The organism is Undibacterium sp. GW821-FHT07F11, from assembly GCF_059418665.1.
In genome coordinates this window covers 448,300-505,276 of sequence record NZ_JBWKQH010000002.1, presented here as the reverse complement: position 1 = coordinate 505,276, position 56,977 = coordinate 448,300, and the positions used below count along the sequence as shown (strand labels likewise).

At 49.7% G+C, this 56,977-nt stretch carries 59 protein-coding genes, 3 tRNA genes and 1 riboswitch (1 of these 63 cut by a window edge); of the genes, 42 read left to right on the top strand and 20 right to left on the bottom strand.

The window, feature by feature from the left end; all coding sequences use genetic code 11:
- Both earP and gloB read right to left on the bottom strand, forming a co-directional pair.
- A protein-coding gene (earP, locus tag AC07OI_RS06110) for an elongation factor P maturation arginine rhamnosyltransferase EarP (protein ID WP_495256582.1) crosses the window boundary here: on the bottom strand, nt 1–445 show its 5' end (the start). Its footprint begins 752 nt before the window's first position; only the first 445 of its 1,197 coding nucleotides appear in the window; it begins with the start codon at nt 443–445; its stop codon lies beyond the left edge, outside the window.
- Nucleotides 446–456: 11 nt separating this feature from the next.
- Nucleotides 457–1,269 carry a hydroxyacylglutathione hydrolase gene (gloB, locus tag AC07OI_RS06105; protein WP_495256581.1) on the bottom strand — a complete coding sequence of 271 codons (813 nt, stop codon included), beginning with the start codon at nt 1,267–1,269 and terminating at the stop codon, nt 457–459.
- Here gloB and AC07OI_RS06100 point away from each other — a divergent pair.
- From AC07OI_RS06100 to AC07OI_RS06085, 4 genes are all read left to right on the top strand, one after another.
- The gene (locus tag AC07OI_RS06100) at nt 1,247–2,020 is read left to right on the top strand and encodes a methyltransferase domain-containing protein (RefSeq protein ID WP_492702695.1); all 774 of its coding nucleotides are present in this window, start codon (nt 1,247–1,249) and stop codon (nt 2,018–2,020) included. The two genes, gloB and AC07OI_RS06100, sit on opposite strands and share 23 nt — an antisense overlap.
- Nucleotides 2,013–2,447, top strand: a complete 435-nt coding sequence (gene rnhA, locus AC07OI_RS06095) for a ribonuclease HI (RefSeq protein ID WP_495256580.1) — start codon at nt 2,013–2,015, stop codon at nt 2,445–2,447. Before AC07OI_RS06100 ends, rnhA begins: the two co-directional genes overlap by 8 nt.
- Before the next feature lie 84 nt (nt 2,448–2,531).
- A complete protein-coding gene (locus AC07OI_RS06090; RefSeq protein ID WP_492703112.1) occupies nt 2,532–3,356 on the top strand; it encodes an AraC family transcriptional regulator in 825 nt (274 codons plus the stop codon).
- Nucleotides 3,357–3,446: 90 nt separating this feature from the next.
- Complete coding sequence (locus AC07OI_RS06085) at nt 3,447–4,415, top strand: DMT family transporter (RefSeq protein ID WP_495256579.1); 969 nt, start codon at nt 3,447–3,449, stop codon at nt 4,413–4,415.
- Between the two features lie 72 nt (nt 4,416–4,487).
- On the opposite strand, the gene AC07OI_RS06080 is transcribed toward AC07OI_RS06085, so the two are convergent.
- Nucleotides 4,488–5,288, bottom strand: a complete 801-nt coding sequence (locus AC07OI_RS06080; RefSeq protein ID WP_492702698.1) for a MipA/OmpV family protein — start codon at nt 5,286–5,288, stop codon at nt 4,488–4,490.
- A 416-nt stretch (nt 5,289–5,704) separates the two neighbouring features.
- Between AC07OI_RS06080 and AC07OI_RS06075 the strand changes: the two genes are divergently transcribed.
- From AC07OI_RS06075 to AC07OI_RS06050, 6 genes are read left to right on the top strand one after another with little or no spacing between them, the layout of a single operon-like run.
- Nucleotides 5,705–6,739: a ferritin-like domain-containing protein gene (locus tag AC07OI_RS06075; protein WP_495256578.1), complete on the top strand. Its 1,035-nt coding sequence runs from the start codon at nt 5,705–5,707 to the stop codon at nt 6,737–6,739.
- Between the two features lie 17 nt (nt 6,740–6,756).
- A complete protein-coding gene (locus tag AC07OI_RS06070) occupies nt 6,757–8,454 on the top strand; it encodes a PQQ-binding-like beta-propeller repeat protein (RefSeq protein ID WP_492702700.1) in 1,698 nt (565 codons plus the stop codon).
- Nucleotides 8,447–8,986, top strand: a complete 540-nt coding sequence (locus AC07OI_RS06065; protein WP_492702701.1) for a manganese efflux pump MntP — start codon at nt 8,447–8,449, stop codon at nt 8,984–8,986. The genes AC07OI_RS06070 and AC07OI_RS06065 overlap by 8 nt, the downstream gene beginning before the upstream one ends.
- 17 nt (nt 8,987–9,003) lie before the next feature.
- On the top strand, nt 9,004–10,305 hold the full coding sequence (locus AC07OI_RS06060; RefSeq protein WP_495256577.1) for a PQQ-dependent sugar dehydrogenase: 1,302 nt from the start codon (nt 9,004–9,006) through the stop codon (nt 10,303–10,305).
- A complete protein-coding gene (locus AC07OI_RS06055; protein ID WP_492702703.1) occupies nt 10,302–10,526 on the top strand; it encodes a hypothetical protein in 225 nt (74 codons plus the stop codon). The genes AC07OI_RS06060 and AC07OI_RS06055 overlap by 4 nt, the downstream gene beginning before the upstream one ends.
- A gap of 32 nt (nt 10,527–10,558) precedes the next feature.
- Nucleotides 10,559–11,056 (top strand): lipocalin-like domain-containing protein, encoded by a 498-nt coding sequence (locus tag AC07OI_RS06050; protein ID WP_492702704.1) that lies wholly within the window; start codon nt 10,559–10,561, stop codon nt 11,054–11,056.
- A 19-nt stretch (nt 11,057–11,075) separates the two neighbouring features.
- On the opposite strand, the gene AC07OI_RS06045 is transcribed toward AC07OI_RS06050, so the two are convergent.
- From AC07OI_RS06045 to AC07OI_RS06030, 4 genes are all read right to left on the bottom strand, one after another.
- Nucleotides 11,076–11,555, bottom strand: coding sequence for a GNAT family N-acetyltransferase (locus AC07OI_RS06045; protein ID WP_495256576.1), 480 nt, complete (start codon nt 11,553–11,555; stop codon nt 11,076–11,078).
- An 18-nt stretch (nt 11,556–11,573) separates the two neighbouring features.
- A complete protein-coding gene (locus AC07OI_RS06040) occupies nt 11,574–12,494 on the bottom strand; it encodes a hypothetical protein (RefSeq protein ID WP_495256575.1) in 921 nt (306 codons plus the stop codon).
- Nucleotides 12,495–12,586: 92 nt separating this feature from the next.
- Entirely contained in the window at nt 12,587–13,135 is a 549-nt protein-coding gene (locus tag AC07OI_RS06035; protein WP_495256574.1) for a cytochrome b, read from the bottom strand.
- Between the two features lie 93 nt (nt 13,136–13,228).
- Entirely contained in the window at nt 13,229–13,624 is a 396-nt protein-coding gene (locus tag AC07OI_RS06030; protein ID WP_495256573.1) for a VOC family protein, read from the bottom strand.
- 415 nt (nt 13,625–14,039) lie between these two features.
- On the opposite strand from AC07OI_RS06030, the gene tolA reads away from it, so the two are divergent.
- From tolA to AC07OI_RS05990, 8 genes are all read left to right on the top strand, one after another.
- Entirely contained in the window at nt 14,040–14,846 is an 807-nt protein-coding gene (gene tolA, locus AC07OI_RS06025) for a cell envelope integrity protein TolA (protein ID WP_495256572.1), read from the top strand.
- A 15-nt stretch (nt 14,847–14,861) separates the two neighbouring features.
- On the top strand, nt 14,862–16,139 hold the full coding sequence (gene tolB, locus AC07OI_RS06020) for a Tol-Pal system beta propeller repeat protein TolB (RefSeq protein ID WP_495256571.1): 1,278 nt from the start codon (nt 14,862–14,864) through the stop codon (nt 16,137–16,139).
- Nucleotides 16,140–16,183: 44 nt separating this feature from the next.
- Nucleotides 16,184–16,711, top strand: a complete 528-nt coding sequence (gene pal, locus AC07OI_RS06015; protein ID WP_492702711.1) for a peptidoglycan-associated lipoprotein Pal — start codon at nt 16,184–16,186, stop codon at nt 16,709–16,711.
- Nucleotides 16,712–16,806: 95 nt separating this feature from the next.
- Complete coding sequence (ybgF, locus tag AC07OI_RS06010) at nt 16,807–17,568, top strand: tol-pal system protein YbgF (protein WP_492702712.1); 762 nt, start codon at nt 16,807–16,809, stop codon at nt 17,566–17,568.
- Between the two features lie 172 nt (nt 17,569–17,740).
- A tRNA-Lys gene (locus AC07OI_RS06005) sits at nt 17,741–17,816 on the top strand.
- 65 nt (nt 17,817–17,881) lie between these two features.
- A tRNA-Lys gene (locus AC07OI_RS06000) sits at nt 17,882–17,957 on the top strand.
- Between the two features lie 170 nt (nt 17,958–18,127).
- Nucleotides 18,128–19,009 carry a class I SAM-dependent methyltransferase gene (locus AC07OI_RS05995; protein ID WP_495256570.1) on the top strand — a complete coding sequence of 294 codons (882 nt, stop codon included), beginning with the start codon at nt 18,128–18,130 and terminating at the stop codon, nt 19,007–19,009.
- 151 nt (nt 19,010–19,160) lie between these two features.
- Nucleotides 19,161–20,618 carry a Ppx/GppA phosphatase family protein gene (locus AC07OI_RS05990; RefSeq protein WP_495256569.1) on the top strand — a complete coding sequence of 486 codons (1,458 nt, stop codon included), beginning with the start codon at nt 19,161–19,163 and terminating at the stop codon, nt 20,616–20,618.
- A 61-nt stretch (nt 20,619–20,679) separates the two neighbouring features.
- Here AC07OI_RS05990 and AC07OI_RS05985 read toward each other — a convergent pair whose 3' ends face one another.
- The 13 genes from AC07OI_RS05985 to AC07OI_RS05925 all read right to left on the bottom strand — a co-directional run bounded on the left by AC07OI_RS05985 (nt 20,680) and on the right by AC07OI_RS05925 (nt 31,200).
- On the bottom strand, nt 20,680–21,198 hold the full coding sequence (locus AC07OI_RS05985; protein WP_495256568.1) for a hypothetical protein: 519 nt from the start codon (nt 21,196–21,198) through the stop codon (nt 20,680–20,682).
- Nucleotides 21,199–21,357: 159 nt separating this feature from the next.
- Nucleotides 21,358–23,487, bottom strand: a complete 2,130-nt coding sequence (locus AC07OI_RS05980) for a TonB-dependent siderophore receptor (protein WP_495256567.1) — start codon at nt 23,485–23,487, stop codon at nt 21,358–21,360.
- A gap of 68 nt (nt 23,488–23,555) precedes the next feature.
- Nucleotides 23,556–23,654, bottom strand: a riboswitch (TPP riboswitch).
- A 49-nt stretch (nt 23,655–23,703) separates the two neighbouring features.
- Complete coding sequence (gene rarD / locus AC07OI_RS05975; protein WP_495256566.1) at nt 23,704–24,600, bottom strand: EamA family transporter RarD; 897 nt, start codon at nt 24,598–24,600, stop codon at nt 23,704–23,706.
- Between the two features lie 82 nt (nt 24,601–24,682).
- A complete protein-coding gene (locus AC07OI_RS05970) occupies nt 24,683–25,585 on the bottom strand; it encodes a cobalamin-binding protein (protein WP_495256565.1) in 903 nt (300 codons plus the stop codon).
- Nucleotides 25,585–26,424: a pantoate--beta-alanine ligase gene (panC, locus tag AC07OI_RS05965; RefSeq protein WP_492702719.1), complete on the bottom strand. Its 840-nt coding sequence runs from the start codon at nt 26,422–26,424 to the stop codon at nt 25,585–25,587. The genes AC07OI_RS05970 and panC overlap by 1 nt, the downstream gene beginning before the upstream one ends.
- Nucleotides 26,425–26,463: 39 nt before the next feature.
- A complete protein-coding gene (locus AC07OI_RS05960) occupies nt 26,464–27,321 on the bottom strand; it encodes a segregation and condensation protein A (RefSeq protein ID WP_495256564.1) in 858 nt (285 codons plus the stop codon).
- Between the two features lie 39 nt (nt 27,322–27,360).
- On the bottom strand, nt 27,361–27,570 hold the full coding sequence (locus AC07OI_RS05955; RefSeq protein WP_110253987.1) for a DUF3460 family protein: 210 nt from the start codon (nt 27,568–27,570) through the stop codon (nt 27,361–27,363).
- A gap of 105 nt (nt 27,571–27,675) precedes the next feature.
- The gene (locus tag AC07OI_RS05950; RefSeq protein ID WP_495256563.1) at nt 27,676–28,257 is read right to left on the bottom strand and encodes an LOG family protein; all 582 of its coding nucleotides are present in this window, start codon (nt 28,255–28,257) and stop codon (nt 27,676–27,678) included.
- The gene (locus tag AC07OI_RS05945) at nt 28,254–28,925 is read right to left on the bottom strand and encodes a TetR/AcrR family transcriptional regulator (protein ID WP_162041829.1); all 672 of its coding nucleotides are present in this window, start codon (nt 28,923–28,925) and stop codon (nt 28,254–28,256) included. The genes AC07OI_RS05950 and AC07OI_RS05945 overlap by 4 nt, the downstream gene beginning before the upstream one ends.
- Nucleotides 28,926–28,987: 62 nt before the next feature.
- Complete coding sequence (locus AC07OI_RS05940; RefSeq protein WP_492702722.1) at nt 28,988–29,506, bottom strand: RDD family protein; 519 nt, start codon at nt 29,504–29,506, stop codon at nt 28,988–28,990.
- Nucleotides 29,507–29,510: 4 nt separating this feature from the next.
- Nucleotides 29,511–30,212: a DUF3106 domain-containing protein gene (locus tag AC07OI_RS05935; RefSeq protein WP_495256562.1), complete on the bottom strand. Its 702-nt coding sequence runs from the start codon at nt 30,210–30,212 to the stop codon at nt 29,511–29,513.
- 2 nt (nt 30,213–30,214) lie between these two features.
- On the bottom strand, nt 30,215–30,631 hold the full coding sequence (locus tag AC07OI_RS05930; RefSeq protein ID WP_492702724.1) for a DUF3619 family protein: 417 nt from the start codon (nt 30,629–30,631) through the stop codon (nt 30,215–30,217).
- On the bottom strand, nt 30,628–31,200 hold the full coding sequence (locus tag AC07OI_RS05925; RefSeq protein ID WP_492702725.1) for an RNA polymerase sigma factor: 573 nt from the start codon (nt 31,198–31,200) through the stop codon (nt 30,628–30,630). The genes AC07OI_RS05930 and AC07OI_RS05925 overlap by 4 nt, the downstream gene beginning before the upstream one ends.
- Before the next feature lie 538 nt (nt 31,201–31,738).
- Here AC07OI_RS05925 and AC07OI_RS05920 point away from each other — a divergent pair.
- The 24 genes from AC07OI_RS05920 to AC07OI_RS05805 all read left to right on the top strand — a co-directional run bounded on the left by AC07OI_RS05920 (nt 31,739) and on the right by AC07OI_RS05805 (nt 56,966).
- A complete protein-coding gene (locus tag AC07OI_RS05920; RefSeq protein WP_492702726.1) occupies nt 31,739–33,454 on the top strand; it encodes an acetolactate synthase 3 catalytic subunit in 1,716 nt (571 codons plus the stop codon).
- Nucleotides 33,454–33,945 carry an acetolactate synthase small subunit gene (gene ilvN / locus AC07OI_RS05915; RefSeq protein WP_110253980.1) on the top strand — a complete coding sequence of 164 codons (492 nt, stop codon included), beginning with the start codon at nt 33,454–33,456 and terminating at the stop codon, nt 33,943–33,945. The genes AC07OI_RS05920 and ilvN overlap by 1 nt, the downstream gene beginning before the upstream one ends.
- A 59-nt stretch (nt 33,946–34,004) precedes the next feature.
- Nucleotides 34,005–35,021 carry a ketol-acid reductoisomerase gene (gene ilvC, locus AC07OI_RS05910; protein ID WP_495256561.1) on the top strand — a complete coding sequence of 339 codons (1,017 nt, stop codon included), beginning with the start codon at nt 34,005–34,007 and terminating at the stop codon, nt 35,019–35,021.
- A gap of 358 nt (nt 35,022–35,379) precedes the next feature.
- Nucleotides 35,380–36,243: a CDP-diacylglycerol--serine O-phosphatidyltransferase gene (gene pssA / locus AC07OI_RS05905; RefSeq protein ID WP_492702727.1), complete on the top strand. Its 864-nt coding sequence runs from the start codon at nt 35,380–35,382 to the stop codon at nt 36,241–36,243.
- A 501-nt stretch (nt 36,244–36,744) separates the two neighbouring features.
- A complete protein-coding gene (locus tag AC07OI_RS05900; protein ID WP_492702728.1) occupies nt 36,745–38,283 on the top strand; it encodes a 2-isopropylmalate synthase in 1,539 nt (512 codons plus the stop codon).
- Between the two features lie 138 nt (nt 38,284–38,421).
- Nucleotides 38,422–38,691, top strand: a complete 270-nt coding sequence (gene rpsO, locus AC07OI_RS05895; RefSeq protein WP_110253976.1) for a 30S ribosomal protein S15 — start codon at nt 38,422–38,424, stop codon at nt 38,689–38,691.
- Between the two features lie 215 nt (nt 38,692–38,906).
- The gene (gene pnp / locus AC07OI_RS05890) at nt 38,907–41,054 is read left to right on the top strand and encodes a polyribonucleotide nucleotidyltransferase (protein WP_495256560.1); all 2,148 of its coding nucleotides are present in this window, start codon (nt 38,907–38,909) and stop codon (nt 41,052–41,054) included.
- A gap of 147 nt (nt 41,055–41,201) precedes the next feature.
- Nucleotides 41,202–42,182: an NAD(P)H-quinone oxidoreductase gene (locus AC07OI_RS05885; protein WP_495256559.1), complete on the top strand. Its 981-nt coding sequence runs from the start codon at nt 41,202–41,204 to the stop codon at nt 42,180–42,182.
- 193 nt (nt 42,183–42,375) lie between these two features.
- Nucleotides 42,376–43,119, top strand: coding sequence for a triose-phosphate isomerase (gene tpiA, locus AC07OI_RS05880; RefSeq protein WP_495256558.1), 744 nt, complete (start codon nt 42,376–42,378; stop codon nt 43,117–43,119).
- Nucleotides 43,120–43,160: 41 nt separating this feature from the next.
- Complete coding sequence (gene secG / locus AC07OI_RS05875) at nt 43,161–43,562, top strand: preprotein translocase subunit SecG (protein ID WP_495256557.1); 402 nt, start codon at nt 43,161–43,163, stop codon at nt 43,560–43,562.
- A gap of 85 nt (nt 43,563–43,647) precedes the next feature.
- A tRNA-Leu gene (locus AC07OI_RS05870) sits at nt 43,648–43,732 on the top strand.
- 114 nt (nt 43,733–43,846) lie between these two features.
- Nucleotides 43,847–44,206 carry an NADH-quinone oxidoreductase subunit A gene (locus AC07OI_RS05865; protein ID WP_110253971.1) on the top strand — a complete coding sequence of 120 codons (360 nt, stop codon included), beginning with the start codon at nt 43,847–43,849 and terminating at the stop codon, nt 44,204–44,206.
- 6 nt (nt 44,207–44,212) lie between these two features.
- Entirely contained in the window at nt 44,213–44,689 is a 477-nt protein-coding gene (locus AC07OI_RS05860; RefSeq protein WP_110253970.1) for a NuoB/complex I 20 kDa subunit family protein, read from the top strand.
- Between the two features lie 29 nt (nt 44,690–44,718).
- Nucleotides 44,719–45,315 carry an NADH-quinone oxidoreductase subunit C gene (locus AC07OI_RS05855; RefSeq protein WP_492702733.1) on the top strand — a complete coding sequence of 199 codons (597 nt, stop codon included), beginning with the start codon at nt 44,719–44,721 and terminating at the stop codon, nt 45,313–45,315.
- Nucleotides 45,315–46,568 carry an NADH-quinone oxidoreductase subunit D gene (locus AC07OI_RS05850; RefSeq protein ID WP_162041814.1) on the top strand — a complete coding sequence of 418 codons (1,254 nt, stop codon included), beginning with the start codon at nt 45,315–45,317 and terminating at the stop codon, nt 46,566–46,568. Before AC07OI_RS05855 ends, AC07OI_RS05850 begins: the two co-directional genes overlap by 1 nt.
- A gap of 37 nt (nt 46,569–46,605) precedes the next feature.
- A complete protein-coding gene (gene nuoE / locus AC07OI_RS05845) occupies nt 46,606–47,091 on the top strand; it encodes an NADH-quinone oxidoreductase subunit NuoE (protein WP_495256556.1) in 486 nt (161 codons plus the stop codon).
- Nucleotides 47,091–48,386 (top strand): NADH-quinone oxidoreductase subunit NuoF, encoded by a 1,296-nt coding sequence (gene nuoF, locus AC07OI_RS05840; protein WP_492702734.1) that lies wholly within the window; start codon nt 47,091–47,093, stop codon nt 48,384–48,386. The genes nuoE and nuoF overlap by 1 nt, the downstream gene beginning before the upstream one ends.
- A 32-nt stretch (nt 48,387–48,418) precedes the next feature.
- Nucleotides 48,419–50,725, top strand: a complete 2,307-nt coding sequence (gene nuoG / locus AC07OI_RS05835) for an NADH-quinone oxidoreductase subunit NuoG (protein WP_495256555.1) — start codon at nt 48,419–48,421, stop codon at nt 50,723–50,725.
- Complete coding sequence (nuoH, locus tag AC07OI_RS05830; protein WP_495256554.1) at nt 50,725–51,789, top strand: NADH-quinone oxidoreductase subunit NuoH; 1,065 nt, start codon at nt 50,725–50,727, stop codon at nt 51,787–51,789. Before nuoG ends, nuoH begins: the two co-directional genes overlap by 1 nt.
- Before the next feature lie 12 nt (nt 51,790–51,801).
- On the top strand, nt 51,802–52,290 hold the full coding sequence (gene nuoI / locus AC07OI_RS05825) for an NADH-quinone oxidoreductase subunit NuoI (RefSeq protein ID WP_492702737.1): 489 nt from the start codon (nt 51,802–51,804) through the stop codon (nt 52,288–52,290).
- Between the two features lie 16 nt (nt 52,291–52,306).
- Nucleotides 52,307–52,954: an NADH-quinone oxidoreductase subunit J gene (locus tag AC07OI_RS05820; protein WP_492703113.1), complete on the top strand. Its 648-nt coding sequence runs from the start codon at nt 52,307–52,309 to the stop codon at nt 52,952–52,954.
- Nucleotides 52,955–53,269 carry an NADH-quinone oxidoreductase subunit NuoK gene (gene nuoK / locus AC07OI_RS05815; protein WP_162041807.1) on the top strand — a complete coding sequence of 105 codons (315 nt, stop codon included), beginning with the start codon at nt 52,955–52,957 and terminating at the stop codon, nt 53,267–53,269.
- Nucleotides 53,270–53,358: 89 nt separating this feature from the next.
- A complete protein-coding gene (gene nuoL / locus AC07OI_RS05810) occupies nt 53,359–55,446 on the top strand; it encodes an NADH-quinone oxidoreductase subunit L (protein ID WP_495256553.1) in 2,088 nt (695 codons plus the stop codon).
- 29 nt (nt 55,447–55,475) lie between these two features.
- Nucleotides 55,476–56,966, top strand: a complete 1,491-nt coding sequence (locus tag AC07OI_RS05805) for an NADH-quinone oxidoreductase subunit M (protein ID WP_492702739.1) — start codon at nt 55,476–55,478, stop codon at nt 56,964–56,966.
- The last annotated feature ends 11 nt before the right edge of the window (nt 56,967–56,977 follow it).

Sequence of the window (56,977 nt, the reverse complement as noted above, 5' to 3'; positions counted from 1 at the left end):
TCAATGACAAGGAAGGATGCGGCGAAGGCAGGGTATGGCAGCCTTCCACCCATTCTTCAGCCGTCAAACCCTCAAGATTGAGCCAGACCGGGCGCGGATCACACTTTGCCATGGCCTGGATATAGCCAGGCGGTATATCACAGGCAAAAAATTCTATGACGATATCGGCAATATCGGCCACATTAAATGTACCCTGCTGATCACGCCAGTGTCTGACGGTAACGCCCGCAATTTCCTGCACTTCAGCATCAATATTCACTTGCGGGCAGATCCGCTGGAAACTGCGCAAATCGTCCACCCATAGCGCGACAACGATGCCATGCTCTCGCTGCAGTTGCCTGGCCATGCGCCAGCAAATGCCTATATCGCCGAAGTTATCGACCACCTTGCAGAAAAGGGCCAAAGATTTTGCTGTGGGGTTTATATTTTTTTCTGTTGAATGCATTGCAATGTTTCTTAAAAACGGTTTTTCCATTCACGCAAGGCAGCGAAATGGCTGACTTCATTTTGTGCTGCAGGAATTTTGCCGCTTTCCAAAAGGCGGCTGATGACTGTACTTTCGCGGCTGCGCAAGAATGGATTGGTCTGTTTTTCCAGTCCTATCTGGGTAGGCACGGTAGGTATGCCTTGTTCACGTCTGGCTTGTTCACGTTTGATGCGCTCCAGCAAATCCTGGTTGCCAGGCTCGACCTCTTTGGCGAAGCGCAGATTGGACAAGGTGTATTCATGGGCGCAATATACAGCCGTATCATCAGGCAAAGCGGCCAGTTGATCGAGCGAATGCAACATCTGTGCAGGCGTACCCTCGAACAGGCGGCCACAGCCACCGGCAAACAGGGTGTCACCACAAAACAGCCAATGCTGCTCAGGTGCGAAGTAAGCAATATGCCCTAAGGTATGTCCGGGTACATCCAGCACTTTCAATTCCAGATTGATGCCGGGCACAGTCACTACATCATCTTGTTTCAGCTTTTGCGTAACGACAGCTATCTTGTCATTGGTGGGGCCAAACACCGGTACAGCCGCATGTTCCAGCAGGCGCGGGACACCGCCTATATGATCTGCATGGTGATGAGTGAGTAAAATAGCGGACAATGTCAGTTGGTGCTGTGTCAGAGCTTGTAAAATTGGCATGGCATCGCCAGGATCAACCACGACAGCATGCTGGCCGTCATGGATTATCCATAGATAATTGTCGTCAAAGGCGGGGACAGTCAATATACTCAGGGAATTCTTCATATCAGGCATGGATGCTTTGGAAAAAAACATTATAGACCTCGGAGCTTGGTTAGAGCTGCCAGCCGGTAGCTATATCCGTCAATGGGAGCAGGCCATGCTCGATAAATTGACGGTGGACATCTTTGGTTTCAATGCCTTACAGATAGGTTTGCCGCAAATTGATGCACTCGCAGCGAGCCGCATGCCACATCGCTGGCTGACCAATTCCGGTATGCCGGATGAAAATCAGCCCGGGCACAAGCGCCCTGTCGTTGTTATTCATGATTTTGCTGAGCTGCCCTTTGATGCGCACAGCATAGATTTGATCGTTTTGCCGCATGTGCTGGAATTTGCTGAGGAACCGCATCAGATATTGCGCGAGGTCGAGAGGGTATTGATACCTGAGGGGCGGGTCATTGTCACCGGCTTTAACCGTGCCAGCCTGTGGGGGGCAAGGCAGGCAACCGGGCGTTTGAGCAAAAATTATTTCTTGCCCAAAGAAGGCGAATTCATCAGCCCACCGCGTTTGAAAGATTGGCTGAAATTATTGAATATGGAAGTGGGTAGCAGCGATTTTGGTTGCTATGCCCCTCCCGTTAAATCGGAAAAATGGTTGCAACGTTATCGTTTCATGGAAAAAGCAGGGCAACGCTGGTGGCCTTATTTTGGCGCAGTGTATATATTGCAGGCCGTAAAAAGAGTAAAAGGCATGCATTTGATAGGGCCCGCATGGAAACAAAAGCGGGTGTCCAGTGCACATGCCTTGCCAGTTGCAAACAAATCAAAAGAATCAAATGGATAATATAGAAATTTACACAGATGGTGCCTGCAAAGGCAATCCCGGTGTTGGTGGCTGGGGTGCTTTGCTGGTGGCTGGCAATAAAGAAAAAGAATTATTTGGTGGCGAAAAAGAAACGACGAATAACCGCATGGAATTGATGGCGGTGATACAGGCGCTGGGTGCATTGAAGCGTCCCTGTCATATCACTCTGCATACTGATAGTCAGTATGTATTAAAGGGCATCACTGAATGGATTACAGGCTGGAAAGCCAAGGGCTGGAAAACAGCTTCCAAGGCGCCGGTAAAAAATGTCGACCTGTGGCAGCAACTCGATGCTGCACGTGCCATCCATGAAATCGACTGGCGCTGGGTGCGTGGCCACACTGGCCACCCTGGTAATGAAAGAGCCGATCAACTGGCTAACCGTGGCGTTGAATCGGTATTGTAAAAGCAGGCAAGATATCTCATGGACATAGCGAACATCCATACCAGCATACAACAAGGCCTTCAGCACAATGAAGGCGCTTTGTCCATGTCTGGTGTGCCTGAAAGCTTTGAACATGCGAGCGATCGTGCTGAATTCAAAAGAGCGCAACATCGCCCAGGTGTAGAGCTATACCGCGCCCATATCGTTGCTCATGCCTTTGAACCGCATACGCATGAAGCATTTGGCCTGGGTTCTATCGCCAGCGGGGTGGAGCGTTTTCGTTATCTCGGTAGCGATCATCTGGCCCCGCAAGATTCGGTAGTGATGATGAACCCGGATGAATTGCATACCGGCAGGGCAGAGACTGATACCGGCTGGCGCTACCGCATGATGTATATAGACCCTGAAGTGGTGGCAGAAGTGACGGGTGAGCGTGGCTGGTGGTTCAAGGATGCCGTTGCCCGTGATGCCATCAGTGCGCGCAAACTGGGTGTCATGCTTGAACAAATCTGGCAAGCCACTGACAAGCTGAGTTTTGACAGCCTTCTGTTTGATATCCTGTCTGAATTCAAGCGCTTTGCCAGTGCGCCGCAAGCACCTGCATCTCTGACCAAGCAACGTTTCACCGCCGTGCTCGATTACATGCGCGCCAGTATGGCTGAGCGCATCAGCCTTGAGCAACTGGCTCTGGTTGCAGGCTTAAGTCCTTTTCATTTCTTGCGCAGCTTCAAGGCGCAATATCATGCTACGCCACAGCAAATGCTGATGGCCTTGCGTCTGTATGAGGCAAAATGTCTGTTGGGCAAAGGCTTGCCTCCGGCGCAGGTGGCAGCTGCAACTGGCCTGACAGATCAGTCTCATTTGAACAAGGCTTTCGTGCGCCGCTATGGCGTGACACCTGCACGTTATCAGCAGCAGATGCGCGCATAAATTACTGCTTCGATTGCTTGTAAGCGCAATCTGGTACAAGACTGCCATTCCATGATGTTCTAAGCTGGCTCTTTTTCAAGGGTGGACTTTATGGGTATCGGCGTTTTATATGCAATGGCAGCAGGTTTGATGTGGGGTCTGGTATTTATCGGGCCTTTACTCTTGCCTGAATACCCGGCGGCTTTACAATCATTTGGCCGCTATCTGGCATTCGGCTTGATTACTTTACCTATAGCCTGGATGGACAGGCGACAATTGCGTTTGCTGAACAAGTCAGACTGGATAGAGGCATTGAAGCTGGCAGCGGTCGGCAATATCCTCTACTACCTTTGCCTGGCCAGTGCCATACAACGCTCTGGTGCGCCGCTGCCCACCATGCTGATAGGGACGCTACCGGTCGTTATCGCCATCACTGCCAATTACCGCAATGCCCAGCGCGATGGCAGCATTGCCTGGAGGCGCATGCTGCCATCGCTATTGATTATTTTTGCTGGCGTTGCCTGCGTCAATAGCGTGGAAATAGCTGCATTGCGGGCAGCTTCTGACAAAGATATCCAGACCTATATCATTGGTGGTTTATTCGCCTTGGTTGCCGTTGCCTGCTGGACCTGGTATCCCTTAAGAAATGCTGACTGGCTGCGTCACCACCCTGACCGCAACCCCAGGGTCTGGGCCACTGCGCAAGGTATCGCCACTTTACCACTGGCCTTGCTGGGCTATGTGGTGCTATGGATATACATGAGTGTGACCGGGCAAGACTTTGCCATGCCATTCGGACCCCGGCCACAATATTTCATCACCCTGATGCTGATCATAGGTTTGTTTGCCTCATGGCTGGGCACGATGTGCTGGAATCAGGCCAGCCAGCGCTTGCCTACCAATCTCGCAGGGCAACTCATCGTGTTCGAAACACTGGCAGCGTTGGCCTATGCATTTATTCTCAGTAAGCGCATGCCAGAGCCCATGGTTTTGCTGGGAATTATTTTATTGATTGTTGGCGTTGTCACTGCCTTGCGCGTCAAACCAGTGACTGCCGCAGTGCCATCTCCGGCCCATTAATGATACAGGCCCTGATGATAATGTCTCTCTATCATCACGGCCTGTACTCAAGCAAGAATTACGTTCTAAAAATCAGAAAGCATAATTGACCGTAGTCATCAATATCGGGCTTGTTTTCTTTTTCGTCAGTGGACTATCCGCAGCGTCACCCATCACTTGCGATACACCGGCGGCACTGCGTACTGACCAGTTTTTATCTATCACGTGTGTCCATGCAACTGTTGCCATCGCCTGGGAGAAACCTGCTTTAGGAGCAAAGGTTTTATAACCGGAGTTGGTGCTTTGCGTCGGCGTCACGCCAAAATAAGTCTGGTTATATTTCGCATCGCTGTAAGTCAGGTTGCCCGCAATTTCTACTCTGTCTGTTGCTGTCTGGAATACAGGTGCTGCCAGACCAAATTTGTAGGCATTGCCATTTTCTCTGTGCGACAGTGCCAGGTTGGCATCAATACTTGCCTTGATGCCTGGGCCAAATGTAGTGCCTGCATGCAGGTTGGCTGTTGCTGAGCCAGAGATATTGCCCATGCCTTTCAAATCATCTGAACTGAACAAAGATTTTGAATCGCGTGAATCTTCGCGGCCTGGACGATAACCCAAGGCTGCGCTGAATGAGAAATCATCTACTTTCGTACCGAAACCCACACCACGCATGGTGCTGGCAAAGAAACCGTTCTTGTTTTGGTATTCAGCAAAGATAGCTGGGCCAAAGCGATTTTTCTTCGCGCCTATATATTCGGGTGCATAGAACACACCAGCACCTACCACTGCCGTTGACTCAGGCTCTTGTGCCGTTTTGTCTTGTGCATGGGCAGAAAATGACATCGCCATCAAGCTGGAGAAAGCGATGGCTGTCAGTTTAAAAATATGTTTCATGGTGATCCTTTAATCAATATAAGCAATGGAAGCTAAACATTCCTGGCAGCATCTTCGCCGCACAATTACACTCCGGCGGAGAGCTCGGAGCGAAGTCTCGCAAATTAAAAAAAACTATGCCAATGGAAAATCGCAGGCCCTGTGTGCTTGCACAGCAAGTATTGAAATCCGGTACTTATGATGGATTTTCAGCAAGCAGGGGATTTGGAAAGTAGCGGACAGATGCCATGCTTTTCTGGCATGAGTTACATGAAAGATACAGGAGTGTGATTTTTTATTTGTTTTTTAGATAATCACTTGCGCATTTTGCAATCATGATGGATGATGTTAAATAGACTATTAAAAATGTTAAATATGTCTTTCAAATTACAGGAAGACATTAAGCGTTAGTGGACTGTTACCCATCGGGAGAATTCATGATTCGCCTCAAACATGCATTAATTGAATGCCATGACAATAGCTTCGATCATCGCTTGAAGTTGCTCAAGCATTCCATGCAAACTGCGATAGAGCTTGAGCATTCCACCATCCCGCCTTATCTGTATGCCTTGTACTCGATCAAGACAGACCAGAATCTGGAAATAGCCCATCTCATCAAGTCCATCGTCAAGCAGGAAATGTTGCACATGTCGCTGGATTGCAATGTCCTCAATGCCATCGGTGGGCATCCAAAAATCGATCATCCCCGTTTTATTCCTCACTACCCGGGCAACTTGCCAGGTTCTGTGGAAGACAGTTTGATTGTGCCCCTGGCCGCGCTATCCAAGCAATTGGTGCTGGATGTATTCATGGTGATAGAAGAGCCGGAAAAAACCGTGGATGGCGATACGCCACCAGCGGACGGCGTGACCATAGGCGAGTTTTATGCGCACATCAAAAAAGAGATATGCGAACTGTCCAAGATGGGCAATATTTTTACTGGCCCGCCAGAAAAACAATTGGTGACAGGCTTCAGGGAATTACAAAACAAGGGTGTCTATGATGAGGCAACCGCGCTAGCTGCGATAGACATGATCGTTGAGCAGGGCGAAGGCAGTGATATCAGCCCTCTGGACCCTGAGCATGAACTCGCGCATTACTACAAGTATGCAGAGATTTATCATGGCCGCAAGCTGATCGCCAATCCCACACCAAAACCAGGCCAGCCAGCCTGGGTATTTGAAGGCCACCGCATAGAGTTTGATGCCAGCGGCATTTACCCCGTTATCAGCAATCCAAACCGGCATAGCTATGGCGGCAAGCCGCGTATTGCCGATTTGAACCTGACTTTTAACCGTACTTACTCTGACATGTTGCGCAAGTTGCACAATGTCTTTAACGGCCAGCCTGACAACCTTGCCCTGGCTTTGCTGTCCATGCAGTCACTCAGAGAGCAGGCACAGTTGCTGATGACGCAGGAAGTCGTACCTGGCCAGACTGCTGGCCCTACATTTGATTATATTCCCGCCTGATATTCTGGAGAGCAGCAATGACGCAAACTAACTGGTGGATGTTTCATGGCGATACTGCGCACACGGGTGAAGTGCAGGGTAGTGATATCAGTCGCGACACACTTGATCAATTTAAATTACTGCACGATATAGCCATCCCTGGCCCGGTCCTGTCCGTGCCTGCCATTGTCGACGGTTATCTATACGTAGGACTAGCCAATAATCATGAGCTGCCTGGCGCGAATGGTGGCAAGTTCATGAAGATAGAATTGTCCAGCGGCATGACAGTAGCGCATTATGAATGGCCGATAGATCCCACTGAGGGTGATACGCATGGCTTCATGGGCATGGGTTGTACGCCGGCTATCTGGGACAATAAAGTCTATTTCAGCGCCTTCAATGGCAAGTTCTATTGCCTGAATGCGACCGACCTGAGTTTGAACTGGGTCGTGGATTTGCGCCATGCTGATCCTGATTTCAATCAGCCTACATCCAATCTTGGCGATGTCTCGGCAGGTGTGCCTGCAGCGGGCTGGTCATCTCCGGTGGTAGCGGCTGCAGACGGCAGTAATGGCCTGGTTTTTGTTGGCATGGGGGAAGGCGAAAACCCCGGCTGCTTTGGCTTTATTTATGCCATGGATGCCCAGACCGGGCAAGTGCAATGGATATACTGCACTTGCCAGTACGAAGAAGGTGTACCCAATTTACCCAATGTCTTGCCGCCAGAATCTGTGAGTGGCACCTTGCCAGCCATGTATTCCATCGGGCCGAATAATCCTGCCATACGCGGTGCTTCGGTCTGGTCGTCTATTGCTTACGATGAGCGGCTCGATCGCCTGTACTGCGCAACCGGCAACCCCGTACCTGACAGTTCCTTGCCCAGCAAGGGGTTTTCCAACGGCATCCTGTCGCTGGATGCATCCAGCGGCGAATTCCGCGGCTTTAGCCAGCCTCCGGCAGAAAGCAGTTATCGTGCTACTGACGTCGATGTTGATTTCGGTGGCTCACCGACACTAATGACGATCAATGGCCGCCGCATCGTCACTGCTGGCTGCAAGAATGGTGGTTTCTTCAGGTTTGATGCAGCGACGCTGGAATTGCTGAACTGGCGGCAGTTGCTGCCTTTCTATAACGATGGCACTCAGATACCCACGGTAGATCCGCATGTCTCTCCCAATGACCAGCGCATGGACCCCTATGTGCCAAATCAGGAGTCAGATGAAGAAGACCAGGAAAATTATTCCGGTACCTATAGCACGGCAGCGGTGCACACTGCGCTGGGGCGTTTGTTCATAGGGGTGGGTGGCAATAATTATCACAATGTCGAAGCGGGCATTGATTACCGCACGACCCCCTTCATGCGCGCCCTGGATTGGGAAACCCTGGAAGATGCCTGGGCCATGGATGACAGTGACCCGCGCCTGTATATAGAGTCACAACCACCCATGTACAGAACACCAGGTGAGTCAGGTTTGAGTTCACCTGTAGTCGTCAATGATCTGGTGTTCTTTTCAACCTCCAAAGTGGCCGTGTATGCCTTTGATGTCTATAGCGGAAAAATGCTTTGGCATGATGATCTGGGTGACCAGACTGGTGGTATGAATGGTGGCTATGGTTATTGCCTGGGGCCGGCAGTGGCAGGCAATTACATGGTGGCTGGTGCGCTGGTATTTGGTAAACAGGGCGGAGTATTACGTATCTATGGTTTGAAGGATAAGGAGGAACAACATGCTTGAAGTTATCTTATTTGGTATCGTTGCCGGGCTGGATAATTTGCAGGCCAGTACTTCCCTTGGTCTCTTACCCATGCAGCGCAAACGCATGCATATGCTGGCAATCGCGTTTTGTGCCTGTGAACTGGGTGCTGCCATACTGGGGTTGTTTCTTGGGCATGGCCTGACCGCGATGCTTGGTCCGATTGCATCAAGCATCGCACCATTTGCCATGCTGGCTTGTGGCATCGCTATCTTGTGGCTGGCCTGTCGTAGCGAATCTAAAGGCTTACCCGAATTTGTAAATCACCAGGCATTTTTATTTGGCTTGCCTCTGGCATTGAGTCTCGACAATGTCATCGCCGGTGCCGGTGTCAGCTTTTCCAGTGCACCTGTGCTGACATCGGCCATCATCATTGGTGTCATCAGCGCTGGCATGGCTTGCTTTGGCCTGTATTTCGCCAACTGGATACGCAATTTTTTACCCAAACGCGTGGAATTGCTGGCCGGTGCCTACATGTGCTTTCTGGCCGTGCGCATGATGTATAACGACTGACAGGCGGGCACTTCACAATGCCAAAAGACCAAAGCGAATGCGCGGCTATGCATGCTTATGTGCGCCATCTTAATTTCCCCAGCAGCGTGGCAGTTTCTCCTGCGGGGCAGGTATATATTGCTGAAACGGGTTTGCCATTTGATGGCGCTGCCAAGGGCGGGCGCATACTGGACATCAATGAAGATGGCAGTGTCCGGGAATTATTGAATAATTTGCGCCAGCCAGTGAACGGCCTGGTCTGGCATGACAACAGCCTGATCATCTCCGAAGGTGGTTACCCAGGCCGTATCAGCCGTCTTGATCTACATACGGGCGCGTGGACAGTATTGCTGGATGACTTGCCTGGCTTTGGCAATTACCACACTAATATGGTGGCGGTAGGACCAGATAATAAAATGTATTTTGGCCAGGGTGCCATGACCAATAGCGGCATTATAGGAACAGATTCGCACGACCTGGCGTGGTTGCGCGAAACCAGACATGCGCCTGATATACCTGGCTATGACATTGAGCTTGACGATCATGTTGCGACAGTTACCACCCCTGAGGGTCAGCAAATTTCTACCAGCGCGTTTGCCCGCTTTGGACAGGTGCATGCAGGTGGAACCCGCTTGAAAGGCCAGACACCATGCACCGCCAGCATCATGCGTTGCAATCTGGATGGTACAGGGCTGGAACTGGTCGCCTGGGGGATACGCAATGCCTTTGGTTTGCTGTTCCTGCCGGACGGCAGGCTCATTGCGACTGAGCAGGGCACGGATGTACGCGGTGTGCGGCCAGTCTGGAATTGTCCTGACTTTTTGTTTGAGGTAAAACCTGGTGCCTGGTATGGCTGGCCAGATTATCTGGGTGGCCTGCCGATCAATGCGCCTGTTTATCGCAATCCGCAAGGTGAGGGGCAAGCATTTGTATTGCGCAATCATGCAGAATTGCCAGTACCTGAAAGGCCTTTGCTGGCCTTCGATGTTAACGCCTGCGCAGTCAAGATGGCACAGATACCTGCCGGATTGCGTCATGCCGGTGATCTCATCGTCGCCCAATTTGGTGATGAACGTCCCATGACCGGGCCACCGGGCCCCAGGGTAGGGCGCAATCTTATTCGGGTTGATGCCAGTGACTGGAGCAAACATAGCTTGCCTGCATTGGCATCTGTACCCTGGCACCGGCCCATTGATGTCGCCTTCTCGCCTGATGGCAACTTCATGTATGTAGTTGACTTTGGCGACTTTGAATTCACTGCAAAAAAAGATATACGCGCACGTGCCGGCAGCGGCTGTGTCTGGAAAATTCCTGTTGATAATATGGAGCTGACATCATGAGCCAGGTTTCATTTGAAAAAGATATTGCACCTTTGTTCAATCAGTTTCGTGCCTCCATGATGTGGCGACTGGACCTGACCAAATATGATGACGTCAGGCTCAATGCCAGCATGGTGTTGAGTCAACTGCAGGGCGGCATGCCGCCACCGCCTTATCCACCTTTTACAAAAGAACAGGTTGCGATGTTCCAGACCTGGATTAATGAAGGTTTCCCAAAATAGTTAGTTGATTAAATTTGCAGAAGGAGTTTCAAATGAGCCTCAATGCACAAACCCTTATCGGTAGCTGGGAAATGGTCGAAGCCTGGGATATCGGTGACGACCCCAGCGACCCGACCAAGAAAACCTACCCATGGGGCAATCCATCTGCAGGTTATTGGGTCTATGACAAGAGCGGCCACTTCAGCCTGATGATCTCGCAAAATCCGCCTCTGGCGATACCCGTAGACCCTTTCAGTGGTCAGCCACAATCATCCTGGCTGACACCACAAAAACCCTGGGAAGTCCCGCATTCCCTGCTGATAGACAGTTTTGCCACTGCCAGCCCATATGCCTATTTCGGCACCTATACAGTGGAAATGGATACCCATCACCCTCATCTGGGTGGCACGATAGTCATGAATGTATTTGCCGATGTCATGCGTGCCTATACAGGCACAGTGCAAAAGCGTAGTTTTGTCTTTGATGGCAAGGATTACCTTAACGTAGGCACACCGGGTCAGTACTTGCGGCGTCTGAAGCGCCTGACCTGATTTATGGCCAGCGAGTAGCTCAGGGCATGGATGAGCCAGCCAGCTTACGCAAAGCCTCGCCCTGTACACGGCGTACCATCATGTGGCTCGCCTCCACTGCGCCGATGGAATCATAAAACTCTTTGCTCATTTGTTTGTCCCTGACTGTTAGCCATTCTATTCTGGAGCAGCCTTCATCGACAGCGATACTGGCAAGGTATTGCAGGATGGCGAGCCCCAAACCCTGACGGCGAAATTCCGGGCGTATGTAGATGGCTTGCATATACATGTCGCGCACGCCTGTGAAGGTGCCCCATTTCCAAGAGTAAATGACAAAGCCAGCAATAGCTTCATTCGCCACCATAAATTTGGCGGTAACAGCAGGGTTTTCACCAAATAGCGCCAATTTCAGAGCTGCTGCGTCTGTGCGTATTTCTGCGACACCGTCACTATGTCCCAAGGCGATGAGCATGTCCAGCAAGACATCGATATCCGCTATTGTCAGGTCTTTTAATCGCATTATTCTTTGGCGACCACTTTACTGTGCAGTTATTTCTTGCGTTGTCAGACAGGTTTGTAGCGCCATTGCTAGCTGTCCTGGTTCGTCAACATAGAGATAAATCTGCTGAACATCAGTTTTTTGTAATTGAAAATGATTTATCTGCACCTGCGCATTTGCATGCAGCCTGATGAGCAGATTTGGTTTGTCAAAAGGCGTGATGACGACAGAATTTTCTGGATAATCCAATTTTTTCCATGATGGCTGCTTATCATCGGCAGCAAATCTTTCACAACTACAAATGGCTGCGTAAGGAATCACACCTGAGCTTCTGCTGCCAAGTTGCAGGTTCAAGGCGTCAGCCGTCAATACATGACAGCTGTTCTTGACCCAGTAACGGTCACCAAGTAACCAGACCATGGAATACATGGTCAGCGTCAGCATGATGCCATGCACGAGCGTGCGAGTATGCGCGTCGGGTGCTATCAAACTGACCATCAGGGCTGAGAATGGTACTTCAGTGGCGAGGGCAAGCAGAATGACTATGAAGATAGTGCTGTAACTACCCTTATCCCAAAAACCAAAGATCTTGCCTGAGGCAGGTGCTGCAGGTGTGGTTCTTGTCAGCCATTGCCAGCATCCTGCCCACATTGTGCGCTCCAGGCGCAATACAGCTGGAAATTCTGGAGGCAGAAGCGCGGCGAGAAATTGCCGCCAATTGCCGCCGTGCTGCCGGCTTGCCTTTGCCCTGTATATGGCAGCAGGTGCTTCCAGCAAGTCTTTCAAGACAATCATGAGCAACAAGGTAATCGTCGTCACCTTCTTTAGCAGCGCTGCATGTGATGGCAATGCGAGAGTCAGCGAGAGACTGCCAATGAAAACCATCATCAGTATTTTTAGAAAGCCAAACCAGCTCATCTCTGTCAGTTGCTGTCTTAGCGTAGAAATGGCACGGTGCATGGTTGCGGCTTTTTAAAAATGAATTGTTGGCGTTCAAAGAAGATGCATGCAGCAATTTTTCAACATCATAAATATCTCTTCCATATGATAAATTATTTGCCCAACATGCGCTTTAAGGTGGCATCTTTATCGATGAAGTGGTGTTTGAACGCGCCGGCCAAATGCAAAAGAATGGCAGCAATCAGTATGTAGGCAGTTGCCTGGTGCAGGCTTTCACCAGTTTTTGCCCAGAATTCGCTGTAGGCTAATACCTGGTCGGGGTCGCCAGGCATATGCTGGGTTGGTACGATGACCAGGCCAAATATGCCAAAGCCATGATCGCTGGCACCTGAGAACAGCATGCCGGTGATGGGTAAGGCTAACGTGGCCATGATCAATACCCATTTGATGAGCTTTGCCATTCGCTGCTCAATTTGGGAATAATCTGCCGCTGCTGCAGGCCAGCCATTTCTGATGCGCCAGATGACACGCAACAAGGCGACAAAAAAGATCAGTACGCCCATGGATTTATGTACTGGATATAAAGTCCAGGCCTCAGCGCGTGTCATATATACGCCCACAGCACATAGGGTCATAATGACGACCGCTGTGATCCAGTGCAAAGAAATAGTGATCTTGCCGAGCTCGTTTGCTTTGTCCATTATCTTATTCTTCCATCTGCTAAAGATGGAATGGACAGGTGGCAGAACTTAAAGTTTCAAAACACCTCGCAAGACTCAGACTTGCTATTGCACTTATCTGGGTAAAAGTTCCCTGACCTGTATCACATTGCCTTCAGGGTCGTGCCCATCACAGATGCGGCAATGCTGGAACTCCCACTCGTAATTTGCCCCATCTATTTGCCCGCCAAGGCTGGCAGCCGTATTCCTGGTTTTGCTGATGCTGGCAACCGGCAGCATTAATTTGATGGCGGTATCTGAGCGGCGCTGCGGCGGAATCGATATCTCAAAAGTGCTTGCTATCTGCGCAGGTATGGCATGGATAACTAATTGAAAATGTGGCAATTCAAGAATGGTGTAGTCGTCATTGGCATGAGTTGCGGTCGGTTGCAAGAGCTGTTCGTAAAAACAGCTGAGTTTGCTCAAGTCCTTGGCATAAATGACTGCGCCCGGGGTAGGTAAATGTGACATGATTTTCCTTGGCTCGTTGAGATGAATAAGCGCTGATCTCAGCACCGAAACCAGCACTGAGTGAATTAATCATTTTTTTGAAACTTTTAACATCATCTGCACGCAAACAGATGGACAGGTGGGGGTATATTTGCCCCATCTTCTCCAGCATATACGCAAATCGCTTACAAATTTTACACGGATTGGTTTTTTGTTATGCGTTAATATAGATGTCAGACTTCGTACTTTGTGACGAACTCTGGGGGAAAAGCCAGTTGCGGTTTATAATTTCAGCTGTTACAACTTTAATGCGCATTTTTTGTCACTGACGTGGTCAACATTTCCGGAACCAAGTCGGGCAAATAAAGTCTTAAGGACTATGAATCAGGTTTCCAAGCAAGCACATCCGGATCTTCATCAGCATCAGAAAGGGCAATTGCGATCCATCGCACTGGCCGCCCTCGTGCATGTTGTTTTATTAAGTTTTTTGTGGATAGGTGTGCGCTGGCAAAATAAGGAAACCAGCGCCACAGAGGCTGAGGTCTGGGACATGACAACCCGTGAAGCCGCTCCTAAACCTGTTCCCGTACCTGAACCCATCATAGAAGAAAAACCGAAAGAGCCTGTACCGGTCAAGGAAGAAGTGCGTCAGGAAGACCCTGAAATCGCCCTGGCACAGGAAAAAAAGCGTAAATTGCTCGAAAAGAAAAAAGAAGAAGAGCATCAGCGCGAACTGGCTGAGAAAAAGCGCAAAGAAGAGCAGCAGGAAAAACTTGCCGAGCAAAAACGTAAGGAAGAAAAACTGGCTCAGGAAGCGGCAGAGAAAAAGAAATTGCTGGCCAAAGAAAAAGAAAAGACCGACAAACTGTTTAAAGATGAACTGGCTCGTGTCACTAAACAGGCAGCAACTACTGGTAGTGGCGGCTCTGGGACAAGTGAAAAATCCACCGGAAACAACCGTGGCGACCCAAGTTATATCGCAAAAATTGCTGCCAAGGTCAGATCCAACACCAATTTCAGCGGAATTGACAGCACGGCCGGTAATCCTACAGTGGAATACAGCATTAACCTATTGCCAGATGGATCACTCCGTGGTGGAATACGCAAAGTTAAATCCTCTGGGATTCCCGGTTTCGATGACGCGGTGGCTGCAGGCATAGAAAAGTCTGCTCCCTTTCCACGTGACAAGACTGGTCAAGTCCCTTCCAGCCTGACGCTGGTTTATCGTATGAAGGAAGAATAAACTCCGATGATGTCCATGTTGAAAAAAATTGCCGTGACTGCAGTGATCGCTGCTGTCGCTAATTTATCGGGCCTTGCCCCAGCTTATGCCCAGATCAGGGTAGAAGTGTCAGGCGTAGGTTCTAACCAGATACCTATCGCTATTGCCGGTTTTACCGACGAGGCTCTTACTCCTCAGCAAGTGACCAGCATCATCAGAGATGATTTGACCCGCAGTGGCTACTTCAAAATTATCGATACCAATGTCGTCCTGAATGAAAATGCGGTCGTCAATTTCGGTGACTGGAAATCCAAAGGGGCAGATGCGCTGGTAGTCGGCAGCGTACAAAGCCTGGCCGATGGCCGTTTTGATGTGCGTTACAAGCTGTTTGATACAGTTAAATCCAGTACCTTGTCCGGTTTCTCTGTGACTGCACCACCAACCAATGTACGTCTGACTGCACACAGGATTGCAGATGACATCTATGAAAAACTGACTGGCGTACGCGGTATTTTTTCTACCCGCATCGCCTATGTGACCAAGGCTGGTTCTGAATATCGTCTGGAAGTGGCGGATGCCGATGGTGAAGGTACTAAAATCGCCTTGCGTTCTTCTGAACCTATCATCTCCCCATCATGGTCACCAGACGGCACCAAGGTTGCCTATGTGTCCTTTGAAAAGCGTAAACCTGTAATTCTGGTGCAAAACCTCATCACGGGTGAAAGAACTGAAGTTGCTAATTTCAAAGGTAATAACTCAGCTCCGGCATGGTCGCATGACGGCAGTAAACTGGCGGTCGCATTGTCGCGTGATGGTCAGACCCAGATTTTTACAGTGAATGCCAATGGCGGTAACCTGCAAAAATTGACGACCAGTTCTTCGATTGATACTGAGCCGCAGTTTTCTGCAGATGGCCAGTCGATTTACTTCCTGAGCGACCGCAGTGGCGGTCCGCAAATCTATAAAATTAGTGTTAGTGGCGGTGAACCTAAACGTGTAACTTTTAACGGCACGTATAATATCACCCCAAGAATATCCCCTGACGGCAAGACTTTGGCTTATATTTCACGTCGTGATGGCAAGTTCCAGTTATATGCATTGGACTTGGCCAGCGGCCAGGAATTAAGACTGTCTGATACCACCAAGGACGAGTCACCTAGTTTTTCACCAAATGGACGTTACATTATGTACGCAACCGAGTCTGGCCGTCGTGGCGCGCTCGCAGTAGTGTCTATTGATGGCAAGGTGAAACAGAAATTGACGGTCCAGGCCGGAGATATTCGGGAGCCCACCTGGGGTCCTTTCATGAAATAAGCGGTATTGACTAATTGCTTATCTATTTTAAATCAGGAGAGAAAATGCGTACTACATCCCAATCCAAAACCCTGGCAATCTTGATTTCCAGCGTTGTTCTGATGACAGCTTGCGCTTCCAAAGTTCCTCTGGAAGACAAGAAAGTCGAAGACAAATCTACGACTACGACAACAGCATCCAACACAGATACGAATACAGTGAAACAAGTCACTGCAACTGTCGATCCATTGACACAAGGTGCACTGGCCAAACGTAGCGTGTATTTTGACTATGACAGCTATGCTGTAAAAGAAGAATTCAAGCCAGTGATCGACGCACATGCCAAGTTCCTCAGTACAAACAAAAACCGCAATATCCTCATCCAGGGTAATACGGATGAGCGCGGTGGCCGTGAATACAATCTTGCGCTGGGTCAAAAGCGTGCAGAAGCAGTACGCAAATCCCTGACATTGCTGGGTGTTTCCGATGCGCAGATCGAAGCAGTTTCTTTGGGCAAGGAAAAACCAAAGGCAACAGGTAGCGATGAAGCTTCCTGGGCAGAAAATCGTCGTTCCGATATTCTGTACAAGTAATCTCGCGTTTGAAAGCCTCAATTGAGGCTTTCTTTGCATTTGGCGCTGCATCTTTGATTTGAAGGTGCAGTGCGTATCCATTTTTTCAGATTGCCATGAAACTCAATTCCATACGCACTACCATTCTTGCTGCCGCGCTGTCTTGCGCATTTTTGCCTTCCATGGCATCTGCCGGTATTTTTGACGATGATGAAGCGCGCAAAGCCATACTCGACTTGCGGGCAAAAGTGGATGCGGTCAATGCCAGGCTCGATTCCAAACTGGAAACCAAGGCAGACAAGGGCACTGCTCTGGAACTGGCAAATGAAAATGAAGCGTTGCGCGCAGAGATTTCCAAATTGCGCGGTCAGATAGAAGTCTTGTCGAATGACCTTGCAAATACCCAAAAACGCCAGCAAGACTTTTACGTGGACCTCGATAACCGCGTGCGCAAGCTCGAACCCAAGCGCATGACTGTTGACGGACAAGAGGCGACGGTAGACGTCAATGAGCAGCGTACTTTTGATGCGGCCATGGCCCTGTTCAAGGCGGGTGACTATAAGGCGGCAGCACCGGCTTTTACTAACTTCCTCACTAATTATCCGCAATCTGCATTTGCCGGATCTGCACAATACTGGCTGGGCTTCTCTTACTTCGCGCAGCGTGATTTCCGCAATACGATCCTGAACATGCAACAAGTGGTAAAAAATTATCCTGATCATCCCAAGGCACCAGATGCCTTATTGAATATCGCTTCCTGCCATATCGAACTCAAAGAAAAACCCGCTGCCAAAAAGGTACTGGAAAGCGTGTTGGCTAAATACCCGGATACTGAAGCTGCCCAGGCAGCCAAGAGCCGTTTGGCCGCATTGAAGTAAGCCAGGTTTCATAGCGGCCGTTGCATAATGACGACGGCCCGGTGCTGCTCTTGCGGACCTCGCTTTCCTATGAGAGGGCGATCAAATAAGGCCAGCCTGATTGGCCTATAGTTTCTTATTCCTTAGTCGGCGTTGACAGGGTGCCCGAAACACACTATAATTTCGGTCTTTCGGGTCGTTAGCTCAGCTGGTAGAGCAGCGGACTTTTAATCCGTTGGTCGCAGGTTCGAATCCCGCACGGCCTACCACGAATACCAAAGACTTAGGTCGCACTACTAAGTCTTTAAATTTTTTAGCAGTATGTAGCAGTTTTGGGTCGTTAGCTCAGCTGGTAGAGCAGCGGACTTTTAATCCGTTGGTCGCAGGTTCGAATCCCGCACGGCCTACCAAAACAAAGGACTCAGGTGTCATACCTGAGTCCTTTTTTGTTTTTGTATCACGACTGATGGCATACTCGCCATAAAGCGCAATGGATGCTAAGGCTGTTTCGTGTGCGCCTTATGTCATATTATTCATCGAGGGACTATCATGCCCTTATCCCTTGAGTGAGCTTATTACCATGAAAAAGAAATCTGGCAGCGCAAACAAGCAGGCCACGCCTGAGACCCAGGAAAAGCATGAGATACGTCCTGGCCAGTCGCTGGAATTGCTCAAGGAGCTGCACATCCTGACGCGTGATGGCAAGATGAATCAGGATAGCCGTCGCAAGCTCAAGCAGGTTTATCATCTTTACCAATTTATAGAACCTCTATTGCAGAAATTGCAGCAAGACCATGCCGATATCAGTCTGGTGGATCATGGTGCTGGCAAGTCTTATCTTGGCTTCATCCTGTATGACTTGTTCTTTAAATCAGAGCAGGCGCAAAGCAAGGCCAGGATTTATGGCATAGAAACCCGTGATGAGCTGGTGCAGCGTTCCACCGAACTGGCACAACGCCTGGATTTTCCCGGTATGTCTTTTTTGAATTTGTCTGTTGCCGATTCGATTACTTCATCTGCCTTGCCAGAAAAAATCGATATCGTCACTGCCTTGCATGCCTGTGATACGGCTACTGATGATGCGATACAGTTTGCTCTCAAGAAAAGAGCCCAGTTCATGGTGCTGGTGCCATGCTGCCAGGCAGAAGTGGCAGCGGAGTTGCGCAAGTCCAAGGGCGATGCAGTAAAGAATAATCCTTTGTCAGAAATGTGGCGTCACCCTATCCATACGCGTGAATTTGGTAGCCAGATCACCAATGTGCTGCGTTGTTTGCAACTGGAAGCGCACGGATATCAGGTCAGGGTCACAGAACTGGTAGGATGGGAGCATTCGATGAAGAATGAGCTGATCGTGGCAGAGTACAAGGGTTTGCCAGCAAGGCGACCCGCAGAGCGCCTTGCTGAAGTATTAAAAACGACTGGTCTGGAAGCAATGCAGAGAAGATTTTTTGTGCAGCCCTGAGATTTGTGGTGCACTGACCACCGCAGTTTGACAAGGTCACTGTATGGTCATAAAAAATGATTAATATCATTTATGCTTATTCTGTAATCCATCTGGTTTTTCTATGCGTTTTTTTAATGACTACATTCATACTCAGTAAAGGATAAAAAGCATGCTGGCCGCCGTTGATCTGGGTTCCAACAGTTTTCGCATGCACATTGCCAGGCATGAAGGCGATGTCATCAAAGTTATCAAAAGCGCGCGCGACCCCATACGCCTTGCAGCAGGGCTGGACAAGAATGGCAACCTGACGCCAGAGGCCATGCAAAAAGCGATCAATTGCCTGGCGCGCTTTCGTGAAATCCTGAATGCCTATTCGGTAGAAAGCCTGCGGGTAGTCGCCACCAACACCATACGCATCGCAAAAAATGCTGCGCAATTATTGCCACTGGCCGAGGCTGCCATAGGTTGCCCTATCGAAGTGATTTCTGGCGAGGAAGAAGGTCGCCTGATTTACATCGGTGTATCGAATGCAGTGGCGATACCCGGCGAGCGTCGTCTTGTCCTTGATATCGGTGGTGGTTCGACTGAGGTGATTCTCGGACATGGGCATGAGATACTGAAGGTAGAATCCTTCAGCATAGGCACGGTCAAGCACAGCGCCAGCTTTTTTCCGGATGGACGTTTGACGGATGCTGCATTTGAAGCAGCCATCCTGTCCGCCCGCTCCATGTTTGAAGATGCAGCGCCACCTTACCAGCCGCAACACTGGCGCAAGGCTTATGGTTCCTCAGGCACGATGCGGGCAATTTCTGATGCCATCAGCAAGGGTGGCTTGGGTGACGGTACCTTGACACTGAAGAGCCTGAATGCCCTCAAACAATATTGCGTGCAATGCGGACAGTTAGACCAGCTTGAACTAAGCGGTATCAAACCTGAGCGTGTCGCCATGGTGGTTGGTGGCCTGGCCATACTCATCGGTCTCATGACGGAATTTAACATCAGTGTCTTGCTACCGATAGAAGCCGGTCTGCGCATGGGGGTGATGTGGGATTTGTATTTGCGCGCAACCAAGCGTGATCGCCGCGAAGTTGCCGTGCAGTCGTTTGCCAATTTGTTCCGTACAGATATGTCCCGGGCAAACCGGGTGGCGGATATGGTGAAGTCCCTGTATCTGCAATTGAAACCTGCTGGCGACACTTATGTGCGCTTATTGCAATGGAGTGCGACCTTGCATGAAGTCGGCATGGCGATCTCGCATACCGGCTACCACAAGCATGGTGCTTACATGATAGAGAACGCTGATATGGCGGGCTTTACCACGCGCGAGCAAAGAGTGATGAGCAAGCTCATCCTCAGTCAGAAAGGTAATCTGCGCAAAGTCGGCGATGGCCTGGCTGACCAGGATTTTGCCAAGGCAGTGCTGGCACTGCGCCTGGCAGTGATGCTCATGCATTCACGCGCAGAAATTGATTTTGAAGATGTGCGCCTGAAGATGAAGGGCAGGGTTGAATTGGAAATGAAACGCGACTGGGTCAGCGTCCACCCTACAGTTGCTTACTGGCTGCAAAAAGAAATTGAAGCCTGGCGTGAGATAGGCATAGATTTTCTGGTCAGGGCAAACGTGTAATTTTTCCAGCGCCTTGCTTCTCATTCCTTGCCTTCACGATTGTGCTGGGCAAGGGGCGCAATCAAATGCAGTCAGCGACCATGATGGACCTGAATACGCGGCCCAGGCGTTTGCCTGACTTGTTATAGACTTCAAAAATTACAGTGCCGCCAAATTTGTTGGCTTTACTACCCGCCCCGCCCACCATATCGTAATAATGAACCTTGCTCACTTCTTTTAAAGGGAATGAGACGAGTGGCTTTTCTCCGGCATAGGGGTTTTGCTGCAATTTATGGATATGAATGAGGGACGTCTCTGCCTCATTGAGCTTGCCAAAGGCGGCTGAATAGGGGTCTGTCTCATAGTCCAGTGCAGGCGATATCAAATACTCTTTCATCTTTATATCCGGATTGGCGGGCTTGCCGTCAATTTCCCCTGCGAGCCTGCCATCTGCCAGTTTGTCTATCCGTATTTCAAACTGCCGTTTGCCATTCCCAAAATCGGGGAAACTGGCGCGGCATTTCAATACTTCTTCCGCGCTTGCAAGGCTGGCGAGCAGGCTGCCTGCGATCACAAAAATATACTTGAAGGTATTCATCATGTCCTTACCCATAGGTTTGCTTGAATGCGAGCCTTAAGGATGACATAGTCTGTATCTAATGCCACGTATAGACTGAAAAGTATTAAATAGCAGTACTGCGGGCAATAAAAAAGCGATGCCAGATAAACTGGCATCGCTTTTTGAGCAAGGCATGCTGTATCAGAAATCGAATTGTGCCGACACTTTATAAGTACGTGGAGCACCAGGGAATAAATACCCACCCAGTGATTGCGTCACATCACGCCAGTAAAACTTGTCCAGCGCATTATCGATATTAAAGCGCAGGGTAGTGGCAGTACCACCAATTTGCGTTGCATAGCGCGCACCCAGATTGACGACATGATAGCCAGGCACGGTAACGCTGTTGTCCGGGCTGAATGCCTTGCTGCTGGCATATTGCCAACTTGCATTCACATTCAAACTCTTGACTTCAGCCACTACATAATCAGCATACACAGTCGATTTGAAGCGTGGCACATTCATGACACGTTTGTCGTCCAGGCTGCTGATGCCGGTGTTTTGCTGTTTGGCATCCAGTGCAGTCAGGCTGGCACCCAGATTCAATTGTGAGGTCAGCTTGCCCTGGGCAGAGAGCTCCAGACCGGTATGCAGGGCTTCACCATTGCTGACGTAGGTATTGCTGCTATTGGTATATTCCAGGGGCTTCTTGATGCGGAAGATGGCTGCAGACAGGCTCAGGTCACGCTGCACATCTGCCTTCACGCCAAATTCAATTTGTGTGGATTTGCCCGGGTTCAGCATTTTGTTTTCATTGCTGGTGCCAAAAGGGGCGATACCACCATGTTCCAGGCCTTGCGCAAAACTGCCGTATACAGAAACTTGCTGTACTGGTTTGAATACCAATGCGACCGTCGACAGGAACTTGTTCTGGTCATAGCCAGGATTATCGAATTGCGTGCGCGAGATATTCAGATGACGCAGACCCAGATGCAACTTCAGATTGTCTTGCAGGCTGATAATGTCTTGTACAAATGCTGACCATTCCTTGTCAGTGCGACGCAAGAAGACCGGGCCTGTTTTATTTGCCGATGGCATTACGCTGACAGGGCGGAACAAATTGCTGCTGCCAGCATAGTCATACACATAGTCACCAAAATAATCTTTACGCTGTGAATTGCTAAGACCAACAGCCAGTTCGTGCTGCATGCCACCCACATTGAATTTGCCATTCAACAGGGCCTGCGTACCCCACAGTGATTTGGACTCATTTACGCTTTGGTAGTCATACACATCATAGTCACCGTTCGCGCAATAGCCTGGATACAGATTGGCGGCACCACAGCCGTATGGGAAGGCTGTGTAGTCGTCGCGCTTGAATTCATGCTTGTTGGCAGAGACACTGGCGCGCCAGTCTGCATTGATCTGGTATTCAAAACGCAGACCCAGATTGCTGTTACGGGTATCTACCGGTCTTGCCCACGGCTGGGCATTCAGCATCAAGTCAGCAGGTACACCACGCGGCAATTCAGTGCCATTGAATAATTGAAAACCTGGTACCGACAATTGCGATTTGTGCTGGTAGTCAGCATCGATTTGCAACAGGGCTTGTGGTGTGATGTGCCAGTCAAATGCGGCAGAGACAAATTGGCGGTTACCGTCGGCGCCTTTGACATAAGAGCGCAGGCGTTCACCCGCTGCATTGATGCGGAAGCCAAATTGCTTGTCGCTGGAATTGTCGCTAATATCGGCGGCGCCATATACAGTGCCGCGCTCGCTGATTTCAAATGTGGCAGAGCGAACTGCATAGCTGGCAGGGCGTTTGGTCACATAATTAATGATGCCGCCTGGTGTGCCAAAGCCGGCCTGGAAGCCTGCTATGCCCTTGAGTATTTCTACACGCTCCTTATTTTCCAAAGGAATGGAAGCATCACCAGGAATGGCAAAACCGTCCTTGCGGTAGCTGCTGGAATTATCCAGGGCAAAGCCACGTATCGAGAATTGCTCGGCATAACCAATGGCGTTATACGCATCATTGACACTGGCATCATATTTCATCGCATCCGTGGTCTGGCGTATGCGCAGGTCCTGCATCTGCGTTACGCTGAAGGCATTGACTGAGTTAGGCGTATCCAGCAATGCCGCATCAATAAAGCCTGTGACCTTGCTGCGTTCGACCTTGGTTTCGGTACCCTTGCTGCCTGTGATCGTCACTTCTGGCAGCGATTTATCATTGCCAGGTGTATTTTGGGCATGCGCAGATGATAGCAACAGGCAAGCCTGGGCGATGGAGAGGGCGATGACGGTGGGGCGTACAGTAAAGTCAGACATGGTGTGCTCTTGGTTTGCTTTTAATGCGTTGTGGATGACAGCGCGGGAGCAAACAAAGAAGCAGGAGGGACCGGGACTTTGCGCTTCCCTTCGCTGGCATTATCCAGATCAGGTAGAAGGGACTCTCTCACCCGGAAATATTATTTCCAGGACCCCTAGCGTAGGCTGCAGTTTAACACGAAACCATTTATATAGCCTTTTTGCGGCAATTGGCGCTTAGCTGCCTGGCTTTACTTCCATTTTGACAGTACGGAAGTTGCGCCACAAACCTTCAGCCGAATAGACGATCAGCGCAGCCCAGATGGCGATAAAGCCCGCCAGTTTGTTGGAGTCAAAAGGTTCGTGATATAGCCACACGCCGAGCAATAACTGCACCAGTGGTGAAATGTATTGAAGTAATCCCAGTGTCGTCATCGGTATGCGACGGGCACCTGCAGCAAATAACAACAAGGGAATGGCAGTAATCGGGCCACTGATGAGCAACAGCATTTTGATATCCACGCTACTGGCGATGAAGCTGTTTTGTCCTTGCAAAGTCATCCAGCATAGCCAGCCAAAGGCAAATGGAAAGAGCAGGGCAGTTTCCAGTGACAAGCCTTCCAGTGCACCCAGTGCAGAAGTCTTGCGCAGCAAGCCGTAAGTGCCAAAAGTCGCTGCCAGCACCAGGCCTATCCATGGCAAATGGCCAGTCTGCACCGTCAGCCAGGCGACGCCCACAGCTGCTAATGCCACAGATAGCCATTGACCAGGGCGCAGTTTCTCGCGCAGCAATACTGAGCCTATCAGGATATTGACGAGAGGCGTGATGAAATAGCCAAGGCTGGCATCAACGATGTGGCCATGATTGACGGCCCAGATATAGACGAACCAGTTGGCAGATAAAAGCACGGCACTGAGTGCAAAACCACCTATCAGTTTTGGTTGCCTGATTGCTGTGCTGACCCAGGCCCATTGCTTGCGCCAGGTCAGAACACCAACCAGGAATAGCAATGACCACAGCATGCGGTTCAGCAAGATTTCCAGGGCAGGGACGTCGTGCAGGGTTTTGAAATAAATGGGGAACAGGCCCCAGAGGAAATACGCGGAGCCTGCAAACAAAATACCTTGGCGCATGAGTAGCAATCAATCTGTAAGGCTTGCGGCAGCAAGCAAGACAAACATTATCGCTTGAATAGAAATTGTTTGCTGCCAGCGCCTATTTGCTTCTTGCTGTGGCCAGGTGCTTGCATAGAGCTTCGGTACCATCGAGTATGCGCGGCCCGGCGCGATTCAGCCAGTCACCTTTGACTGTGTAGAAGTTGTTTTTCTTTACGGCTGTCAGGATGGGGTATTGCTTCCAGTCTGCCATGCTGTCGATATTTTCACCGCTGCTGAAGATGACATCAGGGTTCGCCGCCAGCACTGCTTCATTGGTGATGGTGGAGCTCAATTCTTTGAGCTGGCCAAATGCATTTTTGCCGCCGCACAAACGTATGGAGTCGGACACCATATGCGTGTCATTGATAGTCATCAATGGCCTGCGTATCATTTGATAATACACGCTTACCGGTGTCGCCCCGCTTGGCAATTGATAAGTCTTGCGCAGATTATCGAGACGCTGCCTGAACTTTTGGGCATTGGTTTTGCCAGTACTTTCAGTGCCAGCCAATGTCGCCAGTCTTTCTATTGATGTTGCCACCATTTCAAAATTATGGGGCTCACTTTCAAAGACAGTGATGTGATTGCTGCGCAATTTATTGGCCAGGATTTTGGCATTGCCCGTACCCCAGACAATGACCAGATCTGGTTTGAGGGAGAGCAGGCGCTCCAGGTCCAGTGCGAAAATATTGCCTATCGAAGGCAGTTTTTTTGCCGCCTCGGGATAGTCGCTGTAATCGGTCACTGCGATGATGTTATTTGCCGCACCAGCCTCGAACAGCATCTCGGTAATATGCGGCGCCAGGCTGACGATGCGTTGCGCGGGTTTCTCTACAGTGACCTGGCGTTGTGCATCATCCAGTACCGTGATGGATGCATGGGCAGCAACAGGTAAGGCCAGGCTCACGATAAGGCAGCTTGCAAGTGCAAGGCAGCCTGTTAGCAATTGAAAGCGACGCATCAAATTTCCAGATTGTCGATCAGTCGCGTGCCACCCAGTTTGGCAGCCGCCACCACAACCAGCGGTGATTGCTGGGCGATATCACCAGCAGAAGGTGGTTGCAGATCGGCGCGTTTGCGTATCGAGATGTAATCGGGTTTCCAGTTACGGGCCGCCAGTTTTGCCATGGCCTGACGTTCAAGTTCAAACATATCCAGATGGCCGGCGCGCACTTCTTCTGCAACTTCATTGAGTGTTTTGTACAAGGCAGGTGCTTCGGCCCGCTCTTCTGCCGAGAGATACATATTGCGGGAAGACAGGGCCAGGCCATCTTCTGCCCTGAAAGTTTCCGCGGCGATGATTTCGGTAGGCAGGGCAAATTGCTTGCTCATATTGCGCACTATCATAAGCTGCTGATAATCTTTTTTGCCAAAGACTGCAACGCGTGGTTGTACGCAGGAAAACAATTTCAGTACAACGGTGGTTACGCCGGTAAAGAAGCCGGGACGGAACTCACCTTCGAGTATGTTGCCCAGATCATCCGGTGGGCGCACGCGGTATTCCTGCGGTTCTGGATACAAGTCTTTTTCAGTTGGTGCAAACAGGACATACACGCCTTCTTTTTCCAGTTTCTCTACGTCAGCCTGGAAAGTGCGCGGGTATTTGTCGAAGTCTTCATTCGGGCCAAATTGCAGGCGATTCACGAAAATCGAAGCGACTACCGGATCGCCATGTTTTTTTGCCAGCCGCATCAGAGAGAGATGCCCTTCATGCAAATTGCCCATGGTCGGTACAAATGCGGTACGCAATTGTCCACTCAACTGGTCGCGCAATTCTTCTATTGAGGAAATGATTTTCATGTTACGGCTCTTTAGTGGGGAATAGTTTTATTCTTGTGATCAGGCTGGTGAATACGCCAGGCGCACGTAGATAGGTGCAAAGGCTTCTGCCTGGGTGATTTCTATCAAGGTTTCTTTGGCTAGCTCAAGCAGGGCGACAAAATTCACGACCAGCACCGGCGCACCACGGCTGACATCAAACAGGTCGGAGAATTCAACAAACTTGGATGACTGCAGCTTGCGCAAAATACCTGTCATGTGTTCACGTACCGACAGTTCTTCGCGGCTGATTTTGTGATGGGCGACAAGAGTCGCGCGCTTCAATACATCAGCCCAGGCAGATTGCAGGTCAGCTATGTCGACATGCGGCCAGTGCAGCACGGTGTTTTGCTCGACAAATACCTGGGCATGCAAAAAGTCGCGGCCCAGTTGCGGCACTGCATTGAGATCGTAAGCAGCCAGCTTCATCTGCTCGTATTCAAGCAGGCGGCGCACCAGTTCTGCGCGCGGATCATCAGCCTCTTCACTATCTGCGCTCTTGTTGGAGGGCAGCAGCATGCGTGATTTGATCTCGATGAGCATGGCGGCCATCAGCAGATATTCGGCAGCCAGTTCCAGATTGTGTTTGCGTATCTGATCGACATACTGCAAATACTGCAGTGTGACTTGCGCCATCGGGATATCAAGGATATTGAAGTTTTGCTTGCGTATCAGGTACAGCAGCAAATCCAGCGGGCCTTCAAAGGCTTCCAGGAATACTTCCAGCGCATCGGGTGGGATGTACAGGTCATTCGGCAGCTTGAAGAGCGGCTCGCCATAGAGTTTGGCAAATGCCAAACCATCGACAACATCAGGCGTGCTGTCGGTTGCGCCAACCAAAGGTAAATCGGTTGGGGTTAACGCTGCTGTGGTGCTCACAAGCTTTCCGGATTGATCAGGGTATCAAGGCAGGCTGCATCAGCCTTTGTTTTGATACACGTAGGCTTGCTGATTGATGCGCGATTCCTGGTTGCGTTTTTGCGTATCCAGATCAATTGCCTGCTTGTCCCATAACAGGGCACGGCCATCACGCTGGCTTTGCTCAAGTGCGGGATTCGCTTTTTTCAGGTCTTTGATGAAGTTGGTTGCTTCGGATTCGTACAACGAGAATTGCTTGGAGAATTTCATAATTTGAAATAAACACGAAAAGTCGGATGAAGCCGCATTTTACTCTGCTTTTGGCCTTGTCATATGGTTTTGGCCCTTGAGTAAAGCTTCAGGCGTGCAGAGAAATCACAGGTCTTTGACTTCCAGCCATTTTTTCACGTGCATGGGGCGATAGCTTGCAAATTTTTGCAAGAGCTGGGCTGGGTCAGTTTCTATATACAGCAAATCCAGGTGTGCAGGGCGCAAGAAGCCCTGTTCTACCGTGTGCAAGAGAAAATCATGCAATTTCCGGTAAAAATCATTGATATTATATAAACCAACCGGCTTTTCATGAAAACCCAATTGTGACCAGGTCAGCACTTCAAATAATTCTTCCAGCGTACCTATACCGCCAGGCATGGCGATGAAGGCATCAGACAAGTCTGCCATCATGGCTTTGCGTTCATGCATATTGGCAACGATATGCAGCGAGGTGAGGGCGGTATGGCCGACTTCCTTATCCATCAACGCTTTGGGGATGACGCCCGTAACTCTGCCACCCAGTCGCATGACTTCATCAGCGATCACTCCCATGAGGCCGACATTGCCGCCGCCGTACACCAGGCCAAGGTTTTGCCTGACCAGTTCGGCAGCCAGTTGGTGTGCTGCAATAGCGTAGTCGTCAGTGATGCCGGGAGAGGAGCCGCAATAAACGCAAATATTCTTCATGCGGGATTGATCTTGCGCAAATAGTCTTGCGACAGTTTTTCGAAGACGTTCTTGGTTTCGCCGCGCAGGTAAGGGCTGATCAGCACAATCACTTGGTAGCAGCCACGTGCCAGCGACTCTGACATGGTTTGCAGTTCAGTATACTTGCGCGGATTGCGTACATATTCATACGACAGCCAGTAAGTTGCCACTACTACCATATTAGTGGCCAGGGCATCAATATCAATGTCGCTGGCCTCAAACTCGCCGTCAGCGCGCAGGCCGTTACACAGCTCGGTCGCTACCTTGATTTTGTGCGTCAGTATTTCTTTGAAGTTCAGTTCCAGCTTGCGGTTCCTGGACAGCAAATCATTCAGGTCGCGATAGAAAAAGCGATAACGCCAGACCAGCTCAAAGGTCAGGTGCAGGTAAGTCCAGATATCCTGAATATTAGCTTTGCGCCCTTCGGGGAAAGCCAGCTTCTTGTTAATTTCTGCCTCGAACTGCACGAAGATGGAATTAACGATATCGTCTTTATTGCGAAAATGATAATAGAGATTGCCTGGGGAAATATTCATTTCCTCGGCAATCACGGTCGTGGTGATATTGGGCTCACCGAATTCATTGAAAAGGCGCAGGGATAGCTCAAGTATGCGTTCCCTGGTGCGACGAGGAGCTTTGTGTTGCATGTCATTCTTCTCGATAATTTATTTCATAAGAATAACATTGAATACGCAACATCAAAAGAGTATCAGGCTTTTGACTGTGCTTTCAGCTCAATTTCTGAGGGAATATGAATCAATCTGGTCTTGGCCAGACGGTCGTGCAGAAATTGCCCTTGTTTGTCAAAACGAGCAGTGCAAGCCCAGGCCAGCATGCCGACGATCACTACGGCAGCCATTTGCCATTCTTTGAGGCCCAGTTGGTAGTCCAGCGCCATGGCAGGCAAAAACCACATCCATGCCAGGCAATAACGGACGACGGCTTTGATGACAGGGAGTTTGCCGCCGTCCAGGTCAACCACCTTGATACGCCAGGTTTGCATGGCAAGGGTTTGACCGCTACGGCTCCAGCAAAAAACAAAATAGGCACCTATCACCAAAAACAACCAGAACTGGCGTGCGTGACGTAACATCAGAGCATGCCTGCTTTGCGTGATGACGTCAAAGATAAAGCTGGAGACAAAAACGATACCAAACAAGAGCATGGCCTCATAGACCATGCAAATCAGGCGACGACGTAATAGTGGTGCGGTCAGATCGGAATTCACAGGATTACTTGCTTGTAGAGGCGGGAATGCTGGCAGCAGTTACATCTGCCACGTTGGATGCGGGGCTATAAATTGCGGTTGATGCCGGTGCCACCGTGACAACGGCAGGCGGTGTAACTACCTTGGCGGCAGGTGCAGTAGTGGAGGCGGGTTTAGGTCCGACCTTGATTGGTGCCAGAATTTTTGGGTTCTTGACAGATTCCGATGGCAGATTGGTTACACTTTTCTTTTTTTGATTCTCATCAGCCAGGCGTTTTTTTTCTTCTTCGCTCAGTTGCTGGTATTGCTGCCACTGGGCGGATTTATGCTCGGGCTTGAGTTGTGTTGATTTTGCGTAGTTTTCACGGGCAGCCATACGTTGCTCTGGTGTCAATTTGACCCAGTCGCGCATACGTTCTTGTAGTCTGGCCTGCTCATCTGGCTTCATCGTTGCATAACGATTGGCGATCTCCAGCCATTTTTTCTTACCGAGCTCAGACATCTTGTCCCACTCCGGGCTCAGCGGTGCCAAAGCCAGCTTTTGTGCCGCGCTAAGCTCTATCCACAGCGGCTTGCTCAGGGTGCTGCCACCCAGCAAACTGGTGCTGGCTTTACTTGTGGCTTGTGCATTGGACGCAGGAACAGAAATACCGCCGGCAAAAGCCAGCGGTATTGCAAGAGACAGAATAATGAAAAAGACAGAATTCGGCATTAACGCAAACGTCACTACTACTCCTCCGTTTTGTTCAAATAAGCACTGAACCCGGTATCAACATAAGCGGCTGGAGGCAATTCATCAACCAGAACCGCAGCATCAATATCTGCCAGTTCATTAATGTTTTGCTGCTGCTCGTATTCATAAATGCCCAACAAGCCAATTATCAATACCAGCAAGGGCAAGGCTAAACCCAGTTTACCCATCCAGGAACCCGGTCCCTGGAAAGAAAAGCCAGAATTACCAGCCAATACGCCTTTAAATACCTGTACTGCTACAGGTGCTTCCTGCTTCTTGCGGGCCAAAGCCTGCTTGCGGGCTTGTGCCAGCCTGTCCAGAGTGGGGGCAGGCAGGTTTTCCGCTGACTCATTCAGCGCCCGTCTTACCTTGTAAGCAAACTCAAGGTCTTTCGCTTCTTTTGAATAGTTCATAGGTGAATTCCTTTAGCCTTGAGCGTGACGGCCAATGCGTGTGTCGCCCTGGAGCAGTGTGTTTTGACGCTGCCTTCTGAGCAACCCATTGCAGCGGCGGTTTCCGCTACATCCATGTCTTCCCAATAACGCATGAGGAAGGCTTCCCGTTGACGTGCTGGAAGTTTTTTTATTTCTTCGTCAATTATGTTGAGAACTTGCTCACGTTCTATCTTGTCGGCACTGGATTCTGACGATTCTGAACCCTCTTCGGCAGCATAACTTTCCAATAAGTCAAAATTGTCATCGTCCTGGTTATTGGACGGTGTAATACTGGAAAACAAGCTGACCCAGGTGTTTCTGACTTTTTCCCGGCGGAAAAAATCCAGAATGGTATTTTGCAGTATACGCTGAAACAGCATGGGCAATTCTGCGGCCGGCTTGTCGCCATATTTTTCGGCGAGCTTGATCATCGCTTCCTGGACGATGTCCAGAGCAGACTCTTCATTTCTTACTGTATAGACAGCATGTTTGAAAGCGCGACGTTCTACACCTTCCAAAAAGCTGGATAATTCTTTGTCTGTGGCCATTGTTGGCAGTTACGTTGTGATAGCAGGCACTGCTTCTTCTTGAACATTGAATAATGTCATTGAACTTTTTAAAGAAGCGGGCCATGCAAAATTGCGCACATGCTAGCAAAAATACGTGCTTATGTCCTGAATTTTGTGCTTTCTTGTCATTTGATAACATTGTAAAGTTAAATAAGTTTCTTTTCTTATAGAATTTTCCTTGACCAAATTGCTGCGACGCAGTACCTTGTGAGTCCGCTCCAAAATCTCGGGGCACAAAATACTTGTCCGGAACAGCCCACAATGCTGCAACCGACAAGTTCGCTTTAAGAAGCTGTTTGTTCTGACCCATGCCACAAGCGTGAGAAGTCTGTCGTTGTAAAGCCTTAATACTGATTGAACGAGTGCACTAAGCTTTGCCTGGCACCATATCCAACGGATGTGTAAAGGGGAATGTGACCGCACATAAAGGGATCTCAGCTTTCCGGTATTTACATGTCGATTTCGCCAGGAAAGAACATCCGATCAATCTCCTATGGACCTTGAAAGGACACAATTTATGAGTTCAGAATTTACAGGCGCAGAGATACTTGTCAAGTGTCTGGCCGAAGAGGGTGTTGAGCATGTGTTCGGATATCCGGGCGGTGCCGTACTCTATATCTATGACGCGATTTTCAATCAGGACAAGTTCCAGCATATCCTGGTGCGTCACGAGCAAGCTGCAGTGCATGCTGCTGATGCTTATTCCCGTTCCTCCAATAAAGTAGGCGTGGCTCTGGTCACTTCCGGACCTGGCGTTACCAATGCGGTAACCGGGTTGGCAACTGCTTATATGGATTCGATCCCCATGGTGATCATTTCGGGTCAGGTGCCCAGTGCCGTTATCGGCCAGGATGCTTTCCAGGAATGCGATACCGTTGGTATTACCCGCCCATGCGTAAAGCATAATTTTTTGGTGAAAGACGTCAGAGACCTGGCCGAGACCGTCAAGAAGGCATTCTATATTGCAACGACAGGTCGTCCTGGTCCTGTGCTGGTGGATATCCCTAAAGATATCAGCATGCACAAAACTACCTATAGCTACCCTAAAGAAGTCGAAATGCGCTCTTACAAGCCAGTCGACAAAGGGCATGCAGGGCAAATTCGCAAGGCTGTGCAACTGTTGTTGCAGGCTGAACGTCCCATGATTTATACCGGTGGCGGCGTGATACTCGCGCATGCGGCACCGGAACTGAACAAGTTGGTTGATCTGCTCGGTTTCCCATGTACCAATACCCTGATGGGTTTGGGTGCCTACCGTGCCAGCGATGAAAAATTCGTCGGCATGCCAGGCATGCATGGTACTTACGAAGCCAATATGGCCATGCAGCACTGCGACGTGTTGATCGCCATTGGTGCCCGTTTTGATGACCGCGTGATTGGCAACCCCAAGCATTTTGCTTCGCATCCGCGCAAGATCATTCATATTGATATTGATCCTTCGTCGATTTCCAAGCGCGTCAAGGTTGATATTCCTATCGTCGGTAATGTCAAAGACGTGTTGCAGGAAATGTTGTCACAACTGAGTACGGTTGAGACACGTCCTGATCCCAAGGCACTGGCTGCCTGGTGGAAACAGGTCAATGAATGGCGTGGTCGCGAATGCCTGAAATACCCGACTTCAAATGAAGTCATCAAGCCACAGTCCGTGGTTGAAAAAGTGTGGGAAGTGACCAAGGGCGATGCCTTTGTTACCTCGGACGTAGGCCAGCATCAGATGTGGGCTGCACAATACTACCGCTTCGACAAGCCACGTCGCTGGATCAATTCCGGTGGCTTGGGCACCATGGGGGTCGGTTTGCCGTATGCCATGGGTGTGCAGATGGCTAATCCTGATGCGACTGTTGCCTGTATCACTGGCGAAGCCTCGATACAGATGTGCATACAGGAGCTCGCGACCTGCAAGCAATATCACCTGACGCCAAAAATCATCTTGTTGAACAACCGCTTCCTTGGCATGGTCAGGCAGTGGCAGCAGATTGATTATGGTTCACGCTATTCTGAATCTTACATGGACTCCTTGCCTGACTTTACCAAGCTGGTGGAAGCCTATGGTCACGTTGGCATGAAGATAGAAAATCCGGCGGATGTCGATGGTTCCATACGTGAAGCCTTCGCCATGAAGGACAGGCTGGTATTCATGAACTTCATTACTGATCAAACCGAGAATGTCTGGCCTATGGTCAAGGCAGGCAAGGGTTTGACTGAAATGTTGCTGGGTTCGGAGGATCTGTAATGAGACATATTATTTCCATCCTTCTTGAGAATGAAGCCGGTGCCTTGTCCCGCGTGGTTGGTCTGTTCTCTGCCCGTGGCTATAACATTGAAACTTTGACGGTTGCGCCAACTGAAGACCCGACCCTGTCACGTATGACTATCGTGACTTCCGGCTCTGACGACATCATCGAACAGATCACCAAGCATTTGAACCGTTTGATTGAGGTGGTCAAGGTGGTTGATCTGACCGAGGGCGCGCACATAGAACGCGAACTGATGCTGATCAAGGTACGAGCGGTCGGCAAGGAACGCGAAGAGATGAAGCGCACCGCAGATATTTTCCGTGGCCGCATTATCGATGTCACCGAAAAGACCTACACCATAGAATTGACCGGTAATAAAGGTAAATTGGATGCTTTCATTGATTCCATAGACCGCACGGCAATTCTGGAAACGGTACGTACCGGTGGTTCAGGCATAGGACGCGGCGAACGCATCCTCAAGGTTTAAAAAATAGTTTCAGGCATACGCCATTCCCCTACAAAAATACTTAATTATTAGGATACAAAATGAAAGTTTTCTACGACAAAGATTGTGATCTCTCCCTGATCAAAGGCAAAAACGTTGCTATCATCGGCTACGGTTCTCAAGGCCATGCACACGCACAGAACTTGAATGATTCCGGCTGTAAAGTAACTGTCGCCCTGCGTAAAGGCGGCGCATCCTGGGACAAGGCAAAAAATGCCGGTCTGAACGTGGCTGAAGTGAATGATGCAGTTAAAGCTGCTGACGTCATCATGATCTTGCTGCCAGATGAAAACATCGCCCAGGTTTACGCTGAAAACGTTGCTCCTCATGCCAAACAAGGCGCAGTGCTGGCATTTGCCCACGGCTTCAATGTTCACTACGGTCAAGTTGTACCACGCGCCGATCTGGACGTCATCATGATCGCTCCTAAAGCACCAGGCCACACTGTGCGCGGTACTTACAGCCAAGGTGGTGGTGTGCCTCACCTGATCGCTGTGTATCAGGATAAATCCGGTTCTGCCCGTGACATTGCCCTGTCTTATGCGATGGCTAACGGCGGTGGCCGCGCTGGTATCATCGAAACCAACTTCCGTGAAGAAACAGAAACTGATTTGTTCGGCGAACAAGCTGTTCTGTGCGGTGGCGCAGTTGAATTGATCAAAGCTGGTTTTGAAACCCTGGTTGAAGCTGGCTACGCGCCAGAAATGGCTTACTTTGAATGTCTGCATGAACTGAAACTGATTGTTGACCTGATCTATGAAGGCGGTATCGCCAACATGAATTACTCGATCTCCAACAACGCAGAATATGGCGAATATGTAACTGGCCCTAAAGTCGTTACAGAAGACACTAAAAACGCCATGCGCCAATGCCTGAAAGATATTCAGACTGGTGAGTACGCGAAGAGCTTCATCCTGGAAAACAAAGCTGGCGCACCAACTTTGATCTCCCGCCGTCGTTTGACTGCTGAGCATCAGATCGAAGAAGTGGGCGCGAAATTGCGTGCCATGATGCCTTGGATCGCTAAAAACAAACTGGTTGATCAATTGAAGAACTGATCTTCAAGATTGCCGGCCATCATCCTGCGTGCGCTTGCAGGTGCACGCAGCTCGAAGGCTAAAAGTCGTCCACTTGGACGACTTTTTTTATGCCTTCAAGTACGCTTGGATTGCTAAAAAACAAACTGGTTGATCAATCGAAGAACTAAATTTTTAGGTTGAACTTCAAGAAAGCAAAAAGCGCCCATCAAGGTGTGATTTTTGTTTATGTAGCTGCTGTTCTGCCGCCTGCATGCTGTCACGAGCATGTCATTCAATTATGCGAATTGTTTTCGCAGCCAATAATCACGGTTATACTTCCCACACTTTTGACTTCTATTGTCTGGCATTGCCGGGCAAGTTTTTACGAAATAACCGCATGTCCACACCTAATCGACGCAAGCCTAAGGGGAGTTTCAAGCTTTTTCCCAGAGGTATACGCAAAACGCAACAATCTGCTGAAGTCGTTGCCGCTGAGGTCGCTCCTAAGAGGCGGCGCGGCATTTATTTATTGCCGAATGCATTTACCACGGCAGCCCTGTTTTGCGGTTTTTATGCCATTGTCATGGCAATGAATCAACGTTTTGATCAGTCTGCCCTGGCAATTTTCGTGGCCATGGTGCTGGATAGCCTGGATGGTCGCGTTGCCCGTATGACCAATACCCAGAGTGAATTTGGAGCGCAATACGATAGTTTGTCGGACATGATTTCCTTCGGCGCGGCGCCCGCATTAGTGGCTTATGAATGGTCACTCAAAGGCATGGGCAAGCTGGGCTGGCTCGCAGCCTTCGTCTATTGTGCCGGCGCAGCTTTGCGTCTGGCGCGTTTCAATACCAATATTGGCGTAGTTGATAAGCGTTACTTCCAGGGCTTGCCCAGTCCTGCGGCAGCCGCCCTGGTTGCTGGGTTCGTATTGTTGATGGAAGACTTGCATTTCCTGGGGCGCGACCTGAGCTGGAGTACCTGGAGTATCACCTTGTTCGCTGGTTTGACGATGGTGACCAATGTGCCTTTCTATAGTTTCAAGGACGTGAACCTGCGTAAGTCAGTGCCATTCATTGCACCTTTCCTCATCGTGCTGGCTTATGTTGCCGTGGTCAGTGATCCGCCCAAGGTTTTGTTTGGTTTGTTTGTTTTGTACGGCTTGTCTGGTTATGTAGTCTTGCTGTGGCGCTGGCGCAAGGGCAGGCCGGTCAGTATCGTGCAGACCAGTGTTGATGATCATCACCATGATGATAAATAGGACTTACGCAAAACCGCCCCAGCTGCGTTGCAGCTCCTAGCCGTACTAAAGTACTGTCTTCGTCGCTACGCCTTGCTGGGACAATTTTGAGTAAGACCTAATAAATAGGGCAGCATCAAAACCCGCAATGCCAGATTAAATTCGGTGCTTTTCAAGAAAAGTCGCAATACGGAAAATGTATCGCGGCTTTTTTGCTTTTATACCTGAGAAAAGAAGGATTTTCCTGCTATAAATTCTTGCACTTTTGTGTCTTTGCGCTTATAGTCTTTTGCATGAACTCCGCATCTACATCAATAGCAAAAAACACTACGGCAGGCCTGTCTGGTCTGCTATCGCTATTGCTGGCATCTCTACTAGCGTTCACGCGCTAAATCCCCTACACCCACAATTCGAGTAGTCTCACCACCCATGTGCGTCTTGCAAGGGTAGGCTAAAGAATATTCACAGTGCAGCTTTATATCTACAACATTTCAGACTTAAATTCATATCAGGAGCAATAACATGGCCGACAAACTCATCATATTCGACACAACCTTGCGCGATGGCGAGCAATCCCCTGGGGCATCCATGACCAAGGATGAAAAAATCCGTATTGCCAAGCAACTGGAGAGAATGAAGGTCGATGTGATAGAAGCCGGTTTTGCTGCCGCTTCACCAGGTGATTTTGAATCCATCAAGGCGATTGCATCCGTCATCAAGGACTCGACGATTTGCTCTTTGTCGCGCGCCAATGACCGCGATATTGCCCGTGCGGCAGAAGCCTTGCAAGCCGCTCAACGTAAGCGTATTCATACTTTCATTGCGACTTCGCCTTTGCATATGGAAAAGAAATTGCGCATGACACCGGACCAGGTATTAGAGCAAGCAATACAAGCCGTGCGCTATGCCCGCAATTTTACTGACGACGTGGAGTTCAGTCCTGAAGATGGTAGCCGTTCAGATATGGATTTTCTCTGCCGCGTGCTGGAAGCAGTTATTAAAGAGGGGGCAACAACGATCAACTTTGCTGACACAGTCGGTTATGCCGTGCCTGAACTGTACGGCAATATGCTGAAATCTTTGCGCGAGCGTATCCCTAATTCTGACAAGGCGATCTGGTCTGTGCATTGCCACAATGACCTGGGCATGGCAGTGGCCAACTCGTTGGCTGGTGTCATGATAGGCGGAGCGCGTCAGATTGAGTGCACCATCAATGGCCTGGGTGAACGTGCAGGTAATACCGCACTCGAAGAAATCGTCATGGCCGTTCGCACTCGCAAGGATTATTTTGACCTGCAACTGGGCATAGACATCAGTCAGATCGTGCCTGCTTCCAAACTGGTGTCGCAAATCACCGGTTTTGCCGTGCAACCGAATAAAGCTGTCGTTGGTGCAAATGCTTTCGCCCATGCATCCGGTATCCATCAGGACGGTATCTTGAAGGCGCGTGATACCTACGAAATCATGCGTGCCGAAGATGTGGGCTGGAGCGCCAATAAACTGGTGCTGGGCAAATTGTCTGGCCGTAATGCCTTCAAGCAGCGCCTGGAGGAATTGGGCATAGCCCTGGAGTCGGAAACTGAAGTCAATGCCGCCTTTGCGCGCTTCAAGGAGTTGGCCGACAGAAAGTCTGACATATTCGACGAAGATATTCTCGCTCTTGTGTCTGACGAAGAGCATGCACATAACAATGACGCCTTCCACTATGTGTCTTTGTCGCAGCGCTCAGAAACGGGTGAGTTGCCTTATGCCAAAGTCGTATTTACTTCGGAAGGCAAAGAAGTCACTTGCGAAGGTAATGGCAATGGCCCGGTAGATGCCATCGTCAATGCCATCGATTCCAAGGTGCAGAGTGGGGCGGAGCTGTTGTTGTTCTCGGTGAATGCGATTACCACTGGGACCCAGTCACAGGGTGAGGTCACCATGCGTTTGTCCAAGGCTGGCCGCATCGTCAATGGCGTAGGCGCTGATCCTGATATCGTTGTTGCTTCAGCGAAAGCTTATTTGTCGGCATTGAATAAATTGCAATCAAAAACCGAGAAACTGAATCCGCAGATTTAAACCAGATTTGATTCTGGCTAAAAACGGTGTTATAGTCACGCGTTCCGTCATTCCGGCGGAATTGTTATGTCACGATAATGATGGTTTTGTAGCTGTTTTATAAATAGCGACTATTGTTATCGCATGTTAAGGAAAATCATGTCTATCGAAAAAAATGCAAAAGCCGCTATCGTAGCGGACAATGCCCGTGGTCAAAACGACACAGGCTCCCCTGAAGTGCAAGTTGCTCTGTTGACTGCACGTATCAATGATCTGAATGGTCACTTCAAAGCTCACTCTAAAGATCACCACTCACGTCGTGGTTTGATCATGATGGTTAACCGTCGTAAGAGTCTGTTGTCTTACCTGAAAGGTAAAGACTTGAATCGCTATCGCTCACTGATCGAAAAACTCGGCTTGCGTAAGTAATTCTTGCTGAATTTAGCAAAAGATTTGTAGCAAAAAGCCTGCGTCAGTTCACTGTCGCAGGCTTTTTGTCCATCTAGAGTTTTAGTTTTACCCAGTTTTAGCCCGGTTTTTGATGTAAATATTAAAAAACAGGCAAAAAGCAATCCAGGCGGGTTGCTCGCGGTGAGGTGAACGACAGCGCCTGAAAATCTGTCGGCAAATAGAAAGGACACATTGTGTTTAATAAAATTACCAAAACCTTCCAATATGGTCAGCACCAGGTAACACTGGAAACCGGCGAAATCGCTCGCCAGGCATCGGGTGCAGTCCTGGTATCCATAGAAGATACCGTTGTACTGGCAACTGTCGTTGCCAAGAAAGATGCAAAACCAGGTCAGGATTTCTTTCCTCTGACCGTGGACTACATGGAAAAAACTTACGCTGCCGGCCGTATTCCTGGCGGTTTCTTCAAGCGTGAAGGTCGTCCATCAGAAAAAGAAACACTGACTTCCCGTTTGATCGATCGTCCTATCCGCCCTCTGTTCCCAGAAGGTTATCTGAACGAAGTTCAGGTCATCATCCATGTATTGTCCGTCAATCCAGAAATCGATCCTGATATCGCTGCAATGATCGGTGCTTCTGCTGCGATCTCTGTTGCTGGCATCCCATTCAGTGGTCCGGTTGGCGCCGCACGAGTTGGTTATATTGAGGGTCAATATGTATTGAACCCAACAGCAACTCAACTGAAACAATCCAAGCTGGATCTGGTTGTTGCTGGTACTGAGCAAGCCGTGTTGATGGTTGAGTCCGAAGCACAGCAATTGTCTGAAGAAATCATGTTGGGCGCGGTTGTCTACGGCCACACGCAAATGAAAGCTGTGATCAATGCGATCCATGAACTGGTACGTGACGGTGGCAAGCCTGAAGTGCAATGGGCGCCTGCTGCAAAAAATGAGCCGCTGATTGCTGCTGTTACAGCAGTGGCAGAGCCTCTGTTGCGCACTGCGTATCAAACCAAAGAAAAGCAGGCGCGTACTGAACAATTGAAGGCGGCAACGTCTACAGTTGCTGCGGCGCTGGCTGAGCAAGCTGCTGCCAAAGGCGAAGCTGCTCCCGATTCATCTGAAGTTGGCAATATCCTGTTTGATCTGGAAGCGAAAATCGTTCGCTCCCAAATCCTGGAAGGCGAGCCACGTATTGACGGTCGTGATACGCGCACTGTGCGTCCTATCACTATCCGTACTGGCGTTTTGCCACGTACGCATGGTACAGCCCTGTTCACGCGCGGTGAAACTCAGGCTTTGGTGATTGCTACTCTGGGTACTGCCCGTGACGAACAAAAAATCGATGCGCTGATGGGCGAATACTCCGATCGCTTCATGCTGCATTACAATATGCCTCCGTTCGCTACTGGCGAAACAGGTCGCGTTGGTACGCCTAAGCGTCGTGAAATTGGTCATGGCCGTCTGGCTAAACGTGCATTGCAAGCTGCGCTGCCTGATCCTGAAGATTTCAGCTACTCCGTTCGTCTGGTATCCGAAATTACAGAATCCAATGGTTCATCTTCCATGGCTTCCGTCTGCGGCGGTTGCCTGGCGTTGATGGATGCTGGCGTGCCGATGAAAGCACACGTTGCCGGTATCGCGATGGGTCTGATCAAGGATGGCAACAAGTTTGCCGTTCTGACAGATATCCTGGGTGATGAAGATCACCTCGGCGATATGGACTTTAAAGTAGCTGGTACTGCAGAGGGCATCACTGCCTTGCAAATGGATATCAAAATCCAGGGTATCACTAAAGAAATCATGCAAGTCGCTTTGGCGCAGGCCAAAGAAGGCCGTATCCATATCCTGGGTAAAATGCAGGAAGCCGTACCTGTCGGTAAAACCGAATTGTCTGACTTTGCTCCGCGCCTGATCACGATCAAGATCAACCCTGAAAAAATCCGTGATGTTATCGGTAAGGGTGGTGCAGTGATCCGTGCTCTGACAGAAGAAACTGGCACGCAAATTGATATCAGTGATGAAGGTGTCGTTACTATCGCTTCTGTTGATGCAGCCGCTGGCCAGGAAGCCAAACGCCGTATCGAAGAACTGACTGCAGAAGTTGAAGTTGGCAAGATCTATGAGGGTACAGTATTGAAGTTGCTGGACTTCGGTGCAATTGTGCAAATCATGCCAGGTAAAGATGGTTTGCTGCACATCAGCCAAATCGCCAATGAGCGCGTGAATGCAGTTGCTGATTACCTCAAAGAAGGTCAGCAAGTACGTGTAAAAGTACTGGAAACTGATGACCGCGGTCGCTTCAAGTTGTCGATGAAGGCAGCAGCTTCTGAGTCTGAAGCGCAAGCTCAGCCTCAACAACAGCAACAACAGCAGCAGTAATAAATTCACGCAGCCTTTGGGTTGAGTGAATTAATAATAAGCTGCAAATGAGTTGAAAACGCCCGTCTCGCACGGGCGTTTTTTTATTGGCTTACAATTGCGTACTGTATCGCTGGACCCATACAAAGGCTGAAGATGAAAACTGAAATGCGCGCAATTGAAATTACCCAATATGGCAAACCTGAAGTATTGCAAATTTGCAGCAGGCCCGTGCCGGTGCCAGGCAAGGGTGAGTTATTGATCAGGGTTGTCGCGGCTGGTGTGAATCGCCCTGATGTCTTGCAGCGACTTGGTTTTTATCCTGTGCCACCAGGGGCTTCTGATTTGCCTGGGCTGGAGGTGGCTGGCGAGGTGGTTGGTGGTGATGTGCAGGGTAGTGGGTTTGAATTGGGTGATCAGGTTTGTGCATTGGTGCAGGGTGGTGGGTATGCGGAGTATTGCGTGGCACCTGCGGGTCAGTGTTTGAAGACGCCAGCGGGCATGTCCGTTATAGAGGCGGCCTCGCTGCCGGAAACCTATTTTACTGTCTGGAGCAATGTATTCCAGCGGGCGCATTTGTCGCCTGGCGAAAGTTTTCTGGTGCAGGGCGGTACTTCAGGCATAGGTGTAGCAGCAATCCAGATTGCCCGGGCATTGGGGCACAGGGTTTTTGCTACCGCTGGTTCTGATGAGAAGTGCAGGGCGACTGAAAAGCTGGGCGCGGAGCGCGGCATCAATTACAAGACTGAAAATTTTGTCGAAGTCGTCAAGGAATTGACTGCAGGTAAGGGTGTGGATGTCATCCTGGATATGGTTGCTGGATCTTATGTGCCGAAAGAAATCAATTGCCTGGCGGATGATGGCAGATTGGCCATCATTGCTCTGCTGGGCGGTACTTCTGCCGAGCTTGATCTGGGGCAGGTCTTGCGCAGGCGGCTGACGGTGACTGGATCGACCCTGCGACCTCGGTCTATTGCTTTCAAGGCAAAAATCTCTGCTGAGCTGCAAACGCATGTCTGGCCACTGCTGGTTTCGAAAAAAATAGTGCCAGTGATACACCAGGTTTTTCCTCTGGAGCAGGCGGCGCAAGCTCACGCCATGATGGAAGAGGGTTTGCACATAGGTAAAATCATGTTGGCTTTGGATTAGGGGCTGTGCCGCCTGCTTTCTTGAGTTTTCTTGCGAGTATGTAGTGTGCTTGCCTCTTATGTTGCTGTATTGCTCATATATCTGAGGTAATTATGCCTTTAAAGCAAGTTCTTGATGTAAAAACTGGTCTTGCTGGTTTGACCCTGTCTGCGCTGAAGGCTACAATAGACGGTTATTTATATTTTGGCTCACTATGCGACGCACCTTAATAGCCGGTAACTGGAAAATGAATGGTAGTTTTGCTGCCAACCGTTCATTGTTGTCTGAAGTCAAGGCGGGTTTGCCTGCCGATTTGCATTGCGATGTGCTGGTGTGTGCTCCTGCGCCTTATTTCGCGCAATGCGCCGATTTACTGTGTGGTACTGCAGTCAACTGGGGCGCGCAAGATGTATCCGTGCATGCCCATGGCGCATACACTGGTGAGATTTCTGCTTCCATGTTGCAGGACTGCGCTTGCAAATATGCAATCGTCGGGCATTCTGAGCGCCGTGCTTATCATGCCGAGAGTAATGAGTTGGTAGCGCAGAAGGCGCAGCAATTGTTAAAGCACGGTGTATTGCCGATAGTCTGCGTGGGTGAAACGCTGGAGCAGCGTGAGAGTGGCCAGACTAATGCAGTTGTGGCTGCGCAATTGAATGCGGTTCTGGATGTGCTGGGTGCCTTGGATGGTGTGGTGATTGCCTATGAGCCTGTATGGGCTATTGGCACAGGTAAAACAGCAACGCCAGAAATGGCGCAAGAAGTACATCATTTCCTGCGCCAGCAGGTGGCTGCGCGTGATGCAGGTGCGGCAGAAAAAGTACAGATTTTGTATGGTGGTAGCATGAAGCCGGAAAATGCCAAAGAATTATTGGCAATGCCCGATATTGATGGTGGTTTGATTGGTGGGGCTGCACTGAAGTCGCAAGATTTTCTTGCGATTATCGCTGCCAGTTAATTGATTTATTGTAGTACTTAATTTTTACTTGGATGTTTTGAATGCAAACTTTACATACGTTGGTCATTGTTGTTCAGATACTGTCTGCATTGACAATTATTGGTCTGGTTTTGTTGCAGCACGGTAAAGGTGCTGATATGGGGGCCTCTTTTGGTTCCGGTGCTTCTGGTAGCTTGTTTGGTGCAACTGGCTCGTCCAATTTCTTGTCCAAAGCAACGGGTATAGCTGCTGCGATATTTTTTGCGGCGACCCTGGGTCTGGCAGTATTCAGTACTGGTGCCCGCAAACCTTCCGGTGGTGTGATGGAAGGCGTAACAGTCGTCCAGCCTGCTGCTAATGCTGCTGCAAGTGCGTCGGCATCTGCTCCTGCGGCGGCTTCTGCTGCAACTGCAACATCTGCGCCAGCTTCCGCCGCTGGTCAAGCGGGTCAGATTCCAAAATAAATTGATCTTGCTCAGCAAAAAACATTGAATTGCTGCAATTGCGCGTTGAACAATGAGGCTATACATAGTAGAATGCTGGGCTTAAGCCGACGTGGTGAAATTGGTAGACACGCTATCTTGAGGGGGTAGTGGCGAAAGCTGTACGAGTTCGAGTCTCGTCGTCGGCACCAAAAAAATAAGGCCAGTTTTCTTTGCTGGCCCGGTCGAGGAAGCAGTCGTTTCTTGTTGTCTGATCTTAAGAAATGACTTGCTTCAATCTGGCATTCAATTACAGGTAGCCTAACGTGAACCTCGAAAATTATTTCCCAGTTCTTCTCTTTATTCTGGTTGGTATCGCTGTAGGTGTGGTGCCGCAAATCCTGGGGCGTGTTCTTGCTCCATATAAACCAGACTCACAAAAAAATTCTGCTTACGAATGCGGTTTTGAGGCATTCGAAGATGCGCGCATGAAATTTGATGTGCGCTATTACCTGGTGGCGATTCTGTTTATTTTGTTCGATCTGGAAACGGCATTCTTCTTCCCTTGGGGTGTGGCAATGCGTGATCTGGGCTGGACGGGTTTTCTGATTATGCTCGGCTTCGTGCTGGAGTTTGGCGTTGGATTTTGGTACATCTGGAAAAAAGGCGCTCTGGATTGGGAGTGATGGATTATGTCAATTGAAGGTGTATTGAACGAAGGCTTTGTTACGACAACAGCCGATAAGCTGATCAACTGGACGCGTACCGGTTCCATGTGGCCGATGACCTTTGGTCTGGCCTGCTGTGCGGTAGAAATGATGCACGCTGGTGCTTCCCGCTATGATCTGGATCGCTTTGGTGTGGTATTTCGTCCTTCTCCGCGTCAGTCTGATGTCATGATCGTTGCCGGTACGCTGTGCAACAAGATGGCTCCTGCCTTGCGTAAGGTATATGACCAGATGGCAGAGCCGCGCTGGGTTATTTCCATGGGTTCTTGCGCCAATGGTGGTGGTTACTACCATTATTCGTATTCAGTAGTACGTGGTTGCGACCGTATTGTGCCAGTTGATATTTATGTGCCAGGTTGTCCGCCAACTGCTGAAGCACTGATGTACGGCATCATACAGTTGCAAAACAAGATCAAACGTACCAATACCATTGCTCGTTAATCGCGCGATCGCTGGGGCAATATTAAATTATGACTACCAAACTGGAAAACCTTGAGGCAGCAGTAAAAAATGTCTTGGGTGAACGCATTCTTGACTTAAGGAATGCGCTGGGTGAAATCACCATCGTGGTTTCTGCAACTGCTTACCTGGATGTGATGCGCACTTTGCGTGACCATGCAGAAACCAGTTTTGAGGAATTGATCGACCTTTGTGGCGTTGATTATTCTGCCTATGGCGATGGCTTGTGGGAGGGTGCGCGTTTTGCCGCTGTTTCACATTTGCTGTCGATTAAGCATAACTGGCGTTTGCGTGTGCGCGTGTTTGCACCGGATGATGAAATGCCGGTCGTGCCATCGCTGATCGATATCTGGAATGCCGCCAACTGGTATGAGCGTGAAGCTTTCGATCTGCTCGGTATTCTGTTTGATGGTCACAATGACTTGCGTCGTATTTTGACTGACTATGGTTTTATCGGTCATCCATTCCGTAAAGACTTTCCAGTTTCCGGCTATGTTGAAATGCGTTACGACGCAGATCAAAAGCGCGTTGTTTACCAGCCTGTCACGATAGAGCCACGCGAAAATGTGCCGCGTGTGATTCGTGAAGAAAATTACGGGATGAAATAATGGCTGAGATTAAGAATTACACCCTGAACTTTGGTCCTCAGCATCCTGCTGCGCACGGTGTGTTGCGCCTGGTGCTGGAGCTTGATGGTGAAGTGATACAACGTGCCGATCCGCACATTGGCCTCTTGCATCGCGCGACTGAAAAGCTGGCTGAGCAAAAAACTTTCCTGCAATCTGTGCCTTACATGGATAGACTGGACTATGTATCAATGATGGCCAATGAGCATGCCTATGTCATGGCCATTGAAAAGATGCTGGGTCTGGAAGTGCCTTTGCGTGCGCAATACATCCGCGTCATGTTTGATGAAATCACGCGTCTGTTGAACCACTTGCTGTGGATAGGCGCGCATGCATTGGACGTGGGTGCGATGGCGGTGTTCCTGTATGCATTCCGTGAACGTGAAGATCTGATGGATTGCTATGAAGCAGTCTCAGGCGCACGCTTGCATGCTGCTTACTATCGCCCAGGCGGTGTGTATCGTGACTTGCCGGATCAAATGCCGCAATTCACGACATCGGCCTTGAAAAATGAAAAAGCGATGAAGCTGCTGAATGAAAACCGTCAGGGTTCTCTGCTGGATTTCATTGAAGACTTCACTAACCGTTTCCCGAAATATGTCGACGAATACGAAACACTGTTGACCGACAACCGTATCTGGAAGCAGCGTTTGGTTGGTATTGGTGTAGTGTCTCCTGAGCGCGCCATGGCCATGGGTTTTACTGGTCCTATGTTGCGTGGTTCCGGCATAGAGTGGGATTTGCGCAAAAAGCAGCCGTATGAAGTCTATGACTTGCTGGACTTTGATATTCCAGTTGGCGTCAATGGCGACAGTTATGACCGTTACCTGGTGCGTGTCGAAGAAATGCGCCAGTCCAACCGCATCATCAAACAGTGCGTTGAGTGGCTGCGAAATAACCAGGGCCCGGTGATTACTGATAACCACAAGGTTGCGCCGCCACATCGCGTGAACATGAAGTCGAATATGGAGGAACTCATCCATCACTTCAAACTGTTCACCGAAGGTTTCCATGTTCCTGCTGGTGAAGCTTATGCCGCAGTTGAGCATCCTAAAGGCGAGTTTGGTATTTACTTGATGTCCGATGGCGCTAACAAGCCTTATCGTCTGAAAATTCGTGCGCCAGGTTTCGCGCATTTGCAGGGTTTGGATGAAATGGCAAAAGGTCACATGATTGCTGATGCGGTAACGATCATCGGTACTCAGGATATTGTGTTTGGTGAGATTGACAGATAAAGCGGCGTCCTGAGGGCGTCGAATCGAGGCATTAGCTATGGTGTTATCAGAGCAGGCATTTAAAAAAATTGATCGTGAACTTGCAAAGTTCCCGGCTGACCAGCGCCAGTCCGCTGTGATGGCCGCATTGGCTATTGCCCAGGATGAAACTGGCTGGGTATCTCCGGAAGTCATGCAGACTCTGGCTGACTACATCGGCATGCCGGCAGTAGCAGTGCAGGAAGTTGCGACTTTCTACAATATGTACAACACCAAGCCGGTGGGCAAGTTCAAGATTTCGGTCTGTACCAATCTGCCTTGCGCCTTGTCTGGTGGCGAACGCGCTGCACATCACCTGAAACAAAGACTCGGTATCGATTACAGGGAAACCACGGCAGATGGCCAGTTCACCCTGGTTGAAGGCGAATGCATGGGTGCCTGCGGTGATGCGCCTGTGATGCTGGTTAATAACAAACGCATGTGCAGTTTCATGTCGAATGAGAAAATTGACGGTCTGGTCAGTGAATTGAAAGAGGTTAAATAATGACGAGTCTGCATAATCGCCATATTAAGCCTTTAATATTGGCTGGCCTGGATGGTAAAAACTGGCATTTGCAAGATTACGTAGCTCGCGGTGGCTATGAATCTTTGAAACGCATCCTCAATGAAAAAATCCCTCCTGAGCAAGTGATTGCTGAGTTGAAGGCTTCTTCATTGCGTGGTCGCGGTGGTGCGGGCTTTCCTACCGGTTTGAAGTGGAGTTTCATGCCACGTCAGTTCCCTGGTCAAAAATATCTGGTCTGTAATACAGATGAGGGCGAGCCTGGTACATTCAAGGACCGTGACATCATCCGTTATAACCCACATGCGTTGATTGAAGGCATGGCCATAGGTGCTTACGCCATGGGCATTACGGTAGGTTACAACTACATCCACGGCGAAATTTTTGCCGACTACGACCGTTTCGAAGAAGCGCTGGAAGAAGCACGTGCAGCCAATATGCTGGGCGACAAGATTGCTGGTTCAGACTTCAACTTCCAGTTGCATGCTTTCCACGGCTATGGCGCGTATATCTGCGGTGAAGAAACAGCCTTGCTGGAATCGCTCGAAGGCAAGAAAGGTCAGCCACGCTTCAAGCCGCCTTTCCCTGCCAGCTTTGGTCTGTACGGCAAGCCAACCACGATCAATAACACAGAGACATTTGCTGCTGTGCCTTTCGTATTTGCCATGGGCGGTGAAAAATATGCTGCGCTGGGCAAGCCAAATAATGGTGGCACCAAGATTTTCTCCATGTCTGGTGACGTAGCAAAACCAGGCAATTATGAAGTGCCGCTGGGCACACCATTTGCCACCTTGCTGGAACTGGCTGGTGGCATGCGTGACGGAAAAAAAATCAAGGCAGTTATTCCTGGCGGTTCCTCCATGCCGGTATTGACTGGTGAAGTCATGATGGCGACCGACATGGACTATGACTCCATCGCCAAGGCTGGCTCCATGCTGGGTTCTGGTGCTGTCATCGTCATGGATGAAACACGCTGCATGGTCAAGTCACTATTGCGCCTGTCTTATTTCTATTTTGAAGAGTCATGCGGTCAGTGCACACCTTGCCGTGAAGGTACTGGCTGGTTGTATCGCATGGTGCACAGGATAGAGCATGGTCATGGCCGTCCGGATGATCTGGATATGCTGAACTCCATCGCTGACAATATCCAGGGCAAAACGATTTGCGCTCTGGGCGATGCAGCGGCGATGCCGGTACGCGCAATGATCAAGAATTTCCGCGAAGAATTTGAATATCACATCGAGCATAAGCATTGCTTGGTGCCCACTTACATGTAAGCCAGCTTCGGTTAGCACACTTAGAGTAGACCATGGTTGAAATCGAAATAGACGGCAAAAAAGTCGAAGTCCAAGAGGGCAGTATGGTGATGGACGCTGCCAATAAGCTTGGCACCTACATCCCGCACTTTTGTTATCACAAAAAATTATCTATTGCGGCCAACTGCCGCATGTGTCTGGTCGAGGTTGAAAAAGCACCGAAGCCTTTGCCTGCCTGCGCGACACCTGTCACGCCAGGCATGATCGTTCGCTCTTCCAGCGACAAGGCAGTAAAAGCACAAAAAGCAGTGATGGAATTCCTGCTCATCAACCATCCGCTGGATTGCCCTATCTGCGATCAGGGTGGTGAATGCCAACTGCAGGATCTGGCTGTTGGTTATGGCGGCACTGCATCCCGTTACGACGAAGAAAAACGCGTGGTATTCCACAAGGACGTAGGTCCTCTGGTTTCCATGGAAGAAATGAGCCGTTGCATACACTGCACACGCTGCGTACGTTTCGGCCAGGAAATCGCTGGCGTCATGGAACTGGGCATGCTCAACCGTGGCGAGCATTCTGAAATCACTTCCTTTGTTGGCAAAACGGTTGACTCGGAATTGTCCGGCAACATGATCGATCTGTGTCCAGTCGGTGCACTGACATCCAAGCCTTTCCGTTACTCCGCCCGCACCTGGGAATTGTCCCGTCGTAAATCGGTCAGCGGTCATGATGGCCTGGGTTCCAACCTGATTGTTCAGGTCAAGAACAACAAGGTCATGCGCGTAGTGCCTCTGGAAAACGAAGAAATCAATGAATGCTGGATTTCTGACAAAGACCGTTTCTCTTACGAAGCACTGAACAGCACGGAACGCCTGACCAAGCCCATGATCAAGCAGGGCGGCGAATGGCAGGAAACTGACTGGCAAACAGCACTCGAATATGTTGCGCATGGTTTGCGTAACGTCAAGCATGAGCATGGTGCTGATGCTATCGCCGCTGTTGCTGCACCAAGTTCTACTCTGGAAGAACTGACACTGTTGCAACGCGTTGTGCGTGGCCTGGGTTCTGATAACGTTGATTTCCGTCTGCGCCAGTCTGACTTCGCACTGAATTCTTCTGTCAAACCTTGGCTGGGTACCAGCATCGCCAAATTTGGTCAGTTGAAAAACGTTTTTGTGATCGGTTCTTTCCTGCGTAAAGACCATCCTTTGCTGGCAGCCCGTCTGCGTCAATCAGTAAAAATGGGGGCCAAGCTCAGCATCCTGCATGCAACGAATGATGAATTGCTCATCAAGCTGGCAAACAATGCAATCGTAGCTCCATCACTGTGGACAGCGTTTCTGGCTGAAGTTGCAGTTGCTATTGCAGCCAAAAAAGAAATCGCCAAACCAGCAGGTTTCGAAGCAGTACAAGCGTCTGCCAAAGCAGAAGCGATTGCGGCCAGCCTGCTGGCTGGCAATGCCGGCGTATTCCTCGGTAACACAGCGTCTTACCATCCAGAAGCATCGCAATTACATGCACTGGCCCAATGGATAGCAGAAAACGCAGGTACAGAATTTGGTTACCTGACTGAAGCAGCAAACACAGTTGGTGGCTACCTGGCAAACGCAATCCCTGCCAATAATGCCAAGCCAGCATTCACTGAAGCCAAAAAAGCTTACATCGTCTTGCACGCCGAGCCTTTGCTTGACAGCGCACATCCTGTACAAGCCAAAGCTGCATTGGACAATGCTGAAATGGTCGTCGTCATGTCACCATTCAAGCACGGTGCTGAATATGCTGATGTCTTGCTGCCAGTTTCTCCTTATACAGAAACATCCGGTACTTTCGTGAACTGCGAAGGCCGTGCGCAAAGTTTCCACGGTGTGGTCAAACCGCTGGGCGATACCCGCCCTGCATGGAAAGTCTTGCGCGTACTTGGTAATTTGCTGGGCCTGGAAAACTTTGATTTTGAAACAGCAGAAGCAGTGCGCGCAACAGTATTGACGCAAACTGACCTGACTACACAATTGAACAACTCGTCCAAGCTGGCTCCATCAGTTCCTGTCAGCGCAACTGCTGGCATGGAACGTATTGCTGACGTTGGTATCTACAGCACAGACGCTATCGTACGCCGTGCAGAATCCCTGCAACTGACAGCCGATGCCCGTGCACCACAAGCATGGATCAGCCAGGCTGATGCTGGCAAGCTGGGTATCGCTGAAGGCGATATGGTGAGACTGAGCAAAACAGGATCTACCCTGATCCCTGTTGGAATCGATAAGTCCCTGCCTGATAATGTAGTCAGGATTGCTGCTGGCCATACGCTGACAGCCAATCTGGACGGTATGTTCGGCGCGATCAAACTGGAGCGTGCATAATGAATTTGCTGCTCTCTATCCATGAACTGGGTCAGCACTACCTTGGTGCTTTGTGGCTGCCTTTGTGGACACTGATCAAGATTGTCTGCATTACTTTGCCAGTGATGGGTTGCGTCGCCTACCTGACCTTGTGGGAACGCAAGATGATAGGCTGGATGCATATCCGTCTTGGCCCTAATCGTGTAGGTCCTGCAGGCTTGTTGCAGCCTATTGCTGATGCGCTGAAGCTGTTGCTGAAAGAAATCGTCATCCCGGCCAAGGCCAATAAAGTCTTGTTCGTATTGGCACCTATCATGACCATCATGCCAGCACTGGCAGCCTGGTCGGTAGTTCCATTTGGTCCTGAAACTGTATTGGCAAACGTCAATGCAGGTTTGCTGCTGATCATGGCAATCACTTCAATGGAAGTTTACGGCATCATCATCGCCGGTTGGGCATCCAACTCCAAGTATGCTTTCCTTGGTGCCATGCGTGCTTCTGCACAGATGGTGTCGTATGAAATCGCCATGGGCTTCGTACTGGTTATCGTGCTGATGGTGTCCGGCAGCCTGAACATGACCGACATCGTTAACGCCCAGACCAAAGGTTTTGCGGCCAGTCATGGTTTCAACCTGTTCTCGTGGAACTGGTTGCCGTTGTTGCCTATGTTCGTGGTGTATGTAATTTCCGGTATCGCTGAAACCAACCGTCATCCGTTTGACGTGGTCGAAGGTGAATCCGAGATCGTTGCCGGTCATATGGTGGAATACTCTGGTATGTCTTTCGCCATGTTCTTCCTGGCTGAATACGCCAATATGATTTTGATCTCTGCCATGGCATCCCTGATGTTCCTCGGCGGCTGGTCTGCACCGTTCAGCTTCCTGGATTTCATCCCTGGCTGGATCTGGCTCGGTATCAAGACTTTTGTTGTGGTTTCCATGTTCATCTGGACACGCGCATCTTTCCCACGCTATCGCTATGATCAGATCATGCGCCTGGGTTGGAAAGTATTTATCCCGCTGACTCTGGTGTATCTGGTGATCGTCGCAGCATGGATGCAAACTCCATGGAATATTTGGAAGTAAGAGGCTAAAAAAATGGAAGCAATCAAGGATTTTTTTGGCAGCCTGATGCTGCGCGAACTGATCAAGGGCCTGGCCCTGACAGGCCGCTATATGTTTGCCCGCAAGATCACGGTGCAATTTCCTGAGGAAAAAACACCGCAGTCTCCACGTTTCCGTGGTCTGCATGCCTTGCGTCGCTACCCGAATGGGGAAGAGCGTTGCATCGCTTGTAAATTGTGTGAAGCAGTGTGCCCGGCAATGGCAATCACGATCGAATCTGAGCAGCGTGCTGATGGTACTCGCCGTACTACTCGTTATGACATTGATCTGACCAAGTGTATTTTCTGCGGTTTTTGCGAAGAGTCCTGCCCGGTCGATTCCATCGTGGAAACCCATGTACTGGAATATCACGGTGAAAAACGCGGCGATCTGTATTTCACCAAAGAGATGTTGTTGGCTGTAGGTGATCGTTACGAGCCACAAATTGCAGCAGCGCGTGCCGCTGATGCCACATACCGCTAACTGGACCTGGTTCGATATGGAATTTACTACCGTTTTATTTTATGTTTTCTCAGCGATTATGATAGTCGCTGCGATTCAGGTGATTTCTGCACGTAACCCTGTGCATGCCGCCTTGTTCCTGGTACTGACATTCTTCAATGCTGCAGGTATCTGGTTGTTGCTGAAGGCCGAGTTCCTGGCCATCGTACTGGTGCTGGTGTATGTCGGTGCGGTCATGGTGCTGTTCCTGTTCGTCGTGATGATGCTGGACATCAACCTCGACAAACTGAGGGAAGGTTTCTGGAGCCACTTTCCATTGGCTGCGGCAGTCGGTGTCATCATCGTGCTGGAAATGTCGGCAGTGTTGCTGCGCGGCTTCCTGCGTCCGGACAATCACGTACCGGCAGCTGCTGACAAGATAGGTAATACCAAATACCTGGGTATAGAGATTTTCACACATTATCAGTTTGCTTTTGAAGTCGCTGCAGCCATTCTGCTGCTGGCTATCATTGCCGCGGTTGCCCTGACTTTGCGTCGTCGTAAAGACAGCAAATACTTTGATCCGGCTGCGGCGGTTAAAGTGAAAGCCAAGGACCGTATCCGTATCGTCAGCATGAAGGCTGAATCCGAACGCGCTGAGAATAATGCCACTGCTGCGGCAGCTACTGTGAATCCGGAGGCTTAAATGGCTTTGACTTTGAGTTTGACTCACTATCTGATTTTGGGTGCAATCCTGTTTGCGATTTCCATCGTCGGTATTTTTCTCAACCGTAAAAACATCATCGTCTTGCTGATGGCAATTGAATTGATGTTGCTGGCGGTGAACATCAATTTCATCGCATTCTCCCATTATCTGGGTGATGCAGCAGGGCAGGTATTCGTCTTCTTCATACTTACCGTTGCTGCTGCTGAGTCAGCGATAGGTCTGGCGATTCTGGTGGTCTTGTTCCGTAATCTGGACACCATCAATGTCGAAGACCTGGATGCATTAAAAGGTTAATCAGGTTAATGGTGCGGAATGTCGTGAATCGCGGCATTCCGGTATACGCTGGCGATTTAGAAAAGTAATAAAGCTAACAAAGGGTCATCATGGCGGGGCAACTTAACCCACAATTATTATTGGCAGTACCACTGGCGCCGCTGGTCGGGTCTGCTATTGCAGGTTTGCTAGGAACGAAGTTTTTCGGCAATGTGGTTGGCCGCAAGGTATCGCATACAGTCACCATACTTGGTGTGCTGATTGCACTGATCATCTCTTGCATGACCTTGTCTGCCGTGATGGATGGCGCAATTTATAACGAGACCCTGTATCAATGGATGAAGGTCGGTAACATGAAACTGGAAGTCGGTTTCATGGTAGACAGCCTGACAGCCATGATGATGTGCGTTGTGACCTTTGTGTCGCTGATGGTGCATATCTACACAATTGGCTATATGGCAGAAGACGAAGGCTATAACCGCTTCTTCTCGTATATCTCCCTGTTCACCTTCGCCATGCTGATGCTGGTGATGAGCAACAATTTCCTGCAATTGTTCTTTGGCTGGGAAGCTGTGGGTCTGGTTTCTTATTTGCTGATCGGTTTCTGGTACACCAAACCAACGGCGATCTACGCCAATATGAAAGCCTTTCTGGTTAACCGTGTCGGTGACTTTGGTTTCATCCTGGGTATAGGCTTGCTGGTCGCTAATACCGGTTCCATGAACTACGTTGAAGTATTCGCCAAGAAAAATGAACTGGCAGCCATGTTGTTGCCTCATACAGACTGGATGCTGATTACTGTTGCCTGTATCTGCCTGTTTATTGGCGCGATGGGTAAGTCTGCACAATTCCCTCTGCATGTCTGGTTGCCAGACTCGATGGAAGGCCCAACCCCGATTTCTGCACTGATCCACGCGGCGACCATGGTTACCGCAGGTATCTTCATGGTGTCACGCATGTCGCCATTGTTTGAATTGTCTGACACTGCCTTGTCCTTCATCCTGGTGATAGGTGCGATTACTGCGCTGTTCATGGGTTTCATGGGTATCATCCAGAACGATATCAAACGCGTGGTGGCTTACTCCACATTGTCACAACTGGGTTATATGACAGTGGCACTGGGTGCTTCTGCTTACTCGGTTGCGGTATTCCATCTGATGACACATGCTTTCTTTAAAGCGCTGTTGTTCCTGGGTGCCGGTTCCGTGATTATCGGTATGCACCATGATCAGGATATCCGCAACATGGGGGGCTTGAGAAAGTACATGCCGATTACGTGGCTGACATCTCTGGCTGGTTCGCTGGCATTGATAGGTACACCATTCCTGTCCGGTTTCTATTCCAAGGACAGTATTATCGAGGCAGTGCAGGCCAGTCATTTGCCTGGCGCCGGTTTTGCCCAGTTTGCTGTACTGGCTGGTGTATTTGTGACGGCATTCTATTCTTTCCGCATGTATTTCCTGGTCTTCCACGGCAAGGAAAATTTCGGCAAGGCGCATGCACATGATCATCACGATGATCATAAAGTTGCACATAAGGATGCACACAAAGACGACCATCATGCTGCTGACGATCATCATGATGATCACCACCATGGTCTGGCTCCGGGTCAGAAACCGCATGAGTCTCCTATGGTTGTCTGGCTGCCTCTGGTCTTGCTGGCTATTCCTTCGCTGTTTATTGGTGCGATCGCAATTGAACCGATGTTGTTTGGCGGCTTCTTCAAAAACGTCATTTTCGTTAATGAAGCACATCATGCGATGGAAGAGCTCAAGCACGAATTCCATGGCGCTGGTGCGATGGGTCTGCATTCCTTCATGACGCCACCATTCTGGCTTGCGCTGGCAGGTGTGGTAACTGCTTATGTGTTCTACATGGTCAAACCTGGAATTCCGGCAGCGATCAAGAAGGCAGTCAACCCACTGTACACCTTGCTTGAAAACAAATACTACATGGACCGTTTTAACGAAATCGTGTTTGCCGGTGGCGCACGTGTACTCGGTGGCGGCCTGTGGAATATTGGTGACAAAGGCCTCATCGATGGCCTGGTAGTTAACGGCAGCGCGAAACTGGTTGGCTGGGTCTCCAAATTGATACGTCATTTGCAGAGTGGTTATATCTATCACTATGCATTTGTGATGATACTCGGCGTGATGGGATTCCTGGCTTATACAGTGCTGTTTCCCTTTGCTAAATAAGTGACCACGGCTATAAAAAGATAATTACTATGCAGTCTACTTCTACTCTACTTAGCCTTTCGATCTGGTTACCGATAGCCTTCGGTATCTTCATACTGGCCTTTGGTCGCGATAATAATCCGGCCCTGGTGCGCGGTGTTGCACTGATCGGTTCTATCTGCAGCTTTATCGTCACGCTGCCCTTGATCAAGCTTTTTGACAATGCTGCGCATGGCATGCAGTTTGTTGAAAAATATACCTGGATAGAACGCTTCAATGTGTTTTATGCACTGGGTATAGACGGCATTTCATTGTGGCTGGTGCCTCTGACAGCTTTCATCACCGTGATCGTCGTGATCGCAGCATGGGAAGTCATAGAAAAACAGGTTGCCCAATACATGGGTGCCTTCCTGATTTTGTCAGGCTTGATGATAGGCGTGTTCTGTGCAACTGACGGTATGTTGTTCTATGTCTTCTTCGAAGCCACGCTTATCCCTATGTACATCATTGTTGGTGTCTGGGGTGGTCCGAACCGTGTGTATGCAGCGTTCAAGTTCTTCCTGTACACCCTGATGGGTTCTTTGCTGACGCTGATTGCCATCATCTACCTGTACCTGAAAGCCGGTCACTCATTTGATATCCTGGTATGGCATAAACTGCCTTTGCCATTGACTACCCAGATCATGATCTTCTGCGCCTTCCTGATGGCGTTTGCAGTCAAGGTGCCAATGTGGCCAGTACATACCTGGTTGCCTGACGCTCACGTAGAAGCACCTACTGGTGGTTCCGTGGTACTGGCTGCCATCATGCTGAAACTGGGTGCTTATGGTTTCCTGCGTTTCTCTTTGCCTATCGCACCTGACGCCAGCCATTACATGGCAGGTTTCATGATCACATTGTCTTTGATCGCCGTTATTTACATCGGCTTGGTGGCATTGGTACAAAAAGATATGAAAAAGCTGGTCGCGTATTCTTCGATTGCGCATATGGGCTTTGTGACTCTGGGCTTCTTCATGTTCAACGACATGTCAGTGCAGGGCGCTATCGTACAAATGATTTCTCACGGCTTTATCTCTGGCGCGATGTTCCTGTGTATCGGTGTCTTGTATGACCGCGTACATTCCCGTGAAATTGCTGACTACGGTGGTGTGGTTCATACCATGCCTAAATTTGCTGCCTTGTTCGTGTTGTTCTCCATGGCTAACTGCGGCTTGCCAGCAACTTCCGGTTTCGTTGGTGAGTTCATGGTGATCCTGGGTGCAGTACAGTTTAATTTCTGGATAGGCATGCTGGCAGCAACAGCTCTGATTTTTGGTGCAGCCTACTCTCTGTGGATGGTCAAGCGCGTTGTGTTTGGCAATATCACGAATGAACATGTGGCTCATCTGAGTGACCTGAATAAACGTGAATTCTTCATGCTGGGTGTGTTGGCAATAGCGGTACTGGTAATGGGTTTGTATCCGGCTCCATTTACAGATGCAATGCAGGTCTCGGTAACTGATCTGTTGCAACACGTGGCAGTTCCCAAGCTGACACCCTGACCGGGAATTTG

Bases quoted from the DNA above. Each gene is read 5' to 3' on its own strand.
- AC07OI_RS06100 (WP_492702695.1), top strand. From the start codon at position 1,247: ATGGATGCTTTGGAAAAAAACATTATAGACCTCGGAGCTTGGTTAGAG.
- gloB (WP_495256581.1), bottom strand. From the start codon at position 1,269: ATGTTTTTTTCCAAAGCATCCATGCCTGATATGAAGAATTCCCTGAGT.
- rnhA (WP_495256580.1), top strand. From the start codon at position 2,013: ATGGATAATATAGAAATTTACACAGATGGTGCCTGCAAAGGCAATCCC.
- AC07OI_RS06090 (WP_492703112.1), top strand. From the start codon at position 2,532: ATGTCTGGTGTGCCTGAAAGCTTTGAACATGCGAGCGATCGTGCTGAA.
- AC07OI_RS06085 (WP_495256579.1), top strand. From the start codon at position 3,447: ATGGGTATCGGCGTTTTATATGCAATGGCAGCAGGTTTGATGTGGGGT.
- AC07OI_RS06080 (WP_492702698.1), bottom strand. From the start codon at position 5,288: ATGAAACATATTTTTAAACTGACAGCCATCGCTTTCTCCAGCTTGATG.
- AC07OI_RS06075 (WP_495256578.1), top strand. From the start codon at position 5,705: ATGATTCGCCTCAAACATGCATTAATTGAATGCCATGACAATAGCTTC.
- AC07OI_RS06070 (WP_492702700.1), top strand. From the start codon at position 6,757: ATGACGCAAACTAACTGGTGGATGTTTCATGGCGATACTGCGCACACG.
- AC07OI_RS06065 (WP_492702701.1), top strand. From the start codon at position 8,447: ATGCTTGAAGTTATCTTATTTGGTATCGTTGCCGGGCTGGATAATTTG.
- AC07OI_RS06060 (WP_495256577.1), top strand. From the start codon at position 9,004: ATGCCAAAAGACCAAAGCGAATGCGCGGCTATGCATGCTTATGTGCGC.
- AC07OI_RS06055 (WP_492702703.1), top strand. From the start codon at position 10,302: ATGAGCCAGGTTTCATTTGAAAAAGATATTGCACCTTTGTTCAATCAG.
- AC07OI_RS06050 (WP_492702704.1), top strand. From the start codon at position 10,559: ATGAGCCTCAATGCACAAACCCTTATCGGTAGCTGGGAAATGGTCGAA.
- AC07OI_RS06045 (WP_495256576.1), bottom strand. From the start codon at position 11,555: ATGCGATTAAAAGACCTGACAATAGCGGATATCGATGTCTTGCTGGAC.
- AC07OI_RS06040 (WP_495256575.1), bottom strand. From the start codon at position 12,494: ATGCACCGTGCCATTTCTACGCTAAGACAGCAACTGACAGAGATGAGC.
- AC07OI_RS06035 (WP_495256574.1), bottom strand. From the start codon at position 13,135: ATGGACAAAGCAAACGAGCTCGGCAAGATCACTATTTCTTTGCACTGG.
- AC07OI_RS06030 (WP_495256573.1), bottom strand. From the start codon at position 13,624: ATGTCACATTTACCTACCCCGGGCGCAGTCATTTATGCCAAGGACTTG.
- tolB (WP_495256571.1), top strand. From the start codon at position 14,862: ATGTTGAAAAAAATTGCCGTGACTGCAGTGATCGCTGCTGTCGCTAAT.
- pal (WP_492702711.1), top strand. From the start codon at position 16,184: ATGCGTACTACATCCCAATCCAAAACCCTGGCAATCTTGATTTCCAGC.
- ybgF (WP_492702712.1), top strand. From the start codon at position 16,807: ATGAAACTCAATTCCATACGCACTACCATTCTTGCTGCCGCGCTGTCT.
- AC07OI_RS05995 (WP_495256570.1), top strand. From the start codon at position 18,128: ATGAAAAAGAAATCTGGCAGCGCAAACAAGCAGGCCACGCCTGAGACC.
- AC07OI_RS05990 (WP_495256569.1), top strand. From the start codon at position 19,161: ATGCTGGCCGCCGTTGATCTGGGTTCCAACAGTTTTCGCATGCACATT.
- AC07OI_RS05985 (WP_495256568.1), bottom strand. From the start codon at position 21,198: ATGATGAATACCTTCAAGTATATTTTTGTGATCGCAGGCAGCCTGCTC.
- AC07OI_RS05980 (WP_495256567.1), bottom strand. From the start codon at position 23,487: ATGTCTGACTTTACTGTACGCCCCACCGTCATCGCCCTCTCCATCGCC.
- rarD (WP_495256566.1), bottom strand. From the start codon at position 24,600: ATGCGCCAAGGTATTTTGTTTGCAGGCTCCGCGTATTTCCTCTGGGGC.
- AC07OI_RS05970 (WP_495256565.1), bottom strand. From the start codon at position 25,585: ATGCGTCGCTTTCAATTGCTAACAGGCTGCCTTGCACTTGCAAGCTGC.
- panC (WP_492702719.1), bottom strand. From the start codon at position 26,424: ATGAAAATCATTTCCTCAATAGAAGAATTGCGCGACCAGTTGAGTGGA.
- AC07OI_RS05955 (WP_110253987.1), bottom strand. From the start codon at position 27,570: ATGAAATTCTCCAAGCAATTCTCGTTGTACGAATCCGAAGCAACCAAC.
- AC07OI_RS05950 (WP_495256563.1), bottom strand. From the start codon at position 28,257: ATGAAGAATATTTGCGTTTATTGCGGCTCCTCTCCCGGCATCACTGAC.
- AC07OI_RS05945 (WP_162041829.1), bottom strand. From the start codon at position 28,925: ATGCAACACAAAGCTCCTCGTCGCACCAGGGAACGCATACTTGAGCTA.
- AC07OI_RS05930 (WP_492702724.1), bottom strand. From the start codon at position 30,631: ATGAACTATTCAAAAGAAGCGAAAGACCTTGAGTTTGCTTACAAGGTA.
- AC07OI_RS05925 (WP_492702725.1), bottom strand. From the start codon at position 31,200: ATGGCCACAGACAAAGAATTATCCAGCTTTTTGGAAGGTGTAGAACGT.
- AC07OI_RS05920 (WP_492702726.1), top strand. From the start codon at position 31,739: ATGAGTTCAGAATTTACAGGCGCAGAGATACTTGTCAAGTGTCTGGCC.
- ilvN (WP_110253980.1), top strand. From the start codon at position 33,454: ATGAGACATATTATTTCCATCCTTCTTGAGAATGAAGCCGGTGCCTTG.
- ilvC (WP_495256561.1), top strand. From the start codon at position 34,005: ATGAAAGTTTTCTACGACAAAGATTGTGATCTCTCCCTGATCAAAGGC.
- pssA (WP_492702727.1), top strand. From the start codon at position 35,380: ATGTCCACACCTAATCGACGCAAGCCTAAGGGGAGTTTCAAGCTTTTT.
- AC07OI_RS05900 (WP_492702728.1), top strand. From the start codon at position 36,745: ATGGCCGACAAACTCATCATATTCGACACAACCTTGCGCGATGGCGAG.
- rpsO (WP_110253976.1), top strand. From the start codon at position 38,422: ATGTCTATCGAAAAAAATGCAAAAGCCGCTATCGTAGCGGACAATGCC.
- AC07OI_RS05885 (WP_495256559.1), top strand. From the start codon at position 41,202: ATGCGCGCAATTGAAATTACCCAATATGGCAAACCTGAAGTATTGCAA.
- tpiA (WP_495256558.1), top strand. From the start codon at position 42,376: ATGCGACGCACCTTAATAGCCGGTAACTGGAAAATGAATGGTAGTTTT.
- secG (WP_495256557.1), top strand. From the start codon at position 43,161: ATGCAAACTTTACATACGTTGGTCATTGTTGTTCAGATACTGTCTGCA.
- AC07OI_RS05860 (WP_110253970.1), top strand. From the start codon at position 44,213: ATGTCAATTGAAGGTGTATTGAACGAAGGCTTTGTTACGACAACAGCC.
- AC07OI_RS05855 (WP_492702733.1), top strand. From the start codon at position 44,719: ATGACTACCAAACTGGAAAACCTTGAGGCAGCAGTAAAAAATGTCTTG.
- AC07OI_RS05850 (WP_162041814.1), top strand. From the start codon at position 45,315: ATGGCTGAGATTAAGAATTACACCCTGAACTTTGGTCCTCAGCATCCT.
- nuoE (WP_495256556.1), top strand. From the start codon at position 46,606: ATGGTGTTATCAGAGCAGGCATTTAAAAAAATTGATCGTGAACTTGCA.
- nuoF (WP_492702734.1), top strand. From the start codon at position 47,091: ATGACGAGTCTGCATAATCGCCATATTAAGCCTTTAATATTGGCTGGC.
- nuoG (WP_495256555.1), top strand. From the start codon at position 48,419: ATGGTTGAAATCGAAATAGACGGCAAAAAAGTCGAAGTCCAAGAGGGC.
- nuoH (WP_495256554.1), top strand. From the start codon at position 50,725: ATGAATTTGCTGCTCTCTATCCATGAACTGGGTCAGCACTACCTTGGT.
- nuoI (WP_492702737.1), top strand. From the start codon at position 51,802: ATGGAAGCAATCAAGGATTTTTTTGGCAGCCTGATGCTGCGCGAACTG.
- AC07OI_RS05820 (WP_492703113.1), top strand. From the start codon at position 52,307: ATGGAATTTACTACCGTTTTATTTTATGTTTTCTCAGCGATTATGATA.
- nuoK (WP_162041807.1), top strand. From the start codon at position 52,955: ATGGCTTTGACTTTGAGTTTGACTCACTATCTGATTTTGGGTGCAATC.
- nuoL (WP_495256553.1), top strand. From the start codon at position 53,359: ATGGCGGGGCAACTTAACCCACAATTATTATTGGCAGTACCACTGGCG.
- AC07OI_RS05805 (WP_492702739.1), top strand. From the start codon at position 55,476: ATGCAGTCTACTTCTACTCTACTTAGCCTTTCGATCTGGTTACCGATA.